Annotated in this window: 40 protein-coding genes, 2 pseudogenes and 1 riboswitch (2 of these 43 cut by a window edge); of the genes and pseudogenes, 23 read left to right on the plus strand and 19 right to left on the minus strand. The window is 67.1% G+C overall.

Going from position 1 to position 57671, the window contains the following annotated elements:
* From AASM09_RS18475 to thiC, 3 genes and pseudogenes are all read right to left on the minus strand, one after another.
* A pseudogene (locus tag AASM09_RS18475) lies at positions 1-1377 on the minus strand (winged helix-turn-helix domain-containing protein) (it extends 958 nt beyond the left edge of the window).
* Between the two features lie 271 nt (positions 1378-1648).
* Positions 1649-2320: an ion channel gene (locus AASM09_RS18480; protein ID WP_100443676.1), complete on the minus strand. Its 672-nt coding sequence runs from the start codon at positions 2318-2320 to the stop codon at positions 1649-1651.
* 115 nt (positions 2321-2435) lie between these two features.
* Positions 2436-4280, minus strand: coding sequence for a phosphomethylpyrimidine synthase ThiC (thiC, locus tag AASM09_RS18485; RefSeq protein ID WP_049429951.1), 1845 nt, complete (start codon positions 4278-4280; stop codon positions 2436-2438).
* 82 nt (positions 4281-4362) lie between these two features.
* A riboswitch (TPP riboswitch) is annotated at positions 4363-4463 on the minus strand.
* Between the two features lie 254 nt (positions 4464-4717).
* Between thiC and AASM09_RS18490 the strand changes: the two genes are divergently transcribed.
* Entirely contained in the window at positions 4718-6295 is a 1578-nt protein-coding gene (locus AASM09_RS18490; protein WP_049429952.1) for a BCCT family transporter, read from the plus strand.
* Between the two features lie 556 nt (positions 6296-6851).
* Here AASM09_RS18490 and ggt read toward each other — a convergent pair.
* Positions 6852-8570: a gamma-glutamyltransferase gene (gene ggt / locus AASM09_RS18495; RefSeq protein WP_049428480.1), complete on the minus strand. Its 1719-nt coding sequence runs from the start codon at positions 8568-8570 to the stop codon at positions 6852-6854.
* Positions 8571-8641: 71 nt separating this feature from the next.
* On the minus strand, positions 8642-8974 hold the full coding sequence (locus AASM09_RS18500; RefSeq protein ID WP_152906558.1) for a hypothetical protein: 333 nt from the start codon (positions 8972-8974) through the stop codon (positions 8642-8644).
* Between the two features lie 285 nt (positions 8975-9259).
* On the opposite strand from AASM09_RS18500, the gene ilvC reads away from it, so the two are divergent.
* From ilvC to leuB, 9 genes are all read left to right on the plus strand, one after another.
* Positions 9260-10234 (plus strand): ketol-acid reductoisomerase, encoded by a 975-nt coding sequence (gene ilvC / locus AASM09_RS18505; protein WP_049428481.1) that lies wholly within the window; start codon positions 9260-9262, stop codon positions 10232-10234.
* Positions 10235-10271: 37 nt separating this feature from the next.
* Positions 10272-12008, plus strand: a complete 1737-nt coding sequence (ilvG, locus tag AASM09_RS18510; protein WP_049428484.1) for an acetolactate synthase 2 catalytic subunit — start codon at positions 10272-10274, stop codon at positions 12006-12008.
* On the plus strand, positions 11992-12243 hold the full coding sequence (locus tag AASM09_RS18515) for an ACT domain-containing protein (protein WP_049428486.1): 252 nt from the start codon (positions 11992-11994) through the stop codon (positions 12241-12243). Before ilvG ends, AASM09_RS18515 begins: the two co-directional genes overlap by 17 nt.
* Before the next feature lie 96 nt (positions 12244-12339).
* A complete protein-coding gene (locus AASM09_RS18520) occupies positions 12340-13431 on the plus strand; it encodes a threonine dehydratase (RefSeq protein WP_049428488.1) in 1092 nt (363 codons plus the stop codon).
* On the plus strand, positions 13428-15014 hold the full coding sequence (locus tag AASM09_RS18525; protein WP_049428490.1) for a 2-isopropylmalate synthase: 1587 nt from the start codon (positions 13428-13430) through the stop codon (positions 15012-15014). Before AASM09_RS18520 ends, AASM09_RS18525 begins: the two co-directional genes overlap by 4 nt.
* A gap of 10 nt (positions 15015-15024) precedes the next feature.
* Positions 15025-15804: a class I SAM-dependent methyltransferase gene (locus AASM09_RS18530; RefSeq protein WP_049428492.1), complete on the plus strand. Its 780-nt coding sequence runs from the start codon at positions 15025-15027 to the stop codon at positions 15802-15804.
* 61 nt (positions 15805-15865) lie between these two features.
* On the plus strand, positions 15866-17284 hold the full coding sequence (gene leuC / locus AASM09_RS18535) for a 3-isopropylmalate dehydratase large subunit (RefSeq protein WP_049428493.1): 1419 nt from the start codon (positions 15866-15868) through the stop codon (positions 17282-17284).
* Positions 17284-17862, plus strand: a complete 579-nt coding sequence (gene leuD / locus AASM09_RS18540) for a 3-isopropylmalate dehydratase small subunit (RefSeq protein ID WP_049428495.1) — start codon at positions 17284-17286, stop codon at positions 17860-17862. The genes leuC and leuD overlap by 1 nt, the downstream gene beginning before the upstream one ends.
* Positions 17852-18913: a 3-isopropylmalate dehydrogenase gene (leuB, locus tag AASM09_RS18545; protein WP_049428497.1), complete on the plus strand. Its 1062-nt coding sequence runs from the start codon at positions 17852-17854 to the stop codon at positions 18911-18913. The genes leuD and leuB overlap by 11 nt, the downstream gene beginning before the upstream one ends.
* Before the next feature lie 107 nt (positions 18914-19020).
* On the opposite strand, the gene AASM09_RS18550 is transcribed toward leuB, so the two are convergent.
* Positions 19021-19794: an SDR family oxidoreductase gene (locus tag AASM09_RS18550; protein WP_049428498.1), complete on the minus strand. Its 774-nt coding sequence runs from the start codon at positions 19792-19794 to the stop codon at positions 19021-19023.
* A gap of 117 nt (positions 19795-19911) precedes the next feature.
* Between AASM09_RS18550 and AASM09_RS18555 the strand changes: the two genes are divergently transcribed.
* Positions 19912-20817 carry a LysR family transcriptional regulator gene (locus AASM09_RS18555; protein ID WP_049428501.1) on the plus strand — a complete coding sequence of 302 codons (906 nt, stop codon included), beginning with the start codon at positions 19912-19914 and terminating at the stop codon, positions 20815-20817.
* Positions 20818-21259: 442 nt separating this feature from the next.
* Here the strand turns inward: AASM09_RS18555 and AASM09_RS18560 are convergent, their stop codons facing one another.
* Both AASM09_RS18560 and AASM09_RS18565 read right to left on the minus strand, forming a co-directional pair.
* The gene (locus tag AASM09_RS18560; RefSeq protein WP_049429067.1) at positions 21260-24421 is read right to left on the minus strand and encodes an efflux RND transporter permease subunit; all 3162 of its coding nucleotides are present in this window, start codon (positions 24419-24421) and stop codon (positions 21260-21262) included.
* A 4-nt stretch (positions 24422-24425) separates the two neighbouring features.
* Entirely contained in the window at positions 24426-25556 is a 1131-nt protein-coding gene (locus tag AASM09_RS18565; protein ID WP_049429068.1) for an efflux RND transporter periplasmic adaptor subunit, read from the minus strand.
* A 117-nt stretch (positions 25557-25673) separates the two neighbouring features.
* Between AASM09_RS18565 and AASM09_RS18570 the strand changes: the two genes are divergently transcribed.
* The 3 genes from AASM09_RS18570 (at position 25674) to AASM09_RS18580 (ending at position 28513) form a co-directional block, all read left to right on the plus strand.
* Positions 25674-26354 carry a TetR/AcrR family transcriptional regulator gene (locus AASM09_RS18570; RefSeq protein WP_049429069.1) on the plus strand — a complete coding sequence of 227 codons (681 nt, stop codon included), beginning with the start codon at positions 25674-25676 and terminating at the stop codon, positions 26352-26354.
* Positions 26355-26490: 136 nt separating this feature from the next.
* Positions 26491-27138 (plus strand): protein-L-isoaspartate O-methyltransferase family protein, encoded by a 648-nt coding sequence (locus AASM09_RS18575; RefSeq protein ID WP_049429070.1) that lies wholly within the window; start codon positions 26491-26493, stop codon positions 27136-27138.
* Positions 27139-27154: 16 nt separating this feature from the next.
* Complete coding sequence (locus AASM09_RS18580; RefSeq protein ID WP_049429071.1) at positions 27155-28513, plus strand: TolC family outer membrane protein; 1359 nt, start codon at positions 27155-27157, stop codon at positions 28511-28513.
* A 91-nt stretch (positions 28514-28604) separates the two neighbouring features.
* Here the strand turns inward: AASM09_RS18580 and AASM09_RS18585 are convergent, their stop codons facing one another.
* Entirely contained in the window at positions 28605-29825 is a 1221-nt protein-coding gene (locus AASM09_RS18585) for a hypothetical protein (protein ID WP_049429072.1), read from the minus strand.
* A gap of 215 nt (positions 29826-30040) precedes the next feature.
* On the minus strand, positions 30041-31339 hold the full coding sequence (gene waaA, locus AASM09_RS18590) for a lipid IV(A) 3-deoxy-D-manno-octulosonic acid transferase (protein ID WP_049429073.1): 1299 nt from the start codon (positions 31337-31339) through the stop codon (positions 30041-30043).
* A gap of 60 nt (positions 31340-31399) precedes the next feature.
* Between waaA and AASM09_RS18595 the strand changes: the two genes are divergently transcribed.
* Positions 31400-32317, plus strand: a complete 918-nt coding sequence (locus AASM09_RS18595; RefSeq protein ID WP_049429074.1) for an LpxL/LpxP family Kdo(2)-lipid IV(A) lauroyl/palmitoleoyl acyltransferase — start codon at positions 31400-31402, stop codon at positions 32315-32317.
* Positions 32318-32362: 45 nt separating this feature from the next.
* Here AASM09_RS18595 and AASM09_RS18600 read toward each other — a convergent pair whose 3' ends face one another.
* From AASM09_RS18600 to AASM09_RS18610, 3 genes are read right to left on the minus strand one after another with little or no spacing between them, the layout of a single operon-like run.
* Entirely contained in the window at positions 32363-33694 is a 1332-nt protein-coding gene (locus AASM09_RS18600) for an O-antigen ligase family protein (protein WP_049429075.1), read from the minus strand.
* Positions 33675-34790 (minus strand): glycosyltransferase, encoded by a 1116-nt coding sequence (locus AASM09_RS18605; protein ID WP_049429076.1) that lies wholly within the window; start codon positions 34788-34790, stop codon positions 33675-33677. The genes AASM09_RS18600 and AASM09_RS18605 overlap by 20 nt, the downstream gene beginning before the upstream one ends.
* A 15-nt stretch (positions 34791-34805) precedes the next feature.
* Positions 34806-35003: a zinc-finger domain-containing protein gene (locus AASM09_RS18610; RefSeq protein ID WP_005410967.1), complete on the minus strand. Its 198-nt coding sequence runs from the start codon at positions 35001-35003 to the stop codon at positions 34806-34808.
* Between the two features lie 421 nt (positions 35004-35424).
* Here AASM09_RS18610 and AASM09_RS18615 point away from each other — a divergent pair, with 421 nt between their 5' ends.
* Complete coding sequence (locus AASM09_RS18615; protein ID WP_049429077.1) at positions 35425-38769, plus strand: GH92 family glycosyl hydrolase; 3345 nt, start codon at positions 35425-35427, stop codon at positions 38767-38769.
* Entirely contained in the window at positions 38766-39509 is a 744-nt protein-coding gene (locus AASM09_RS18620) for a basic secretory protein-like protein (RefSeq protein ID WP_049429078.1), read from the plus strand. The genes AASM09_RS18615 and AASM09_RS18620 overlap by 4 nt, the downstream gene beginning before the upstream one ends.
* 560 nt (positions 39510-40069) lie before the next feature.
* On the opposite strand, the gene AASM09_RS18625 is transcribed toward AASM09_RS18620, so the two are convergent.
* Both AASM09_RS18625 and AASM09_RS18630 read right to left on the minus strand, forming a co-directional pair.
* Positions 40070-42361 (minus strand): NADP-dependent malic enzyme, encoded by a 2292-nt coding sequence (locus AASM09_RS18625; protein ID WP_049429079.1) that lies wholly within the window; start codon positions 42359-42361, stop codon positions 40070-40072.
* A gap of 230 nt (positions 42362-42591) precedes the next feature.
* Entirely contained in the window at positions 42592-43935 is a 1344-nt protein-coding gene (locus tag AASM09_RS18630; RefSeq protein WP_049429080.1) for a dicarboxylate/amino acid:cation symporter, read from the minus strand.
* 330 nt (positions 43936-44265) lie between these two features.
* Between AASM09_RS18630 and AASM09_RS18635 the strand changes: the two genes are divergently transcribed.
* Positions 44266-45435, plus strand: a complete 1170-nt coding sequence (locus AASM09_RS18635) for an OprO/OprP family phosphate-selective porin (RefSeq protein WP_049429081.1) — start codon at positions 44266-44268, stop codon at positions 45433-45435.
* A gap of 66 nt (positions 45436-45501) precedes the next feature.
* A complete protein-coding gene (locus AASM09_RS18640; RefSeq protein WP_049429082.1) occupies positions 45502-48144 on the plus strand; it encodes a hybrid sensor histidine kinase/response regulator in 2643 nt (880 codons plus the stop codon).
* A 469-nt stretch (positions 48145-48613) separates the two neighbouring features.
* On the opposite strand, the gene AASM09_RS18645 is transcribed toward AASM09_RS18640, so the two are convergent.
* Genes AASM09_RS18645 through AASM09_RS18660 form a run of 4 tightly spaced genes read right to left on the minus strand, consistent with a single transcriptional unit; the run spans position 48614 to position 52450 of the window.
* A complete protein-coding gene (locus AASM09_RS18645; RefSeq protein WP_049426914.1) occupies positions 48614-49264 on the minus strand; it encodes a response regulator in 651 nt (216 codons plus the stop codon).
* A 60-nt stretch (positions 49265-49324) separates the two neighbouring features.
* The gene (locus AASM09_RS18650) at positions 49325-50380 is read right to left on the minus strand and encodes an ABC transporter substrate-binding protein (protein ID WP_049426912.1); all 1056 of its coding nucleotides are present in this window, start codon (positions 50378-50380) and stop codon (positions 49325-49327) included.
* Entirely contained in the window at positions 50377-51768 is a 1392-nt protein-coding gene (locus AASM09_RS18655) for a sensor histidine kinase (RefSeq protein WP_049426916.1), read from the minus strand. The genes AASM09_RS18650 and AASM09_RS18655 overlap by 4 nt, the downstream gene beginning before the upstream one ends.
* Positions 51761-52450, minus strand: a complete 690-nt coding sequence (locus AASM09_RS18660; RefSeq protein ID WP_049426910.1) for a response regulator transcription factor — start codon at positions 52448-52450, stop codon at positions 51761-51763. Before AASM09_RS18660 ends, AASM09_RS18655 begins: the two co-directional genes overlap by 8 nt.
* 232 nt (positions 52451-52682) lie before the next feature.
* On the opposite strand from AASM09_RS18660, the gene AASM09_RS18665 reads away from it, so the two are divergent.
* The 4 genes and pseudogenes from AASM09_RS18665 to AASM09_RS18680 all read left to right on the plus strand — a co-directional run.
* On the plus strand, positions 52683-53822 hold the full coding sequence (locus AASM09_RS18665) for an OprO/OprP family phosphate-selective porin (protein ID WP_049426908.1): 1140 nt from the start codon (positions 52683-52685) through the stop codon (positions 53820-53822).
* Between the two features lie 75 nt (positions 53823-53897).
* A pseudogene (locus AASM09_RS18670) lies at positions 53898-55220 on the plus strand (CitMHS family transporter); the annotation flags it as partial.
* 30 nt (positions 55221-55250) lie between these two features.
* Positions 55251-55991, plus strand: a complete 741-nt coding sequence (phbB, locus tag AASM09_RS18675; protein ID WP_012481221.1) for an acetoacetyl-CoA reductase — start codon at positions 55251-55253, stop codon at positions 55989-55991.
* A 226-nt stretch (positions 55992-56217) separates the two neighbouring features.
* Positions 56218-57671, plus strand: partial view of a TonB-dependent receptor gene (locus tag AASM09_RS18680; protein WP_049426906.1) — the 5' portion only. The gene runs 841 nt beyond the window's last position; only the first 1454 of its 2295 coding nucleotides appear in the window; it begins with the start codon at positions 56218-56220; its stop codon lies off the right edge, out of view.

The raw sequence follows: 57671 nt of genomic DNA on the forward strand, positions 1-57671 counted from the left end.
ACCGCAGGCCATTGTGCGTCGTCGAGGCCGGCATCACGCAAAGTGCGGCGCTCGACATCCAGGTAGTACAACCGCACTTCGCTGTCCACGCGCCGGCCGAACACGATGGTGCGCCCATCGCCCAGCCAGGCCCAGCCACGCTGTTCGGCCGATTCGTTGGTCAACTGCTCCAGTTCACCGCCTCCGGCCGGCATCCGCCACAGGTCGCCCATCTGCGGATTGCGCACGAACACCAGCCACTTGCCATCGGGCGAGTAGCGTGGCGCGTAGTCAAAATCATCCTGGTCGACCGCATAGTCCAACGCCCGCCACTGGCCGCTGGCCAGGTCGAGCACACGGATGCCGCGATGGGCATAGCGGCCCACCATGCTGCCAAAGACCAGGCCACGGCCATCCGGCGTCCAGTCGAAGCTGAGCAGCTCGGTTCCGTCGCAACGGGTCGCCTGGCGCACACCGCCGCCGGTAGCGCTGGCGATCAGCACCTGGCAACCGCCGTCGGCTCCAAAGCGGGCAAAAGCGATCTCGCGCCCGTCCGGTGACCAGCTCGGGAAGCGGTCACTGGCCCCCTTCGGCGGCAGCGCCAGCTGCCGGGCCGGCGCATTGCCCGAGGTCTGCACCTTGATCGCGCCACCACCGGTCCCCGCCATCCTCGTTGGCGCCTTCGTAGGCAACCTGGGAGCCATCCGGCGAAAGCGTGGGATAGGTTTCAAAACCACTGGTGGCGGTGATCAGGCGATAGGGACGCTGCGGGCTGCCGATCACCCGCACGCCGTTCTCGACCGCGGCATCCACCGGTGAACTCGACTCCGGCCCACGCCGGAGCAGCAATGTGGCCATGACCAGCAGCGCGGCCAGCATCATCACCCCCAGCACCCACAACAGCTGGCGGCGCAGCTGGCGCCAGCCACGCCGGCGCGAAGGCGCTGCCGGCACGGCCATCGCCGGAATCACGCCGGCACCGTCCGGCGACGGCATCACGCCCGCAACGGCCACCGCGTCCACTTCCGCCACGGGATCGACGTCGTCCAGCGCCTGCACCGGTACCAGCAGCCGATAACCGCTCTTGGCGATGGTCTCGATGTAGGCCTGGCCGTTGTCGTCGTCGTTGGCGAACGCCTTGCGCAGCTGGGTGACGGCCTGGGTCAGTACGTCATTGGTCGGCAACGTATCGGGCCAGACCTCGGCAAACAGCTCTTCACGGGTGACCACTCGCCCAGGCTGCCGCATCAACACGCGCAGTACGCCCAGCGCTTTCGGCGTCAGCCGCCGGGGACGGCGCGCGCCTTCAACCTCGACCTCACGCGAGGACAAGGTAATGACGCAGTCGCCGACCTGCACTCGGTCGGCCTCAATGGGCGCGAGTTCGCTGCTGTTCATTTTCCGCTATACAGTAGGGACGGGACCTGGGCAGGGCTCACCAGCAATACCGTCCCCACCGTCCCTGGACAGGGTCATCGAAAAGCCAGATTCCGCACAAAGCATCGGCGCATACCGCAAAAACAATAACGCCCCCGGATATTAGCCTAAGCCGGTTACCCCGCCTATGACGGGGTCGACACTCAGGCTCTCTCTCTCGCCGACGCATTCACATAATCTGCATCACTATTCGCGCCCTTTTGGGCGCGAAATTTTTATCTGGCGTTCATTTTCACATGCGCCGAAGCATGGTCAACCCGACCAGACGCGACACCACAAGGCCGATATACATGACGCCTGCGAACTGTTCGAGCATCACCAGGGCCCGTGCCTGCGGGTGCAGCGGCACGACGTCGCTCAATCCAACGCCGGACAACAAGCTGAAGCTCAGATAAAGCAGCTCCATCCAACTGCGCTGATCACCGCCGCTGGCGCCATGGAAACTGCCGGGATACCACTGCTGGCACACCGCGAACGCGAAAGCAAACGCCCAGGCCAGCAGGGTGAAGGTTGCCCCGGCCGCGAACAGTTCGTCGCGGGTGACTTTATGATCCTGCAGCATGTAGGCGATCAACGCGCCCGCCGTATAGAAGTACAGCAGGCTCTCCAGCAGCTGGGCGGTGGTCAGCAGCCCGCTGCGGTCCAGCAGGGCACCGGCCAGTGAGAACACCACCGAGGGAATGGCCAGCAGCAACGCCAGCCAGGTTCCCAGCGGGCTGCGCTGGACCACCCACAGCGCCAGGCCCAGTACCGCCATGCCGAACATGCCCAGCGCTGCACGGCCACCGGCAGTGTCGTCGAGCGCCGGGTACAACAGCACCGCCAGCAGTTGCGCACCCAGCAGCCAGGCCGAGGGGTGGCGGCGGGCGATCGCCAGCCAACGGGTGGTCAGAGCAATGGGCATGGCGTCCTTTCCACGGGGCGATGGCCGGAGCATAGCGGGTAGCGCCGGGCTACGCCCGGCGGCTTTCCGGGACCGATGCGCTCGCCGGGCGGCGCCCGGCGCTACCTGCGCGGCATCACCCCTGGTGGTAGACCTCTGCACCTGCGGCGCGGAATTCGGCGGACTTCTCCTTCATGCCGGCCTCGGCGTAGTCACGCACATCCTGGGTGATCTTCATCGAGCAGAAGTGCGGGCCGCACATCGAGCAGAAGTGGGCCAGCTTGTGCGCATCCTTCGGCAGTGTCTCGTCGTGGAATTCCTTGGCCTTCTCCGGATCCAGCCCGAGATGGAACTGGTCCTCCCAGCGGAACTCGAAGCGCGCCTTGCTCAGTGCATTGTCGCGTACCTGCGCGCCCGGGTGTCCTTTGGCCAGGTCCGCCGCGTGCGCGGCAATGCGGTAAGCCATGATGCCGTCGCGCACGTCCTGGCGGTTGGGCAGGCCGAGGTGCTCCTTCGGCGTCACGTAGCAGAGCATGGCCGTACCGAACCAGCCGATCATCGCCGCACCGATCGCGCTGGTGATGTGGTCGTAGCCCGGCGCGATGTCGGTGGTCAGCGGCCCCAGCGTGTAGAACGGCGCTTCGCCGCACTCACGCAGCTGCTTGTCCATGTTCTCCTTGATCAGCTGCATCGGCACGTGGCCGGGGCCTTCGATCATGGTCTGCACGTCGTGCTTCCAGGCAATCTTCGTCAGCTCGCCCAGCGTCTCCAGTTCACCGAACTGCGCTGCATCGTTGGCATCGGCGATGCAGCCCGGGCGCAGGCCGTCTCCCAGCGAGAAGGTCACGTCGTAGGCCTTCATGATTTCGCAGATCTCTTCGAAATGCGTGTAGAGGAAATTCTCCTTGTGGTGCGCCAGGCACCACTTGGCCATGATCGAGCCACCGCGGCTGACGATGCCGGTGACCCGCTTGGCGGTGAGCGGCACGTAGCGCAGCAGTACGCCGGCGTGGATGGTGAAGTAGTCCACGCCCTGCTCGGCCTGCTCGATCAGCGTGTCGCGGAAGATTTCCCAGGTGAGCGCCTCGGCACGGCCATCGACCTTTTCCAGCGCCTGGTAGATCGGCACGGTACCAATCGCCACCGGCGAGTTGCGGATGATCCATTCACGGGTTTCGTGGATGTGCTTGCCGGTGGACAGGTCCATCACCGTGTCGCCGCCCCAGCGGATCGCCCACACCAGCTTCTCCACTTCCTCGGCGATGCCGGAAGACACGGCGCTGTTGCCGATGTTGGCGTTGATCTTGGTGAGGAAATTGCGGCCGATGATCATCGGCTCGCTTTCCGGATGGTTGATGTTGTTGGGCAGCACCGCACGACCACGGGCGATCTCGTCGCGCACGAACTCAGGGGTGATGATCTTCTGGATCGACGCACCGAACGCTTCGCCCGGGTGCTGCTGCAACAGGCCGGCATCGCGGATCGCGTCCAGCCGCTGGTTCTCGCGGATGGCGACGAATTCCATTTCCGGGGTGATGATGCCGCGCCGCGCGTAGTGCATCTGGGTGACGTTGGCGCCGGAACGCGCACGTCGCGGCAGGCTGCGCGCGGGGAAGCGCACGGCATCGAGCTTCGGGTCATGTTCGCGGTCGCGGCCGAATGAAGAGCTGAGGCCGTCGAGCTGTTCGGTGTCCCCGCGTTCCTCGATCCACGCACGGCGCAATGCCGGCAGGCCCGCGGAAAGATCGACGCGGGCCTGCGGATCGGTGTACGGGCCCGACGTGTCGTAGACCGTCACCGGCGCATTCTCTTCGCCGCCGAACAGCGTGGGCGTGCGGGTCAGCGCGATCTCGCGCATCGGCACCTGCAGGTCCGGGCGCGAACCGGGCACATGGATCTTGCGCGAGCCGGGAATGGGCCGGGTCACCGATTCGGAGAGTTGCTGGGCCTGTTGCTGCAGGGCGGAGAGCTGTGCGTTCATCGGGCATCGTCCAGGAAGGTCAGGGACGAAGCGGCGGCGCACGGCACCCGCGCACGGGCGGTCCTTGGGCGGAGTCCGGGCACGGCTGCATTGCAAAGCTTCCCTACGCCGGTATGAGCCGGATCAGGTTCCAAGGGACTGTCTCAACCGTGGCCACATGGCTCGGTACCCCCGCTTCTTGCTGCGCATTAGAGCATAGACCGCCCGCCTCCGGGGTCGGATCCGCTTTCCCGCGGAACGCGGATCCGACCCCGATCGGCATTCGTTAACGGAACCATGACGCCGCGTTCAGTAACGTGCACGCCCATCGCGTCGCTGAGATCGATGCGTTCCCCGCCGCCTTCGCGGCCCCTGCCCGGCGCGTGCTGCATGCCGCCGGCCCTTCGCTGCAAGCTCTGCTCGCTCCCCTCAATCCCCTTGATCGGAGAAGCTCCTTCATGGTGTTTCGCGTTTCCATCGCGCTGGTTCTGTTGCTGGTGCTGCTGGCCGGCATCGCGCCCGGCCCCTTCAATACCGTTGTGCAGTCCATGCTGGCCGAGGTCATCCGCAGTGTCGGCTGGCTGTACCTGCTGGTGGTGTTCCTGGCGCTGGTGTTCCTGATGTACCTGGCCTTCGGCCGCTTCGGCAACTTGCGCATCGGTGGCGAAGATGCCGAGCCCGAGTTCTCGCGTGCCAGCTGGATGTCGATGCTGTTCGCCGCCGGCATGGGCATCGGCCTGGTGTTCTGGGGCGCGGCCGAGCCGATTTCCCACTTCGCCAAGCCGCCCGAGGGCCTGGCGCCGCAAAGCCTGGATGCGGCGCGCGCATCGATGCGCTATGCGTTCTTCCACTGGGGCCTGCATCCGTGGGCGATCTATGCGCTGATCGGCCTGGCGATGGCCTGGTTCCAGTTCAACCGCAATGGACGCGGCCTGGTCAGCGACATGCTGCAACCGATCATCGGCCGTCACCATCGCGGCTGGATCGGTCGGGTGGTCAACATCGCCGCCGTCGTTGCCACCGCGATCGGTGTCGCTACCACGCTCGGCTTCGGCACCATCCAGATCGCCGCCGGTATCGAACGCGTGTTCGGCGTGCAGGCCACGGTCGCGGTGCAGATGACCATCATCGCCGTCGCCTTCGTGCTGTACATGGCCTCCACCGCCAGCGGCGTGGAGCGCGGGGTGAAATGGCTGTCCAACTTCAACCTGGCGTTGGCTGCGCTGCTGGCAGCCATCCTGCTGGTGCTTGGACCGACCGGCTTCATCTTCGATACGTTCACCACCACGCTGGGCTCCTACCTCAACCAGCTGGTGACGATGAGCCTGCGCATGTCACCTTTCTCCGGCAGCACCTGGGTGGCGGACTGGACGATCTTCTACTGGGCCTGGTGGATCTCGTGGGCACCGTTCGTGGGATCGTTCATCGCGCGCATCTCGCGCGGCCGCAGCGTGCGCGAGTTCGTGATCGGCGTAGTGCTCGCGCCGACGCTGCTGGGCTTCTTCTGGTTCGCGGTGTTCGGCGGCACCGCGCTGTGGGCACAGATCTTCGGCCACGCCGATCTGGTGCAGGCGCTGGGCAATGGCTACGAAACGGTGCTGTTCACGCTGTTCGACAGCATGCCGCTACCGCTGTTGCTGTCGTGCATCGCGCTGGTGCTGCTGATGATCTTCTTCGTGACTTCGGCCGATTCGGCGGTACTGGTGCTGGCCAGCATGTCCACCGACGAGGCTGGCGACCCACCGTTGAAGCGCAAGCTGGCCTGGGGCATTGCGGTGGCATTGATCGCAGCGGCGTTGCTGCTGGCCGGTGGACTGGACGCGCTGCAGGGCATGATCACGATTGCCGCGCTACCGTTTGCCTTGCTGATGGTGCTGGTGATGGTGTCGCTGTACCGGGTGCTGGACCAGGAGTACACGCGCGAGCGGCGGCAGGCGCAGCGCCAGCGGCACATGATTGACGCGTGGATCGCACGCGAGATGGCGGCGCAGGAGGAGACCCAGGCGGGGGCGGCGCGCGCGCAGGATCGGGATTGAGGGTGTTTTGCAGCCTGCGGCTGCACCGCTTCTTTCAAGCAAGTGCAAGTGCAGAAGCCAAGGCGGCTCTGGGTTTCTGCTGGTTGGGGGAGCGGTGTGGGTGGGCAGGACACGCCGTAAACCCATCCCTGGGGGCTCGATGGCGCCATTCATGGCGCCAACGGTCCTGCCAACCCACACCGCTCCCCCCGACAGATTCCCGGTGACGGTTGGTCCATCCACGCGATGCGTGGATGGGGTGTATCGGAAAACAAGAAGGGGCCGGATCCGTTTTCCTTTGGAAAAACGGATCCGGCCCCAACCCACAGCGCGCGGCTGTTGCTGTTGCCTTTGCTTTTGATCTTTTTCTTCTTCTTCCTGCGGTGGCGGCCGCAGGAAACTGTCAGGGGCCGGGCGGGTGGGCTGGGCGGGGGTGTCCGCGGCATGGATGCCGCGGCCAAGCCTACAAGGACGTACTTGCGGCGTCCCCCGACCAGCCCACCCGCCCGGCCCAATCACATGATCCCGCTTTCCGGAACCCACCGCAGAGGGGGCTGAGCCCGGTGGCCGGGAAACCTCAATACCCCGCCGCCTGCCCATCCTTGCGACTCTCCGACGCGCCGTAATACACGCCGGTTTCCGGATCACGCATGATCGCCTGGTACCCACCATACGGACCATCGGCGAACACGATGCGATGCCCCTTGCGCATCAGCGCGCGCACGGTCTCGTACGGGAAGCCGGTTTCCAGATTCACTTCGCCACCGTCGGTCATCGCCATCGCCTGCCCGGTCGGCTCGGTGGAACCTTCGTGCTGGATGCGCGGTGCGTCGCCGGCTTCCTGCAGGTTCATCCCGAAGTCCACCAGGTTCATCACGATCTGCGCGTGGCCCTGCGGCTGCATCGCGCCGCCCATCACGCCGAAGCTGGCGTACGGCTTGCCACCCTTGGTGATGAAGGCCGGAATGATGGTCTGGAACGGGCGCTTGCCCGGCGCATAACCGTTCGGATGATTCTTCTGCAGCACGAACATCTCGCCACGGTCCTGCAGGATGAAGCCCAGCCCCGGCGGCGCCATGCCACTGCCCATGCCACGGTAGTTGGACTGGATCAGCGACACCATCATGCCGTCGGCGTCGGCCACGGTCATGTAGATCGTATCGCCCTCCTCCAGCTGCTTCGGTGTGCCCGGCTGTACTTCCTTCAAGGCCTTGTCCATCGAGATCAGCGCGCGACGCTGAGCCGCGTACTCCTTGGAGATCAGTTTCTGCACCGGTGCCGGCTGGAACGCCATGTCAGCGTAGAAACGCGCACGGTCGGCGAAGGCCAGCTTCTTCGCTTCCACGAACAGATGCACATGCTCGGGTGAGCCGAACGGAATCTTTGAAAAGTCGTAGCCTTCCAGCACGTTGAGAATCTGCAGCGCAGCGATGCCCTGGCTGTTCGGTGGCAGCTCCCACACGTCGTAGCCACGGTAGTTGCTACTGACCGGTTCGACCCACTCGCCATGGTGATCAGCCATGTCCTGGTAGCTCAGGTAGCCGCCGTTGGCCTTGAAGTAATCGCCGATGGTGTGGGCGATCTCGCCCTTGTAGAAGGCATCGCGGCCGCCATCTGCAATCTTCTGCAGAGTGCTGGCCAGGTTCGGGTTCTTCCACATCTCGCCCTTGCGCGGAGCGTGGCCGTTGATCGTGAACTGTTCCTTGAAGCCTGGGTACTGCGACAGCTTGGGCACCGAGCGGTCCCAGTAGTAGGCGATCACTTCGGCCACCGGGTGCCCTTCGCGGGCGTAACGGATGGCGGGGGCCAGGTTGTCGGCCATCGGCTTCCGGCCAAAGCGGTCGTGCAGGGCGAACCAACCATCGACCGCGCCGGGCACCGACACCGGCAGCGGGCCGGTGGCCGGGATGTCCTTCAGGCCGCGGCGCTGGAGCTCAGCCAGGGTCAGCGATTTCGGCGAGCGGCCCGAACCGTTGTAGCCATAGAGCTTCTGCGTCTTCGGGTCCCAGACGATGGCGAACAGGTCGCCGCCGATGCCGTTGCCGGTGGGTTCCATCAGGCCGAGCGCGGCGTTGGCGGCAATCGCCGCGTCCACTGCCGAACCGCCGCCCTTCATCACGTCCAGCGCGATCTGGGTGGCCAGCGGCTGCGAGGTCGCGGCCATCGCGTGCGGGGCGATCACCTCCGAACGGGTGGCGAAGGTCTGGCCGGTGATGCGGTCGGCGGCGAAGGACAGTGCAGGCACCGCGGCGAGCACGGCGGCGGCGAGCAGGGAACGGGCAAGGCGTCGGGACACGGTCGGGTTCCGATGGAAGGGTGGTTCCCCGATCTTCGCCGCTGTGGCCTTCACGCGGTATCGGGCAGAGGTCATGGGCGATGGTCTTTCGGTGGGTGCGGACCCAGATCCACATCCACCAGGGCGACAACAGCCCGGAATCCGCGCAAAAAGCGCACTGAAAGGAGTGAATTCGGGTTCACCGAAACACTTTCAGCAGCAACCATCCTTGTGCCGCAAGCGATTGCGCTGGATGCAGCGGAAACCGAGAAAAAATCTGCCGCCAGGGTTGACACTGCCGAAATGGCTGTGTTTCTCTCGATCACATGTTGCATCACAACACGCCACCGCGAACCCACATTGAAGCCGCCGACACCGGCGCCGCCTCGCAGCGTTCGATTCTTGTGCTCGTACTTATTACCCAACCAACAGGTGCGGGACGAGCCAGCGTGTAAGCAACAAACACACCGGAACTCATTAAAACCCGCACCTGCCCCGGTGCGGGTTTTTTAATTTCAGGACCTGGTTTCAGACGCAACCACCATGAACAACGCCAACTTCAAAACCTGGACCAGCACCGCCACGACGCCTCGTGGTGGCTGTGCCTGTGCGACGCATGGCGCCTCCCCCACCGCTTTCCCCTGACCGGCCGGCACGTCACCTCGACGACCGGCCGTTCTTTTTTCTTCCCACCGCAAGGAACCTCCCCCATGAGCACCAACGACCTGCCCCAGACCAAGATCGCCGTCATCGGCTACGGCAGCCAGGGCCGCGCCCACGCGCTGAACCTGCGCGAATCCGGCTTCGACGTGGTGGTAGGCCTGCGTCCGGGCGGCCCCACCGAGGTCAAGGCGCAGGCCGATGGCTTCACCGTCAAGGCACCGGCCGAAGCCGTGAAGGATGCCGACCTGGTCGCCGTGCTGACCCCGGACATGGTGCAGAAGAAGCTGTACGACGACGTGCTGGCGCCGAACATGAAGCAGGGTGCGGTGCTGCTGTTCGCGCACGGCCTGAACGTGCACTTCGACATGATCAAGCCGCGCGAGGACCTCGACGTGGTGCTGGTCGCACCCAAGGGCCCCGGCGCGCTGGTGCGCCGCGAGTATGAAATCGGCCGTGGCGTGCCGTGCATCTGGGCGGTCTACCAGGACAAGAGCGGCAAGGCGGCCGAGTACGCCCTGGCCTATGCCGGTGGCCTCGGCGGTGCCCGCGCCAACCTGATCCAGACCACGTTCAAGGAAGAAACCGAGACCGATCTGTTCGGCGAGCAGGCGGTGCTGTGCGGCGGCGCTTCGGCGCTGGTGCAGGCCGGTTTCGAGACCCTGGTCGAAGCCGGTTACCAGCCGGAGATCGCCTACTACGAAGTGCTGCACGAGCTGAAGCTGATCGTGGACCTGTTCTACGAAGGTGGCATCTCGCGCATGCTGGAATTCATCTCCGAAACCGCGCAGTACGGTGACTACGTGAGCGGCCCGCGGGTGATCGACGCCGGCACCAAGGCGCGCATGAAGGAAGTGCTGAAGGACATCCAGGACGGTACTTTCACCAAGAACTGGGTGGCCGAGTACGAAGCGGGCCTGCCGAACTACAACAGGTTCAAGCAGGCCGACCTGGAGCACCCGATCGAGAAGGTAGGCAAGGAACTGCGCGCCAAGATGGTCTGGTTGCAAGGACAGGCCGCGTAACCACGCGGCCTCCCCCACCCGCTCTGCAAGGTCCCCCATGAACTCTCCCACACACCGCAGCGCGCCGCCCAACGGCGCGCGCTGGCTGACCCAGGCGCTGGAGGCCGAGGGTGTCCGTACACTGTTCGGCTATCCCGGCGGCACCATCATGCCGTTCTATGACGCGCTGGTGGATTCGTCGCTGAAGCACATCCTGGTGCGCCATGAGCAGGGCGCGGCGCTGGCCGCCAATGGCTTTGCCCGCGCCAGCAACCAGGTGGGCGTCTGCGTGGCCACCTCCGGCCCGGGCGCCTCCAACCTGGTCACCGGCATTGCCGACGCGATGCTGGATTCGGTGCCGATGGTCTGCATCACCGGCCAGGTCGGCACCCCGCTGCTGGGCACCGATGCCTTCCAGGAGCTGGATGTGTTCGGCCTGACGATGCCGATCGTCAAGCACAGCTGGCTGGTGCGCAGCGTCGATGACCTGCCGCGCGTGGTGGCCGACGCCTTCCGCATCGCGCGCGAAGGCCGCCCCGGCCCAGTGCTGATCGATCTGCCCAAGGACGTGCAGTTGGCCGATGCCAGCCATCTGCCAGCGCACGTGCCGAGCAGCGTCGAACCGCCGCCGTCGCCGGCCGAGGCCGCCATCGCCGAGGCCATCGCCGCACTGGCGGCCGCCGAGAAGCCGGTGGTCTACGCCGGTGGCGGCATCGCGCTTGGCGATGCGGTGCAGGACCTGCGCGATTTCGTCGAGGCCAGCGCCATCCCCACGGTGATGACCCTGCGCGGGCTGGGCGCACTGCCAGCCAACCACCCGCAGTCGCTGGGCATGCTGGGCATGCACGGCACCCGCGCGGCCAACATGGCGGTGCAGGAAAGCGACCTGCTGCTGGTGCTGGGTGCACGCTTCGACGATCGTGCCACCGGCAAGCTGGCCGAATTCGCACCGTTCGCCCGTGTCGTCCACATTGATGCCGACGCCTACGAGATCTCCAAGCTGCGCAGCGCCGATGTCGCTGTGCCTGGCAATGTCGGCCATGCCATCCGCGCCCTGCGTGCGGCCTTCCCCTCCCCCAAGGCCCACCAGGACGCATGGCGCAGGCGCTGTGCACAGCATCGCGATCGTTTCGCAGCGCGCTACGACGCACCGGGCCAGCACATCTACGCCCCGGCGCTGCTGAAGCGCCTGAGCGAACTGGCACCGGCCGATGCGGTGATCGCCTGCGATGTCGGCCAACACCAGATGTGGGTGGCGCAGCACTGCCGCTTCAACCACCCGCGCAACCACCTGACCAGTGGCGCGCTGGGCACCATGGGCTTCGGCCTGCCGGCCGCAATGGGCGCGCAGTTCGCCTGCCCGGACCGCACCGTGGTGCTGGTCTCCGGTGATGGCAGCTTCATGATGAACGTGCAGGAGCTGGCCACCATCGCGCGCTGCCGCCTGCCGGTGAAGATCGTGCTGCTGGACAACAGTTCGCTGGGCATGGTGCGGCAGTGGCAGGAGCTGTTCTTCGCCGAGCGTTACAGCGAGATCGACCTGTCCGACAACCCGGACTTCGTGGCGCTGGCGCAGGTGTTCGGCATTGCCGCGACCCGCATCGATGCACGCGATGACGTCGAGGGTGGGCTGGCCGCGCTGCTGGCCGAGCCGGGCCCGGCGCTGCTGCACGTGGCCATCGATGCACGCGCCAACGTGTGGCCGCTGGTGCCACCGAACACCGCCAACAGCACGATGCTGGAAAGCAACCCTGCCCACGCCCGCCAGGAGACCCCCAATGCACTACCGGCTTGACCTGGTGCTGCACCCGGCCGAAGGCGCGCTGCTGCGCGTGATCGGCATGGCCGAGCGTCGCGGCTTCGCGCCGCGCGCGATCAGCGGTGCGCCGGTGGCCGCCGACGACGGCCGCTGGCACCTGCAGCTGGTCGTCGATGGCCAGCGCCCGGCGGAAACGCTGTGCCGGCAGATCGAGAAGATCTACGACTGCGTGTCCGTGCAGGTCACCGCCGTGGAAGGAGTATCGCCATGAACACCCGTACCGTAGCGACCACGGTGCCGGTACGGAGGCGTCTTCTTCGCCGCCCGCGCCCGCATGCGGCGGTCGACCGCACCCCGCTGGTGGCCCATGCCGGCCGCTGATGCCAGCCAGGAAAGCGATGTCGGCGACGTAAGCGTCGCCGACGTCCTGGCCGCGCAGGCCCGCCTGCGCCGCTTCCTGCCGCCCACTCCACTGCACCATGCCGAGCGCTTCGGCACCTGGCTGAAGCTGGAGAACCTGCAGCGCACCGGTTCCTACAAGGTGCGCGGCGCACTGAATGCTCTGCTGGCCGGCCGCGAGCGCGGCGACACCCGGCCGGTGATCTGCGCCTCGGCCGGCAACCATGCCCAGGGCGTGGCCTGGGCCGCCTATCGTCTGGACGTACCGGCCATCACGGTGATGCCGCATGGCGCGCCCGCCACCAAGATCGCCGGCGTCGCCCATTGGGGTGCGACCGTGCGCCAGCACGGCAACAGCTACGACGAGGCCTACGCCTTCGCGGTCGAGCTGGCGCAGCGCCACGGCTACCGCTTCCTGTCCGCGTTCGATGATGCCGACGTGATCGCCGGCCAGGGCACGGTCGGCATCGAGCTGGCCGCACACGCACCGGACGTGGTGATCGTACCGATCGGCGGCGGTGGCCTGGCCTCCGGCGTTGCGTTGGCGCTGAAATCACAGGGCGTGCGCGTGGTTGGTGCACAGGTGGAAGGCGTTGACTCGATGGCGCGCGCGATCCGTGGCGATGTCCGCGAGATCGCCCCTGTCGCCTCGCTGGCCGACGGTGTGCGGGTGAAGATCCCCGGCTTCCTGACACGCCGCCTGTGCTCCTCGCTGCTGGACGATGTGGTGATCGTGCGCGAAGCCGAGCTGCGCGAAACCCTGGTGCGGCTGGCGCTGGAGGAACACATCATCGCCGAGGGCGCCGGTGCGCTGGCGCTGGCCGCCGGCCGCCGCGTCGCCGGCCGCCGCAAGTGCGCGGTGGTCTCCGGCGGCAACATCGATGCCGGCGTGCTGGCCGGCCTGCTTACCGACATCCGGCCGCGCCCGCCACGCAAACCGCGGCGACGGCGCAGCGAAACACCCCGCTCGCCCGCGAGGGCCAGCGCGCCGTCCTCCCCCACTTCTTCCCCTTCCCACCTGCAAGCCGCAACGCCCGCTGTCGAGGAGATTTCCCTGTGACCACCATCGAACGAATTACCACCCCGCGCATCCGCATCTTCGACACCACCCTGCGTGACGGCGAGCAGTCCCCCGGCTGCAGCATGAGCCCGCCGCAGAAGCTGGTGATGGCGCGTGCGCTGGACGAACTGGGCGTGGACATCATCGAGACCGGTTTCCCGGCCAGCTCGCAGTCCGACCGCGAGGCGATGGCACTGATCGGCCGCGAACTGCGCCGCCCGAGCCTGAGCCTGGCGGTGCTGTCGCGCTGCCTGCAGGCCGACATCGAAACTTCCGCACGTGCGCTGGAAGCGGCCGCCAATCCGCGCCTGCACGTGTTCCTGTCGACCAGCCCGCTGCACCGCGAGCACAAGCTGCGCATGACCCGCGAGCAGGTACTGGAGTCGGTACGCAAGCACGTAGCGCTGGCGCGTTCCTACATCGACGACGTCGAATTCTCGGCCGAGGATGCCACCCGTACCGAGCTGGATTACCTGATCGAAGTTTCGCGCGTGGCGATCGCCGCCGGCGCCACCACCATCAACCTGCCCGACACCGTCGGCTTCACCACGCCGGAGGAAATCCGCGCGATGTTCCAGCAGGTCATCGCCGGCGTGGCCGACGTGCCCAATGCCGCCAACGTGATCTTCAGCGCGCACTGCCACAACGACCTGGGCCTGGCCGTGGCCAACTCGCTGGCCGCCATCGAAGGGGGCGCGCGACAGGTCGAGTGCACCATCAACGGCATCGGTGAACGCGCCGGCAACTGCTCGCTGGAAGAAATCGCCATGGTGCTGAAGGTTCGCCAGGCCTTCTACGAGCAGGACAGTGCGATCAACACCCCGCGCATCGTCGGCACCTCGCAGCTGCTGCAGCGCCTGGTCGGCATGCCGGTACAGCGCAACAAGGCGATCGTCGGCGCCAATGCCTTCGCCCACGAATCGGGCATCCACCAGCACGGCATGCTGCGCCACCGCGGCACCTACGAAATCATGCGTCCGGAAGACGTGGGCTGGGAAGACTCGCAGATGGTGCTGGGCCGCCACAGTGGGCGCGCCGCTGTTGAAGCGCGCCTGCGCGCGCTGGGCTTCTGGCTGGACGAGGATGAACTGAAGCTGGTGTTCGAGCAGTTCAAGGGCCTGTGCGAACAGCAGCGCGTGGTCACCGATGCCGACCTGCAGACGCTGATGCAGGGCGGTTCCAACGCACAGGGCTACCGCCTGGCGTCGATGACCATCAGCGATGTCGGCAGCCGCGCCAACGCGCTGGTTGAACTGTCCGACCCGGATGGCAACCGCGTGGCCGAAACCGCACAGGGCGACGGCCCGGTCGATGCGCTGTTCGGCGCACTGTCGGCCGCCACCGGCGTGCAGCTGATGCTGGACAGCTATCACGTACACAGCGTCGGCATCGGCGCCGACGCGCGTGGCGAAGCCAACCTGAGCGTGCGCCACGAGGGCGTGGAGTACGACGGCACCGGCACCAGCAAGGACATCATCGAAGCCTCCGCGCTGGCCTGGCTGGATGTTGCCAACCGTCTGCTGCGCCAGCGCCACGCCGCCGCCCACAGCAGCACCGACGTTGCCACCCCCGCCACCGCCTGAGGAAGCCGAGATGAGCGCCTTCGACACCCCCGCCCCGACCAGCGCCGCTGGCCAGCAGTGGAACGCCCAGGACTATGCGATTGATGCCGGCTTCGTGCCGCTGCTCGGCGGCGCGGTGGCGCGCCTGCTCGATCCGCGCGCCGGTGAGCGCATCCTCGACCTGGGCTGTGGCGATGGCGTACTCAGCACCGAGCTGGCGCTGAACGGTGCACGCATCCACGGTGTGGATGCCTCGCCGGAACTGGTGATCGCCGCCCGCGCACGCGGTGTCGACGCGCAGGTGATGGACGGCCACGCGCTGTCGTTCGACAGCGAGTTCGATGCAGTATTCAGCAACGCGGCACTGCACTGGATGGGCAATCCCGACCAGGTGCTGGAAGGCGTGCGCCGCGCCCTGCGCCCCGGCGGCCGCTTCGTCGCCGAGTTCGGCGGCCATGGCAACGTGGCCACGATCATCGCCGCGCTGCAGGCCGCACGCGTGGCTCACGGCCATGGCGCCAGCGCCTTCCAGTGGTACTTCCCGACGGCCGATGCCTACGCTGACCGCCTGCGCCAGCATGGCTTCCAGGTGCAGCTGATCGAATGCACGCCGCGCCCCACCGCGCTGCCGACCGGCGTGGCCGGCTGGTTGCGCGTGTTCGCCGCGCCGCTGCTGGATGACCTGCCCAGCGAGGTCCGCGCCACCGTGCGCGATGCCGCCGCTGCACTGCTGGCCGATCTGCCGCGCAACGCCGCCGGCCAGCCGCTGGCCGACTACGTGCGGCTGCGGGTGCTCGCCCGTCGCCGCTGACTCGACACTTTTCGCTATCTTTTCTGATGTCCGCACCTTCGTACTTCTGCCAGGCACACGCATGACTTCCGCACCCCGCACCCTGTACGACAAACTGTGGGACGCCCACGTGGTGGTTCCCGAATCCGACAGCGCCCCCGCCGTGCTGTACATCGACCTGCACCTGATCCACGAGGTCACCTCACCGCAGGCCTTCACCGAACTGCGCGAACGCGGCCTGTCGCCGCGCCGGCCGGACCGCACCAAGGCAACGATGGACCATTCCACCCCGACTCTGCCGGCCGGTGCCGACGGCACGCTGCCCTATGCCAGCGCCGCCTCCGAGGAACAGGTCGCCACGCTGGCACGCAACTGCGCCGAGCACGGCATCGAGCTGTTCGACATGGCTTCGGACAACCGCGGCATCGTCCACGTGATCGCGCCGGAACAGGGCTTCACGCAGCCGGGCATGACCATCGTCTGCGGCGACAGCCACACCTCCACCCATGGTGCCTTCGGTTCGCTGGCCTTCGGCATCGGCACCAGCGAAGTCGGCCACGTGCTGGCCACGCAGTGCCTGCTGCAGCGCAAGGCGAAGACCTTTGCCATCACCGTCGATGGCCCACTGGCGCCGGGCGTGGGCGCCAAGGACGTGGTGCTGCACATCATCGGCGTGATCGGCGTCAACGGTGGCACCGGCCACGTCATCGAGTTCCGTGGCAGCACCATCGAAGCGATGGACATGGAACAGCGCATGACCCTGTGCAACATGTCGATCGAGGCCGGCGCGCGTGCCGGCATGGTCGCCCCGGACCAGGTCACCTTCGACTTCGTGGCCAATACCCCGCGTGGCCCCAAGGGTGCCGAGTTCGACGCCGCCGTCGCACGCTGGCAGCAGCTGCGCAGCGATGACGGCGCACGCTTCGACAGCGAAGTACGCATCGACGCCGCCGACATCCGCCCGACCCTGACCTGGGGCACGCATCCGGGTACCGCCATCGCGGTGGATGCGCCGATTCCCGCCGCCAACGATGCGGCCGCGCAGAAGGGCCTGGACTACATGCACTTCCAGGCGGGCAAGGCACTGGCCGGTACGCCGGTGGACGTGGTGTTCGTCGGTTCGTGCACCAATGGCCGCCTGAGCGACATGCGCGAAGTCGCGCAGGTCCTGCGCGGCCGCCGCGTCGCCGAGCGGGTACGCATGCTGGTGGTACCGGGCTCGGAGATCGTCAAGCGCGAGGCCGAGGCCGAAGGCATCCATGAGATCGTGCGCGCGGCCGGTGCCGAATGGCGCGAGCCCGGTTGCTCGATGTGCATCGCCATGAACGGCGATCTGGTCGCGCCCGGTCAGCTGGCCGTGAGCACCAGCAACCGCAATTTCGAGGGCCGCCAAGGCCCCGGTTCACGTACGCTGCTGGCCTCGCCGATGAGCGCGGCGTGGGCCGCCGTGAACGGGCACGTTGCCGATACCCGCGAACTGTTCGCACAGGAGGTAGCGTAATGGCCGGTTTCCGTACCTTGACCTCGTCCAGCGTGGTGCTGGCACAGACCAACATCGACACCGACCAGATCATCCCGGCACGGTTCCTGTCGACCACCGAACGCGCTGGTCTCGGCCGCAACGCCTTCAATGACTGGCGCTGGCAGGCCGATGGTTCGCCGGTGGCCGACTTCGCCTTCAACCAGCCTCGCAATGCTGGTCGCAGCATCCTGCTGGCGGGCCGCAATTTCGGCTGTGGTTCTTCGCGCGAGCATGCCCCGTGGGCGCTGACCGACCTCGGCCTGCGCGCCATCGTCAGCAGCGAGATCGCCGACATCTTCCGCGGCAACGCGCTGAAGAACGGCCTGCTGCCGATCGTGCTGGACGAGGCCGACGTACAGACGCTGATGCAGCGCCCGGATGATGAGCTGACCATCGATGTGGCCGCGCGCGAACTGCGCACCCCGGATGGCCGCGTCTATTCCTTCCCGCTGGATGGCTTCTCGCAGACCTGCCTGCTGGAAGGTGTCGACCAGTTGGGGTATCTGTTGGGCCGTGTCCCTGAAATCGAACGTTACGAGAGTGAGCATGCACGCTGAAATTGTTGTCCTGCCCGGTGATGGCATCGGCCCGGAAGTGGCCGCCGCCGCGGTTGCCGTCCTGAAGTCCGTCGCCGAACGCTTCAACCACACCTTCACTTTCAGCGAGCACGATATCGGCGGCATCGCCATCGACCGCCATGGCGAGCCGCTGCCTGCCTCGACGCTGGCCGCCTGCCAGGCCGCCAATGCGGTACTGCTGGGCGCGGTCGGTGGCCCTAAGTGGTCCGACCCGAACGCCAAGGTGCGCCCGGAACAGGGTCTGCTGGCGATCCGCAAGGCGCTGGGCCTGTACGCCAACCTGCGCCCGGTGCGCACCCATGAAGCCGCGCTGCACGCCTCGCCGATCAAGGCAGAGCTGCTGCAGGGCGTGGACTTCGTGGTGGTGCGCGAGCTGACCGGCGGCATCTACTTCGGCGACAAGACCCGCGACGCCGACAGCGCCAGCGACCTGTGCCGCTACTCCGTGACCGAGATCGAGCGCGTGCTGCGCAGCGCCTTCCGCCTGGCACAGCAGCGTCGCGGCAAGGTCACCTCGGTGGACAAGGCCAACGTGCTGGAGACCTCGCGCCTGTGGCGTGACGTGGCCGCGCGCATCGGCCGCGAGGAATTCCCGGACGTTGCGCTGGAGCACCAGCTTGTCGATTCGATGGCCATGCACCTGCTGGCCAAGCCGCGCGAGTACGACGTGATCGTGACCGAGAACATGTTCGGCGACATCCTCACCGACGAAGCCTCGATGCTGGCCGGATCACTGGGCCTGCTGCCGTCGGCTTCGCTGGGCGAGCCGGGTGCGGTCGGTATCTACGAGCCGATCCATGGTTCGGCACCGGACATCGCCGGCAAGGGCATCGCCAATCCGTACGCAACGATCTTCAGCGCGGCGATGCTGCTGCGCCATTCGCTGGGGCTGGAGGCTGAAGCTGCGTCGGTGGAAGCGGCGGTGCATGCCGTGCTGGACGACGGTGTGTTCACCGCCGACCTGGCCGCCAAGGGCCAGGCGGTGAGCACGGCAGCCGCCACCGACGCGGTGCTGGCAAAGCTGCGCTGACCCATCGGGCAACACCTGTAGAGCCGAGCCATGCTCGGCTCATTCAACAGCAGTCGAGCATCGCTCGACTCTACAGGTAGCCGGCAGCCAGGCCATGCGTGGCTGCCTTACTTGGTGGTGTACCCACCATTGACCAGAATCGTCTGCCCGGTCATCCACCAGCCATCGGTCACCAGGAAGCGGATCCACGGCACGATATCGGCGATGTCGGTCAGGCCGGTGCGGGTGAACGCCGACAGCGCCGCCGCGGTCTTGTGGTACGCCTGCGCATCGGCACTCTCGGCCGGGTAGAAGAACGGCGTATCCATCGGCCCCGGCCCGATCGCGGTCACCGAGATGCCGCGCTCACCAAACTCCTTCGACGCCGCACGGGTGAAATGCTCGACCGGTGCCTTGGTGCCGGCGTAGCTGGAGTAGAACGGTGTGTAGGCACCCAACAGCGAGGTGACCAGGGTGCAGATGCGGCCACCGTCGTTGACGTGGCGCCCCGCCTCCTTGAGGAAGAAGAACGCTGCCTTGGCGTTGACCGCGCTCATCTCGTCGTACTCGGCTTCATTGATCTCCAGCAGCGGCTTCTTCAGCACCTTGCCCACGGTGTTGATGGCAATGTCGGGACGGCCAACCGAGGCCACGGCATCGGCGAACAGGCGCTCCATCGCTGCCGCCGACGTCAGGTCGCCCTGCAGGGCCACCGCCTTGCTGCCGGCGGCCTGCACCGCAGCGACGGTCGCCTCTGCATCGGCGTGGGTGGCGGCACTGTTGTAGTGAACCACGATGGCCTTGGCGCCTTGTGCGGCGAAGTCGCGGGCGATCAGTCCGCCCAGGTTCTTGGCGCCACCGGCAATCAGCACGGTCTTGCCCTTGAGGGAATGGTCGGTCATGGCTTCGATCTCGGGAGGGGGCTGCCCGGGGTGGCAACCCTGCCCTGACGACGATATCGTGCAGAAAATACGGATAAAGCCCACCACATTGACTTAACTTTCCAGAGCCAGCGAACAATGGACCGGATCGATCGCTTCCGCATCTTCACCCGGGTGGTGGAGTGCGCCAGCTTCACCCGCGCTGCCGACCAGCTCGGCCTGCCCCGCTCCACCGTCTCGGCAGCCATTGCGGAGCTGGAACAGCGGCTTGGCACCCGCCTGCTGCAGCGCTCGACCCGCCGGGTGTCCACCACCCATGATGGCGACGTGTTCCATGCGCGCTGCCTGCGCCTGATCGCCGAAGTCGAAGACGCCGAATCGCTGTTCCGGCAGGACGATGCGCAGCCGGTGGGCCTGCTGAAGATCGACGTGCCCAGCCGCATCGGCCGCCGAATCATCGCCCCTTCCCTTCCGGATTTCTTCGCGCGCCATCCGCAGGTGGAAGTGGATCTGGGCATGACCGACCGCGCGGTGAACCTGATCGAAGACGGTTGCGATGCGGTGTTGCGTGTCGGCCAGCTGGGGGATTCCAGTCTGGTGGCGCGCACGCTGGGCCAGCTCGACTTCGTCAACGTCGCCGCGCCGGCGTACCTGCGTGAACACGGCATGCCGCAGCAGCCTGCCGACCTGCAGCAGCACCGTGCAGTGAACTACGCCTCGCCGACCACGGCACGGGTGGAACCGTGGGAGTGGCAGGAGGGCGCGCAGCTACGCACATTGCCGATGCCCGGCTGGGTGCGGGTGAACAGCGCAGAAGCGTCGATCGCGTGCTGCGTGGCCGGGCTGGGGTTGCTGCAGATTCCGCGCTACGACGTGCAGGCGGAACTGCAATCCGGCGAACTGGTGGAAGTGATGCCGCAGTACGTGGCACAACCGCTGCCGGTGACCCTGCTGCTGCCGCATCGGCAGCACCGCGCACAACGTGTACAGGTGTTCATCGAATGGCTGCTGCCGGTGCTTCGAAACGGCCTGCGATTGCGGTAGATCCACGCCATGCGTGGATGCTTCTGTAGCGTCGAGCCATGCTCGACTCATCCCACCATCATGCGAAGAGCAGCCGAGCATGGCTCGGCTCTACAGAAAGCAGATCCCGCGATCAGATCACTCCACGCCATGCGTGGATGCTTCTGTAGAGTCGAGCCATGCTCGACTCATTCCATCATCGTGCGAAGAGCAGCCGAGCATGGCTCGGCTCTACAGAAAGCAGATCCCGCGATCAGATCACTCCACGCCATGCGTGGATGCTTCTGTAGCGTCGAGCCATGCTCGACTCATCCCACCATCATGCGAAGAGCAGCCGAGCATGGCTCGGCTCTACAGAAAGCAGATCCCGCGAGCAGATCACTCCGCGCCATGCGTGGATGCAAAGCGCAGTGCCAACCCAGGTTGGCACCTACCAGAGGCGGTGGCCGTAGAACCCGGGGTGTTACGCCCCGGATTCGTCCGGCTTGACCCGGAACCACGCCGCGTACAGGGCCGGCAGGAACACCAGGGTCAGCACCGTGCCGACGATCAGGCCGCCCATGATCGAGATCGCCATCGAGCCGTAGAACGCACTGCGCGACAGCGGAATCATCGCCAGCACCGCTGCCAGCGCGGTCAGCACGATCGGGCGGAAGCGGCGCACCGTGGCGTCGATGATCGAATGCCAGCGGTCATGGCCCGCATCGATGTCCTGCTGGATCTGGTCGATCAGGATCACCGAGTTGCGCATGATCATGCCGGCCAGCGCAATCGTACCCAGCAGTGCCACGAAGCCGAACGGCGCGCGGAACAGCAGCAGGAACAATGTCGCGCCGATGATGCCCAGCGGCGCGGTCACCAGCACCATCGCCGCGCGCGAGAAGCTGCGCAGCTGCAGCATCAGCAACGTGGCCACCACCACCAGGAACAGCGGCATGCCGGCCTTGATCGAGTTCTGGCCGCGGGCCGAATCCTCCACCGTACCTCCGGTCTCCAGCAGGTAGCCGCTGGGCAGCTCCGCACGGATGCCGTCCAGCGTCGGCAGGATCTGGTGCACCACGTCCAGCGGCTGCATGCCATCGCTGATGTCGGCACGCACGGTGACCGTCGGCAGGCGGTTGCGGTGCCAGATGATGCCGTCCTCGAAGCCGTACTCCATCGTCGCCACCTGCGACAGCGTGATGCTGCCGCCGTTGGCGGTGGGCATCGACAGGCTCGACAGCAGCTCAAGCTGGTTGCGCTCATCGGCCGGACCACGCAGCAGCATCTCGATCTGGCGGTTCCCTTCGCGGTACACGCTCACCGACTGCCCGGCCAGCGAACTGGACAGGAACTGGCTGACCTGGGCGCTGCTCACGCCCAGCGCGCGGGCGCGCTCCTGGTCGATCACCAGCCGCACCACCTTGCTCGGCTCGCTCCAGTCCAGGTTGACGTTCATCACGTGCGGGTTCCCGCGCACCTTGGCTTCGACCTGGCGTGCGATCGCCTGCACCTTCTCGATGTGCTCACCGGAAATGCGCATCTGCACCGGATAGCCGACCGGCGGGCCGTTCTCCAGGCGGGTCACGCGCATCTGCACGTCCGGGAACTTCGGGATCACCTCATGCAGCAGCCAGTCGCGGGTGCTCTCTCGCGACTTGATGTCCTTGGCCAGCACCACGAACTGGGCGAAATTGGTTGCCGGCAGCTGCTGGTCCAGTGGCAGGTAGAAGCGCGGCGAACCGGTGCCCACGTAGGACACGTAGTTGGCGATGCCCTCGCGGCTGGACAGCAGTTTCTCCAGCTTCTCGGCCTGGGCCTGGGTCGAACGCAGCGACGCGCCCTCGGCCAGCTCGATGTCCACCATCAGTTCCGGCCGGGTCGAATCCGGGAAGAACTGCTGTGGCACGAAGCGGAACAGCATCAGCGAACCGATGAACAACGCGATGGTCGCGGCGATCACCCACCAGCGTCGGCGCAGGCAGGTATCCAGGAAGCGACGGAAGCTGCGGTAGAACGGGCGCTGGTACGGATCATGGTCATGCCCGTGCTGCGGCGGCGCGATCAGGTTGGCCAGCGCCGGGTAACGGTCGGCCCACTGCTGGCGCTTGGCGTGCCAGCGCGCAGGCAGGCTGCCCGGCTTCGGCGGCCGCGGATTGAACAGGTCCGGCAGCATCTTGTCGCCCAGGTACGGGATGAACAGCACCGCTGCGATCCACGACACCACCAGCGCGATGGTCACCACCTGGAACAGCGAGCGGGTGTATTCGCCGGTGCTCGAGGCCGCAGTGGCGATCGGCAGGAAGCCGGCCGCGGTGATCAGGGTACCGGTCAGCATCGGGAACGCGGTCGACTCCCAGGCGAAACTGGCCGCGCGCAGGCGGTCATAGCCCTGCTCCATCTTGGTGGCCATCATCTCCACCGCAATGATCGCATCGTCCACCAGCAGGCCCAGCGCCAGCACCAGCGCACCCAGCGAGATCTTGTGCAGGCCGATGTCGAAGTAGTGCATGACGAAGAACGTCATCGCCAGCACCAGCGGGATGGTCACGCCCACCACCAGGCCGGTGCGCAGGCCCAGCGAGAAGAAGCTGACCAGCAGCACGATCACCACCGCCTCGGTCAGCACCTGCACGAACTCGCCGACAGACTCTTCCACCGACTGCGGCTGGTCGGACACCTTGCGCAGCTGCATGCCGGCCGGCAGGGTCTTCTGCAGGCGCTCGAACTCGGCATCCAGGTTGGCGCCGAGCTTGAGGATGTCGCCGCCATCCTTCATCGCCACCGCCAGGCCGATCGCCTCTTCACCCATGAAGCGCATCTTCGGCGACGCCGGATCGGCAAAGCCACGCTTGACCTCGGCGATGTCGCCCAGGTGCACGGTGCGGTCACCGGCGCGGATCGGGAACTGGCGGATCGCTTCGATGTCGTTGAACTGGCCGGTCACGCGCAGCTGCACGCGATCGGTGGCGGTCTCGAAGAAGCTGGTACCGCTTACCGCATTCTGGTCGGCCAGCGCCTGCTGCACCTGTTGCATCGACACGCCCAGCGTGGCCAGCCGGGTGTTGGACAACTCGATCCAGACCTTCTCGTCCTGCAGGCCGACCAGGTCGATCTTGCCGACGTCGGGTACGCGCTGCAGTTCCAATTGGATGCGGTCGGCGTAGTCACGCATCACCGCATAGTCGAAGCCCTTGCCGGTCAACGCATAGATGTTGCCGTAGGTGTCGCCGAACTCGTCGTTGAAGAACGGGCCGACGATCTCGCGCGGCAGCGTCGCGCGGATGTCGCCCACGCGCTTGCGCACCTGGTACCACAGGTCCGGAATCTGCTTGGAACGCAGGCTGTCGCGGGCCATGAAGATGACCTGCGATTCGCCCGGGCGCGAATACGAGCGGATGAACTCGTACTCGCCGGTGTTCATCAGCGCCTTCTCGATCGGCTCGGTCACCTGCCGCGAGACCTGCTCGGCGGTGGCGCCCGGCCACAGCGTGCGCACCACCATCGCCTTGAAGGTGAACGGCGGGTCTTCGGACTGGCCCAGATGCTTGTACGACCATGCACCGATCAGGGCGAAGGCGAGCATCGCAAACAGCACCAGCGGGCGATTGGCCAGCGCCCACTCGGAAAGATTGAAGCGGCGCACCGGCTTACTCCTTGGCCTTGGCGGCAGCAGGCGGCGCGGCCGGCTTCAGCACCGGGCGGTTCTGGCGGTCCACCGCGATCACCGGCTGGCCGGCGCGCAGCAGATGGCCGCCGGCGGCGACCACCCAGTCAGCGGCGCCAACGCCGGACAGCACCGGTACCGTTTCGCTGCCATAGGCACCGGTGGTGACCGACGCAGCTTTCAGCGTGCTGTTGGCCGGATCGACCACCCACACGCTGGCGGCACCGTTGGCGCCGCGCTGCAGCGCGCCCAGCGGCAGCTGCAGGGTGCCGTGGCGACCGGCACTGCTGTAGACGCGTGCGCTCTGGCCCAGTTCGACATCGGCCAGCGCATCGGCGGCCAGGCTCACCCGGGTGGCATAGGTGCGTGCCTGCGGATCGGCGGCGGCAGCGATCTCGCGGATCGTCCCCGGCAGGCGCTGGCCCGGGCGGTTCCACAGTTCCACCTCGACCGGCTGGCCGACCGCATAGTCGCGGATGGTGGCTTCGGGCAGGTCGATCAGCACTTCGCGGCCACCATCGGCGGCCAGGTTGAAGATGGTCTGCCCGGCGGACACCACCTGCCCGGCTTCGGCTTCGCGGCTGGCGATCACGCCATCGGCCGGTGCGCGCAGCTGTGCGTAGTCGGCCTGGTTGCGCAGCACATCAAGGTTGGCACGGGCCGCATTGGCCTGGCCCTGCGCAGCCTTGAACGCGGCGGACTGCTGGTCCAGCTGCGAGCGGCTGACCAGCTGCTGGTCGGCCAGCACCTGGTAGCGCTTGAGATCGTCACGGGCACGCACCAGATCGGCTTCCGCCGCCGCCAGCTGGGCCTGCGAGGCACGCGCCTGCAGCGCGAAGTCGGCCACGTCCAGTTCGGCCAGCACGTCGCCCTTCTTCACCCGCTGGCCGGCATCGACATGGCGCTTGACCAGGTTGCCGCCGACGCGGAACGACAGCGGGCTTTCCTGGCGGGCACGCACCGTGCCCGGGAACGCCGCCGGCGCCTGTCCGGCCTGTTCGCCGGGGTGAACCACCAGTACGGGCACGGCCGCCTGCGGCGCCTGTTCCTGTCCCGAACAGGCTGCCAGCGCAGCCACCCACACCATACCGCCCATCCAGCGCACGATCTTCATCGGTCAACGTCCTGAAAACGCAGGGTTGCAACAAGGGGGAGCCGCGACTGCCGGCCCAGTTTAATAAACCGGTCGGTATAGTATAAATATCGAACCGCTTGGTCTAGTATTGTTGCGATGAGTTCTTCCACTTCCCGCAAGCCGTCGGCCAAGCCTGCTGCCAAGGCCGCCGGACCCGGGCGCCCCAAGGATCTGGGCAAGCGCGCGGCGATCCTTGAAGCAGCCAAGGTACTGTTCATCGAACAGGGCTATACCGGCGTGAGCATGGACGCCATTGCCGCCCAGGCCGGCGTCTCGAAGCTGACCGTGTACAGCCACTTCGGCGACAAGGAAACCCTGTTTTCCGAGGCCGTGCAGTCCAAGTGCATTGAAATGCTGCCCGATGCCCTGTTCGTGGCCGACGCGGACGGTCCGCTGCGCGACCAGCTGATCGGCATCGGCCTGGCCTTCTTCGAGCTGATCACCTCCGATGCGGCGATCTCGATCCAGCGCATGATGATGGCGCCGGAGACCGACGAACGCCTGCGCGAGCTGTTCTGGCAGGCCGGTCCGGAACGCACCTGCGAGGCCCTGGCCGACTTCCTGCGCGCCCGCGGCGAACGCGGTGAGCTGGCGATCCCCGACTACTACCTGGCCGGCCAGCAGTTCCTGACCCTGGTCAAGGGCGAAGTGCACATGCATATGATGTGCGGCATGCCACTGTCACCGGTGGAGTGCGACCCTCTTGCCCATGTGACCGCCAGCATCGACTTCTTCCTGCGCGCCTATGCGCCGCGGGGGGCCGCGACGGCTGAATAACCAAAACTGAACGAACCGGAGGTCGCGATGACTTCCGGCACTGCGACCCCGGCCACCCGGCAGCTGATGCTCTGGGCGCGCCGCCGGCCTCCGGCACCGGTAAAATGGCCGGCCCACTGCGCTGGATTTGAACCTCATGACGATTGATTACGCCCACGCCCGCGAACTGATGGTGGAACAGCAGATCCGTCCCTGGGACGTGCTGGACATCAAGGTGCTCGACGTCCTGGCCCGCCTGCCGCGCGAGGCCTTTGTCGCCGATGCACACCGGGCGCTGGCCTACGCCGATGTCGAACTTCCGATCGGCCATGGCCAGAAGATGATGAAGCCGGTCATCGAGGGCCGTACCCTGCAGGCACTGGATCTGCAGCCGGGTGACGAAGTGCTGGAAATCGGCACCGGCAGCGGCTTCCTGTCCGCCTGCATCGGCGCGCTGGCGCGCGACGTGCTGAGCCTGGAGATCGACCCGGATCTGGCCGCCGCCGCGCGTTCCCGCCTGGACGCCTCCGGCCTGGGCACCAACGTCCGCGTGGAAGTGGCCGACGCCCTGTCCTGGCAGACCGAACGCCGCTTTGACGTGATCTGTGTCACTGGTGCCGTCGACGTGGTGCCGTCACAGTTCGCCTCGTGGCTGCGTCCGGGTGGTCGCCTGTTCGTGATCCACGGCCGCTCGCCGGCGATGGAGGCCCTGCTGGTCAAGGCCGACGGCAGCACCGAGTCCCTGTTCGAGACCGATATCGATTACCTGCGTGGTGCCGCCCCGGCACCCCAGTTCCACCTCTGAGTCCAAGGAAGCCGCAATGATCCGCCGATCCCTCGCTGTTGCGCTGGCCACTGCTCTGCTGCCGTTGTCCGCCCATGCCGCCGACCTGCTGCAGGTCTACGAAATGGCGCGCAACGGCGATCCGCAGCTGTCCGCCGCCGAATCGACCCGGCTGGTCGACAAGGAAGGCGCCGTGCAGGCGCGCGCCGCCCTGCTGCCGCAGATCAACGGCCAGGCCACGCTGAACCGCACGCGCAGCGAGCCGAACGCCGACATCAACTCCGGCTCGTTCACCAACAAGCGCCGCAATTACACGATCGATGGCAGCCAGACGCTGTTCAACTGGAGCCAGATCAACAACCTGCGTTCGCAGCGTGAGCTGAGCAAGGCGGCGGACTTCACCCTCGAATCGGCCAACGACAGCCTGATCGTGCGCACCTCGGCGGCCTACTTCAACGTGCTGGTGGCGATCGAATCGCTGAATGCCGCACAGACCAATGAAGCGGCCGCGAAGAAGCAGTTCGACTTCGCCGACAAGCGCCTGGAAGTGGGCCTGGCGCCGATCACCGACGTGCACGAAGCCCGCGCCCAGTACGACCAGGCGCGCGCCAACACCATCGTTGCGCAGAACACCCTGGCCGATAACTACCAGGCCCTGACCGAACTGACCGGCCAGCCGGTGGTCAACCTGCGTGGCCTGCCGGCGGACTTCCGCCCGGAAGTGCCGGCCAACCGCGGCAACATCGACGAGCTGGTGCACCAGGCCACCACCCAGAATCCGGCGCTGAAGGCGCAGGAACTGAAGGTCAGCGCCGCCGAAGCCGGCGTGCAGGCCGCGCGTGGTGGCCACTACCCGACCCTGTCGCTGGGTGGCAGCTGGGGCAAGACCGCGACCTGGGGCGACAGCACCGGCTCCGGCTCGCTGTCCCCCGATGCCCGCACCAACAGCATCGGCCTGACCCTGAACGTGCCGATCTTCGCCGGCGGTGCCACCCAGTCCAACGTTCGCCAGGCGCTGGCCCAGCGTGACATCGCCCAGGACGGCTACGAGCAGCAGAAGCGTGCCCTGGACCGCAACACCCGCAATGCCTACCAGACCCTGGTGCAGGGCATCAGCGAAGTGGAAGCCCGCCGCCTGGCGGTGGTCTCGGCGCAGAGCGCGTACGACGCGTCGCAGGTCGGCCTGGAAGTAGGTACCCGTACCGTGCTGGACGTGATCCAGAACCAGCGCATCCTGTTCTCGGCGCAGCTGGACTATGCCCAGGCTCGTTACACCTTCCTGCAGAACCGCCTGCTGCTGAGCCAGTCGCTGGGTGCGCTGGACGTGGCCGAGCTGCAGGACGTCAACCGCCTGCTGACCCAGGACGCGGGCAACCCGGCAACGACCACGCACTGAGTCGTCAGCCTGCCGGTCACGAAGAAGCCACCCGCGAGGGTGGCTTTTTTTTGGGTCGCGCGTACGGAAGCAAGCATGCATCCAGCGACCGTCAGCCGGGCCAGACCCGCATCCGTTCGACTGCGGCCAGCAGACACAGTGCGATGGCGACGGGCGCCAGCACCGGCAGGGCGCGTGACCGCGGTACCTGTCCACGCAGCACGGCCAGGCACACGGCCCCCATCACCAACAGGGTTGCCGGGCCAGGCAATACCGGCAGGCTGCCCATTGGCGCCCACAACGCCAGCAATGCCGCCGACAGGACGACGGCAACCGGCACCAGCCTCTCCCGGAATTCCAGGGATTCGTCACCTTCCGTCGGCCACAGCTGTATCGCCAGCCGCGCAGCCAACATCAGCAGCACCAGAACGAGCGCCACCAACCCCGCCACTCCCGCCAGCGGCAGCAAGGGCATCATCCAGTACAGCTCCGGGTGATGCTGCAGGGCCACCGACAAAGGCCGCGTGCTGGCCAAGGACGGAAATTCGACCAGGCCAGCCTGCAACGCGGCCAGTACGATCAGCAGCACCATGGCCAGCAGCACGCACACCAGCAGCCGCGGCGTCCGTGCCCTCGCCTGCCTGCCGATGCCAGGGAATCCCAGCACCAGGCCAACGGTGGCGAACACACCGGACAGCGGCACGCTCGCCGCCAGTACACCGCCGATCCCGAAGCGATAGGGTGCCGTTGCCGGCGGCAGCCATGGAATCCAGTACGCGTAGTGCACATGGCGGGCTGCCAGCACCAGCAACAGCAGGCCGACGCCGATCTTCACCGTCAGCAGCACACCGGCAACCAGCACCACACGGTGTGGCCGCAGCAATCCGACCACTGCAAGCAGCAGCAGGCTGGCAGCAGCCATCAGTTGATCCGGCATCCCGTTGCGGGTCTCGATTCCAGAACCGGCCAGCAGCGCATGCAGATGGCTGGCGATCGACTGCGCCACGCCAGCGGTAGTCAGCACCAGTTCCAGCAGCAGCGCACCACCGAGCAGAACGGCCGGCACGCTTCCCAAACGATCCCGCAACACGCCATACAGGCCGTCGGCAGCGGGCCATTGCTGGTTCTGAACGTGCAGGCAGTACAGCAGCGGCCCCATGCCCAGCGCAGCCAGCAGCAGGCTCAGGACGATGGCCGGGCCGGCCTGGGCTGCGGTGTGCTGGCCGACCAGCGCGACCACGCTGCCTCCCAGCAGCAAGGTCAGTGCCACCACTACAAGGCGATCGCCGTACCCGGGCGCATCAATGCCGTCAGGGCGGCTGTCGCGGTCCATCGCAAGTTCCCTTGATATCCGCCAAGCGCGGTCGACAGCAGACTGACAGCCTGTGCCGGGAGGCGGTATCGGAATATGCGCCCTGCGCACCACGATGTGACGGCAGGCACGTTGGCAACGAACCTCCCGGTCCAGCTACGACAGGTTCCCGGTCGTCAAGCAGAATTGACGCGGTCTTTCACGACAGTCGCGTCGCACGCGCCGGCCCTTCGAACTCAGCGGCAAGGTGGCGGCAGGTGCGGTCCGACCAGCGCCAGCGTACGCTGCAGGGCGCCGCGTCCATTGCTGATCAGCGTGCAGCCTGCCCGCGCCATGTCCTCGCGCGCCTGCGGGTCTTCGAGCAGGTGCTGCAGCAGTTCACCGACCGCCTGCACGTCTTCGCCGATCAACAGCGCGCCAGCCTCGCGCATGCGCCGGGAAATTTCCGAGAAGTTGTGCAGGTGCGGGCCAGTCACCGCAGCGGTGCCCATCGCCGCCGGCTCCAGCAGGTTGTGGCCACCGATCGGCTGCAGGCTGCCACCGACAAACGCCACCTGAGCGCAGGCATAGAACGGCATCAGCTCGCCGAGGGTATCGATGACGAACACATCGGTTTCAACCTCCGGCCACTGCTTCGCGCGCCGGGTTGCCACGTTCCAACCCTGTTCCCGTGCCAGTGCCTCCACCTTCGGGAAGCGCTCGGGGTGCCGCGGCGCCCACAGCAACAACAGGTCGGGGTGCTGCTGGCGCAGGCGCCGGTGCAGATCGATCACCGCCTGTTCTTCACCATCATGGGTACTGGCGGCGATCCACACCGGCCGCCGCGCCGGCACGCGGGCGTGGAACTGCTCGACGAAGCCCTGCACGTCCGGCGTGGTGATGTCGAACTTCAGGTTGCCCAGCGCCTGTACCTGCTCGGGCGCAGCGCCCAGCTGCACGAAACGGTCGGCATCGTCCTGCGACTGCGCGGCCACGCAGGTGACCGTGCGCAGCGCACGGCGGATCAACGCCGCCAGCAGCCGGTAGCCCCGCAGCGAACGCGCCGACAGGCGCGCGTTGAGAATGTAGACCGGAATGCCACGGTCACGGCAACCGAACAGCATGTTCGGCCACAGCTCGGTTTCCAGGATCAGCGCCAGGCTGGGCTGGAAATGGCCGAGGAAGCGGTTGACGCTGCCGGGCACGTCGTACGGCAGGTAGACGTGGTCCAGTGCATCGCCCCACAGCGCACGCACGCGCTCGGAGCCGGTCGGGGTGATGGTGGTGATGACCCAGCGGATGTCCGGCCGCTCCTTGCGCAGCGCGTTCACCAGCGGCGCAGCGGCATTGACTTCGCCCACCGAGACCGCGTGCAGCCAGACCCGCGGTTGGCCGGTGGGCTGCGGATAGGAGGCATAGCGCTCGTCCCAGCGCCGGAAGTATTCACGGACCCGGAAGCCGCGCCAGACCAGGTGGTACACGGTGATCGGCAGCAGGATGTAGAGCACGACCGAGTACAGGCCGCGCAGGATCCATTCGACAGGGTCTTTACGCATGCGGCAAGGATACGGGAGCCCCCCGGGAAAGACACGCGGCCGCCTTGGTAGAATGGGCCAATGTCCGATGCCACCACCGCCGTCCGCCCGTCGCTGCGCGATCCCCGCAACTGGCCGATGTTCGCCGCCATGCTGGGCGCCTTCGCCATCGCCCGCCTGCCGTGGATGCTGCAGCGGGCGCTGGGCCGGGGCGTCGGCTGGATCACCTGGCGCCTGCTGGGCAGCCGTCGCCGCGCCGCCGAGGTCAACCTGCAGCTGTGCTTCCCCGAGAAGGACGAGGCCTGGCGCCAGCGCCTGGTGCGCGACAGCTTCGATGCCCTGGGCGTGGGCGTGTTCGAGTGCATCCGCGCCTGGTGGGGCAGCATCGACAGCATCCGCCCGCAGGTGCAGATCGAAGGACTGGAACATCTGCGGCAGATGCAGGCGGAAGGTCGTGGCGTGCTGCTGGTGTCCGGCCACTTCATGACCCTGGAAATGTGCGGGCGCCTGCTGTGCGACTACGTTGATCTTTCGGGCATGTACCGCAAGCACAAGAACCCGGTGTATGAGTGGGCGGTGAAGTTCGGCCGCCTGCGCTATGCCAAGGCAATGTTCGCCAATGAGGACATCCGCGCTACCGTGCGCCACCTGAAAAAGGGGGGCTTCCTCTGGTATGCGCCGGACCAGGACATGCGCGGCAAGGACACCGTGTTCGTACCGTTCTTCGGCCATACCGCCTCGACCATCACCGCTACCCACCAGCTGGCGCGGATGACCGGCTGCGCGGTGATCCCGTATTTCCATCGCCGCGAAGGCGGGAAGTACTTCCTGAAGATCGGCGCGCCGCTGGAGAATTTCCCCAGCGAGGACGTGGAAGCGGATACCACGCGGGTCAACCAGGCCATCGAAGAGATGGTGCGCGAGGCGCCCGACCAGTACCTGTGGATCCATCGCCGATTCAAGCGGCAACCGGGTGGCCGGAGCGATTTCTACAAGTAACGCGGAGTCGGCTTGGCTCTATCCACGCCATGCGTGGATGCGCAGTTACTTCAGCGCCGGTGATTCGTCTGCGTCGCGGGCCAGCAGGCTGCCGGCGAACAGCGCGGCCAGCAATACGGTCAGCCCCCCCCAGAAGGCCGAGTAGAACGCCAGATGGGTGTTCAGCGGGAACACGGTCACCGCCAGCGCCAGCATCGCCGGACGCGCGCGTTCGCGGGCAATCGCCGGCGCGTAGCGCCATGCACGCCAGGCCTGGGCCACGGCCGCCAGCCACAGCAACAGGCCAATCACTCCGGTCTCTGCGAGGATTTCCAGCACGATCTGGTGGGCGTGCAGCGCCGGCGCATTGCCCCACACCGCCGGCCCCTCCTCCGCCACGCAGGCGGGATAGGCATCGCGGAAACCACGTGCACCCACGCCATTCATCGGGTGCGCTTCAATCATGCAGGCGGCAGCTTCCCAGATCCGCGCGCGCCCTGACAGGGCCTCGTCGACACCACGCTCGCCCCCATCCAGCGCCATGGCCGTACGCGCGAAGCGCTCGCGCAGCTGCGGCACGCTGGCGGTCAGCGCGCCCGCGCCGAGCACCGCCACCAGCGCCAGCGCGGCCAGCCGTTTCCAGCCGAACTGGCGCACACCGCTGTAGGCCAGCACCAGCGCGAAGGTGATCCACGAGGCGCGCGAACCAGCCAGCAGCAGCACGCTGCCCAGCGCTGCCGCAGCCAGCAGCCAGCCCGCATTGCCAAAGCGCCGCGCGACAGGCAGCAGCAGGAACGGCGACAGGCTGGCCAGCACCTGGCCGAACTTCAGGTTGCACGGTCCCAGTGCGCCGCTGAGGCGGTCGGCCAGCGCGGCCTCATCGGCCGGGCACAATGCGTGGCCACTGACCGCCAGCTTCAGGTGTTCCAGTGACCAGAACCATGGGCTGGTACCGGCCACGGCCTGCACCAGCGCATCCAGCGTCCATGCGCCGGTGATCAGCGCCAGACCTGCGAAGGTCAGCCGCCGCCGCTCTGGCGTGGCCACCGCGATCGCCACCAGCCACATGAAGGGCAGATAGCGCAGGCCCGCTGCAGCTTTGGTCCACGAGGCCGCCGGGTCGATCGCATCGAAGGCGGAAAATGCCTGCGGCAGCCAATAGCCGAGGAACAGGATCGAAGTCAGTGCCCAGGCCGCCGTGCTCAACAGATGCGGGCGGCGCTGCAGGCGGCGCATCACCATGCGCGCCGCCGCGTACAGCGCGCCCAGGCCCAGCACGGTTTCGGCGATGCCCGGCAACGGCCACATCGCCACGTACGCCAGCACCCACCAGGGCGCCCAGCGCCCGGCGCGGTCGTCGCGCACGATGACGGCAGGGTCAGCCGGCGAGGTCGGCATAGAGGCGGAGGGTATCGCGCTGCATGGCCTGCAGGGTAAACGGGATGCGGGTCGGCAAGGACGGAGGCTGGGCCAGCAGGGCCAGCGCACGTTCACCCAATGCGCGCGCATCGCCGAGCGGCACGGCACCTGCGGGTTGCAGCTGCCGAAGCAGTTCACCGACGCCACCATGGTCCCAGCCCAGCACCGGTCGGCCCACCGACAGCGCTTCGACCACGGTGCGGCCGAACGCTTCGGGTTTGTCCGACAGCTGCAGCACCAGGTCGCTGGCCGCGTAAGCCTGGGCGATGCGCGCGGTCGGTGTGCTGATGTGCACGGCCTCGGCCACGCCGAGCGCGGCCGCCTGCCGGCGCAGATCGGCCACGTAGGCTTCACGGCCGGGTTCATCGGTGCCCAGTATCCACACCTGTGCCGGCACACCGGCGGCGCGCACATCGGCCAGCAACTGCAGCGCATGTGCGTGGCCCTTCAGACGGGTACCCCGCCCCGGCAACAGCAGCAACGGGCCGTCCACCTGCGCCAGCCACGGGTAATCGGTTGCCAGCGCCAGCCGCGGCCGGTGGTCGGCGCGCGCCACCCGCGGGAACTGGGCGACGTCGACACCACGCGGAATCACCTGCAGCTTCTCTTCCGGCACGGTCGGGTAGTGCCGCTGCACGTAATCGCGGACGGTGTTGGACACGCAGATCACGCGCTCCCCACTGGTCATCACGGCGCTGTAGCGGCTGGGCGAATTCAACCCGTGCACGGTGGTCACCCAGTGCGGGCGCTGCGCGGCGGGCATGGCGCGGATCGCGTACAGGCCCAGCCAGGCCGGCAGGCGCGAGCGGGCATGCACGATGTCCGCGCCAACCTCGGCGAACAAGCGGCGCAGGGTCGGCAGGTGGCGCAGGGTCAGCAGCGACTTGCGACCGATGTCGAGGGTAAGGTGCTCGGCACCGCTATCGAGCAGCGGCTGCACCAGGCGGCCACCGGCGGAAACCACCAGCGCGCGATGGCCGGCGGCGACCAGCGCCGCAGCAATTTCCAGGGTCGAGCGCTCGACACCGCCGGAGTGCAGCGCCGGCAGCAACTGCACCACGGTCAATCGGCGCATCGAGGGGGCAGCCGCTTAGTCGGCCAGCACGAACACGGAACCGCAGTACGGGCACTGCGCTTCGCCATTGGGCTCGTCTTCGATCGGCAGGTACACGCGCGGATGCGAGTTCCACAGCGCCATTTCCGGGGTCGGGCAGCTCAGCGGAAGATCGCTGCGGTGCACGGTGTAGCGCTTCTCGGCGTTGGCGGGCGCGGTGGCGGTATGGCTCATGGCGGATGTCGATGAACGGGTTGCGAGGCCTGTGATTCTAGCATCCGGGCCGCCCCGACATTGCGCCACAACAGGTCTTTGGGCGCCGAGGGCCGATTCCGCGTGGCGTTGCATGGCACCTGGGACGGTCTGTCTGCACGGATTCCCCGGTCGCCCGTGCGGGTTTGTGCCGGGATCCTGCCGATCCGCGATATTTTCCGCATTTGGATCGAACTAAATGGCACTTGTCAGGTCGCTGCCGCTGTTGCAGGATCGGGCCCGGGTCGTGAATCGACCCGTCCAATCGACCCGATCGCATGGCCCGCCCCCACCGGACCGGCATCGCCTCTCCCACTGCCATCCCGGCGGGCGGAGCGATGCTGCCCGTGGTGTCCGCCGATGCGGGTTCTGCCCGCCCCCTGCCCTTCCGGGAGACTCCTGCATGACCCTGTCCGATCCACGCCGCGCCCTGCTTCCGCTTGCCCTGGCCCTGGCCTGTGCGACCACTGCGATGCCGGTGCTGGCACAGGGACTGCAGACCTCGTTCGAACCCGGCGAACCTGCACCGGTGCAGGCCGCTGGCGCCCTGCAGGCAACGATCGGCAACGGCCCTGCCGCGCCTTACACCGCCAAGCGCAACGCCGGCTACAGCGGGCTGCATGCCCTTCGCTACAGCAGCGCAGGAGGCAAAGCGCGGCGCGAACTGTTCAAGACCGACCTGCCGATCGAGGCCGATACGACCCTGTCGTGGCTGGTGCTGCCGGAAATCGTTGGCCGGGACACCGTGGCCTCGACCTATGTGTCGCTGGACCTGCGGCTGGACGATGGCAGCCTCGTGTCGGCCGGCCCGGCACGCGACCAGCACGGCGTAGCCCTTGGCGCACGCGCGCAGGGCGAGTCGAAGACGCTGTACCCGCAACAGTGGGCACGCAAGGCGGTGCGACTGGGCGACGTGCCCGCGCTGAAGGGGCGCCGCGTGATAGCGATCGAGCTGGAGGTGGCCAGCAGCGATGGCGCCCCGGTGTCCGGCTGGATCGACGACGTGCGCTTGGATGCCCAGCCGCGGCAACAGCCGCAGCGCGTCTCCGACTGGGTGCTGACCACGCGTGGCACCCAGGCCAACGGCACCTTCTCGCGCGGCAACAATTTCCCGGCCACGGCGGTGCCGCACGGCTTCAATTTCTGGACTCCGGTGACCGATGCAAGCGCGTTGAACTGGCTGTACCGCTGGAACGAGCAGAACGACGCACAGAACCGCCCGCAGCTGCAGGCGCTCGCGTTGAGCCACCAGCCCAGCCCGTGGATGGGCGACCGCCAGACCTTCCAGGTGATGCCTTCGGCCAACCGTGGCGTGCCGGAGGCTGATCGCCGCAAACGTGCCTTGTCGTTCGACCGCGGCCACGAAAGCGCCCGCCCCTACCGCTACGACGTGCGCTTCGACAACGGCGTCGCGGCATCGATCGCGCCGACCGACCATGCCGCGCTGTTCCGCTTTGATTTCCCCGAGGGCGGCGATGCCAACCTGCTGTTCGACAACGTCGATGCACGTGGCGGCCTGACCCTGGACGCCGCCACGCAGACGCTGTCCGGCTACACCGACACGCGCAGCGGCCTGTCCAACGGTGCCAGCCGCATGTACGTGGTCGCCAGCTTCGACAAACCCTGGCGCAGCAGCGGTCGCCTCGACACCGGCCGCCCGACCGGCTACATCAAGTTCGATGCCGGCAGCGAGCGACGGGTGACCATGCGCATCGCCACTTCGCTGATCTCGGTGGAGCAGGCACGGCACAACCTGGCGCTGGAAATCGCCGCTGCCGACACGCTGGAGAGCGTGGCCGGCCGCGCACAGGATGCGTGGGATGCGCGCCTGGCCCGCTTCGATATCGGCGCGGCCAGCGACGACCAGAAGACCACGCTGTACTCCAGCCTGTACCGGCTGTACCTGTACCCCAACTCCGGCCACGAGAACGTGGGCAGCGCGGCCGCACCCGACTGGCGCTATGCCAACCAGGCCAGCGCCAGCGATGACAACACCGATGGCAGCGCGACCCGCAGCTTTACCGCCGTGCGCGACGGCAAGGTGTTCGTCAACAATGGCTTCTGGGACACCTTCCGCACCACCTGGCCGGCCTATGCGCTGTTCACGCCCGACGATGCCGGGCAGATGGTGCAGGGCTTCATCGAGCAATACCGTGCTGGCGGCTGGATCGCACGCTGGTCGTCGCCAGGCTACGCAGACCTGATGGTCGGCACCAGTTCCGATGTGGCGTTTGCCGATGCGTGGCTGAAAGGCATCGGCGGCTTTGATCCGGCCGAGGCCTACGCCGCCGCAGTGAAGAACGCGACCGTGGTACCGCCGGACCGCCATGTCGGCCGCAAGGGCATGGACCGCTCGACCTTCCGCGGCTACGCCAGTGCCGACGTGCATGAGGGCATGTCGTGGACGATGGAAGGCGCGCTCAACGATTTCGGCATCGCCAACATGGCCGACGCCCTGGCCAAGCGCGCGACCTCGCCCGCCGCACGCGAGCGCTACAGCACCGAGGCCGACTACTTCCGCCACCGCGCCGCCAGCTACTCGACGATGTTCGATCCGGCGGCCGGCTTCTTCCAGGGCCGCACTGCGGATGGCCGCTGGCGCGTGGACGCCAAGCATTACGACCCGCGCGTGTGGGGCCACGACTACACCGAATCCAACGGCTGGACCTTCGCCTTCACCGCCGCCCACGACGGTGAAGGCCTGGCCGCCCTGTACGGTGGCCGCGACAAGCTGGCCGCCAAGCTCGATACCTTCTTCGCTACGCCGGAAACCGCCGACGCCGCGTTCGCCGGCTCCTACGGCGGCACCATCCATGAAATGACCGAAGCGCGCGATGTGCGCATGGGCATGTACGCGCACAGCAACCAGCCGGCGCACCACATCCCGTGGATGTACCTGTACGCCGGGCAGCCGTGGAAGACCCAGCAGCACGTGCGCGAGATCCTGTCGCGGCTGTATGTGGGCAGTGAGATCGGCCAGGGCTATCCCGGTGACGAGGACAACGGCGAGACCTCGGCCTGGTACGTGCTGGCATCGCTGGGCCTGTACCCGCTGCGCATGGGCGCGCCGGAGTACGTGATCGGTTCACCGGCCTTCGAACATGCGCGCGTGGAACTGCAGGGCGGTGCCGTGCTGACCGTGAACGCAGCCAACAACTCGCGTGAGAACGTCTACGTGCAGTCGCTGAAGATCAACGGCAAGCCCTGGACCAGGACCTGGGTGCCGCACGAGCTGATCGCCAAGGGCGCGACCCTGGACTTCGTGATGGGCCCGCAACCGTCGCGCTGGGGCAGTGGTGTGGAAGACGTGCCACGCTCGCTGACCGCGCGAGGCCAGCGCCCGCAACTGCTGCACGATCTGCTCGGCAGTGGCGCGAAGGCGACGCTGGCCGATGGCCGCGCCCTGCCCGCGCTGGTCGACGACGATGCGGCCACCACCGTGGGCCTGGGGGGCGGCGCAACCATCGCGCTGACCGGCCTGGCCGATGGCACGGCAACGATGTACACGCTGACCAGTGGAGACGGCAGCATCCGTGGCGGTGAATGGACGTTGGAGGCGCGCAATGGCACCGGCAGCTGGACCGTGCTCGACCAGCGCAGTGGCGAAGACTTCGAATCTGCCCGCCAGACCCGTCCGTTCCGCATCGCAAAACCCGGTCGCTACAGCGAGTACCGCCTGCGCCTGGCGGCACCAGGGCGACTGCCACTGGCGGAGATCGAACTACTGGCGGCCAGCACCGTACAATGAGCCGCATGCGCTACCGTCTTCTGCCCCTGGCCCTTGTTGCCCTGTCCTTCTCCAGCTTCGGCCAGACCCACGCGTTCGATACGCAGCTGACCCGCGATGGCGTGACGCTGAACTACCAGGACGCCCGTGGCGCCCTGGCGGCGCCGCAGCGCAAGCGGGTGATCGATACGTTCTTCTTCGCCTATCTGCGCGAACGGGCTGATTTCCACCCGGCCGCGCCGTCGATGTTGCGCATCGTGATCGATCCGGCCTACACCGGCATCGCCTTCGTCGGCGACAAGGACCAGGCCGCAACCATCACCATCAATCCCGGCTGGTTGGCGCAGCACCCGAACGATATCGATCTGGTCACCCACGAGGCGATGCACATCGTGCAGGGCTATCCCGGCTACGGCGATGCACGGGTACCGGGCTGGCTGGTGGAAGGCATCGCCGACTACGCGCGCGACCGCTACGGCATGGACAATGCCGCCGCGGGCTGGGCACTGCCCGGCAAGGTCGAGAAGGGTCAGAACTTCGACAGTGGCTACCGGGTGACCGGTGCGTTCCTGAAATGGGCCGAGGCCGAACATCCCGGCCTGGTGCCGGCGCTGGACAAAGCCTTGCGTGATGGCCGCTATACACCTGCGCTGTGGCAGAAGCACACCGGCAAGGCATTGCCGGCACTGTGGACGCAGTATGCCAAGCCGCGTTCGGATGCACCGCCGCCGGTCCCTGCACGCCGCGGCAAGCGGCACTGAGCGGGTTGCCGACTGGGTATCGAGGCGACTGGGTAGAGTCGACTGCCTTTCGTACAACCACCGAAAACCCCGCGCTTCGCGCGATAGTCGACCAACGGTCGACTCTACCTCCCTGCCTTCTGCGTCTCAGCGCGACTGCACGAAACCGGCGTACAGCGCGAACAGTTGCTGGAAGTAACGCCGCGTCACTCGATTACGCATGACACCCTCGCCGATGGAAAGTTGGTCGGGCCCAGGGTGGGAAGGCCGGTCCGGTCCCTTCCCACGGCCGGGCCGCGTGGGCGTATTGGGCCGCAACGGCGTTGCAGGGAAATGACCAAGTCGCGTCGCGCGTATGGCAGCGATGGAACCGGCATCGGGACCGGCATCGGGACCGGCATCGGGACCGGCATCGGGACCGGTAGAGTCGACTGTTAGTCGACTATCGCGCGATCGCGCGGGGTTTTCGGTGGTTGTACGAAAGGCAGTCGACTAACAGTCGACTCTACCCGTTTCCACTGCGCGGAAACAGAAACGCGCCCCGTGGGGCGCGCTTCTGCAGCTGTCGCTGGAAAGAAGGCTTACGCCTTCTTTTCCGCTTCCAGCTGCTTCCTGATCTGCGCATCAACCGCGGCAATCGCGGTCATGTTCAGGATCCTGCGCGAGGTCGCGCTGGTGGTCAGGATGTGCACCGGCTTGTTCACGCCCATCAGGATCGGGCCGATCGCCACGCCGTCAGTGAACACGCGCACCAGGTTGTAGGCGATGTTGGCCGCTTCCAGGTTCGGCAGCACGAACAGGTTGGCACGGCCCTGCAGGGTCGAGCCCGGCAGCAGCTTCTGGCGCAGCGCTTCGTCCCATGCGGTGTCGCCCTGCATCTCGCCGTCCACATTCAGTCGCGGGTTGCGCTTGAGCAGCAGCTCGCGCACCTGGCGCATCTTCAGCGCGTCCTTCGAGTCGTGGCTGCCGAAGTTGGAGTGCGACAGCAGCGCCACCTTCGGCTCAATGCCGAACAGCTTCATTCGGTAGGCCGCCTGCAGGGTCGCTTCGCACAGCTGCTCGGCGGTCGGGTCTTCCTGCACGTGGGTATCGACGAAGAAGAACACACCCTGCTGGTTGATCACGCCGGTCATGGCCGAGGTCGAGGTGACCTTCGGCTCCAGCGGCAGCACGCTGCGCACGTAGCCCAGCTTCTTGTGGAAGCGGCCGACGATGCCGGTCAGCATCGCATCGGCTTCGCCACGGGCCACCATCACCGCCGCGATCAGCGTCGGGCGCGAACGCATCAGGTTCTTCGCCGCGGCCACGGTCACGCCGCGGCGGCCGGTCAGGCCGTGGTAGTACTGCCAGTATTCGTTGAAGCGCGGGTCGTCGTTGATGTTGGTGACTTCAACGTTCTCGCCGATCTTCAGGCGCAGGCCGAGGCGCTCGATGCGCGATTCGATCACTTCCGGGCGGCCGATCAGGATCGGATGCGCCAGGCCGTCATCGACCACGTTCTGCACCGCCTGCAGCACCACTTCCTCTTCGCCTTCGGCGTACACCACGCGCTGCTTGTCGCTGCGCGCGCGGTCGTAGACCGGCTTCATCATCAGGCTGGTGCGGTAGACGAACTGGGCCAGCTTGTCGCGGTAGGCGCCCATGTCGGCAATCGGGCGCGCGGCCACGCCCGAATCCATCGCGGCCTGGGCAACGGCGGCGGACAGCTCCACCAGCAGGCGGCGGTCGAACGGGCGCGGGATCAGGTATTCACGGCCGAAGCTCGGGGTCTCGCCGCCGTAGGCCGAGCCCATGTCGGTGGCGGCACGGCGTGCCAGCGCGGCGATGGCGCGCACGCAGGCGATCTTCATTTCCTCGTTGATCGCGGTCGCGCCCACGTCCAGCGCACCGCGGAACAGGTACGGGAAGCACAGCACGTTGTTGACCTGGTTCGGGTAGTCCGAACGGCCGGTACCGATGATCGCGTCCGGACGCGCGGCGCGCGCCACCTCCGGCATGATTTCCGGGGTCGGGTTGGCCAACGCGAAGATCACCGGATCCGGCGCCATGGTCTTGACCATGTCGGCAGTCAGGATGCCCGGTGCCGACAGGCCCAGGAAGATGTCCGCGCCATCAACGATCTCGGCCAGGGTGCGCTTGTCGGTGTCGCGCGCATAGCGCTGCTTTTCCGGATCCAGGTCGGTACGACCGGTGTGGATCACGCCCTCGCGGTCGAAGGCCAGGATGTTCTCCGGCTTCAGGCCCAGCTGCACCAGCATGTTCACGCAGGAAATACCGGCCGCGCCCATGCCCGTGGTCGCCAGCTTCACTTCCTCGATCTTCTTGCCGGTGATCGCCATGGCGTTGAGCACCGCTGCGCCGACGATGATCGCCGTGCCGTGCTGGTCGTCATGGAACACCGGGATCTTCATGCGCTCGCGCAACTTGCGCTCGACCACGAAGCATTCCGGGGCCTTGATGTCTTCCAGGTTGATGCCGCCGAACGTCGGCTCCAGCGAGGCGATGATGTCGACCAGCTTGTCCGGGTCGGTTTCATCCACTTCGATGTCGAACACATCGATGCCGGCGAACTTCTGGAACAGCACGCCCTTGCCTTCCATCACCGGCTTGCCGGCCAGTGCGCCGATGTTGCCCAGGCCCAGCACCGCGGTGCCGTTGGAGATCACCGCCACCAGGTTGCCGCGCGCGGTCAGTTCGCTGGCCTGCTGCGGGTCGGCCTTGATCGCTTCACAGGCGTACGCCACGCCCGGCGAATACGCCAGCGACAGGTCGCGCTGGGTCAGCATGGGCTTGGTAGCGGAAACCTTGATCTTGCCGGGCGGAGACATCCGGTGGTAATCGAGGGCGGCCTGTTTGAAATCTTCGTTGGACATCGATGTGGGTTACATGAATGGGCAGAAGGGACAGGGGATGATACCCCCGTTGGAGCGTCCGGACCTGTCGCTATCCTGTCGCAGGCATGCTGCGACCGCACAATTCCGTGCCGTATGCGACGGTACCGCGAGACCAGCTTCGGCGCCTCCCGTGACAGCCGTGGGACGCCCTGAAACGCCGCGGGGCCGTACCACTGTCGTGATCGGCCCCGCGGTACCACACACCTGGATCAGCCCTTGACCGGCAGCGCCTCGGGCAGCGCGTCCACCGGCGGCGGCAGCTCGCTCTCGCGGCCATCCAGCGCCAGCTGCAGGCGGTTGCGGTCCAGCGCGCCTTCCCAGCGCGAGACCACCACGGTGGCCACCGCATTGCCGATGAAGTTGGTCAGCGAGCGGCATTCGCTCATGAAGCGGTCCACGCCCAGGATCAGCGCCATGCCGGCCACCGGCACTTCCGGCACCACGGCCAGGGTGGCAGCCAGGGTGATGAAGCCGGCGCCGGTGACGCCGGCCGCGCCCTTGGAGCTGAGCATGGCAACCAGCAGCAGGGCGATCTGGTGGCCCAGGGTCAGTTCGGTATTGGTGGCCTGGGCAATGAACAGCGCGGCCAGGGTCATGTAGATGTTGGTGCCGTCCAGGTTGAACGAGTAGCCGGTCGGGACCACCAGGCCCACCACCGACTTGCTGCAGCCGGCGCGTTCCATCTTCTCCATCAGCGACGGCAGCGCCGACTCCGACGAGGAAGTGCCCAGCACCAGCAGCAGTTCGGCCTTCAGGTAGCGCGCCAGCTTGAACACCGAGAAGCCACACAGCCGGCAGACCAGGCCCAGGATCACCGCCACGAACAGGAAGGCGGTGAGGTAGAACGAGCCCACCAGCCACGCCAGGTTGACCAGCGAACCGACGCCGTACTTGCCGATGGTGAAGGCGATCGCGCCGAAGGCACCGATCGGGGCGGCCTTCATGAGGATGTGGACCAGCTTGAACACCGGGGCGACCAGCGCCTCCAGGAAGTTCAGGATCGGCTTGCCCTTCTCGCCCACCGATGCCAGCGCGATGCCGAACAGCACCGCGATGAAGAGCACCTGCAGGATGTTGCCGTCGACGAAGGCGCTCACCAGCGTCTTCGGAATGATGTCCATCAGGAAGCCGACCAGGGTCAGGTCGTGCGACTTCTCGACATAGCTGTGCACCGCGGTCTGGTCCAGCTCGGCCGGATTGATGTTCATGCCGGCGCCGGGCTGCACCACGTGCGCCACGATCATGCCGACGATCAGCGCCAGCGTGGAGAAGAACAGGAAGTACGCCATTGCCTTGGCAAACACGCGGCCCACCGTGCGCAGGTGGGTCATGCTGGCGATGCCGGTGACGATGGTCAGGAAGATCACCGGCGCGATGATCATCTTCACCAGGTTGATGAAGGCATCGCCCAGCGGCTTCATCTTCTCGCCGACCAGAGGTTCGTAGTGGCCGAGGATGGCGCCCAGGACGATCGCCACGATCACCTGGAAATACAGCTGGCGATAGATCGGCAACGGCTTTGCAGGCGCCGGGGCTGCGGTCGGGATGTGCATGGCGGACTCCGGAAGGGGCGTTTTCAGGCACGTACGGCCCCGGGACAGCGCGGGAACCGTTACCGTGGAAACTGCTCGCAGGCCCTGTGCTGCACGCGCAGGGGTGCGACCAATGGACGCCTTTGTACGCGCCGGGCACGCCGGCGCAGATAACCTATTGGTACTAGCCCCCCGGTTCAGGTGGCGGCGATGCCTACACTGGCGCCGCACCGCCGATCACGGGGAGGCCGGTGGCCCGGGCTGAACGGCCGGGCGTGTCCTTGCGAAAGTTTCGGCCCCTGCGGCCGTTGTTGTCCTGTCCACACGCAATCTGAGAGAGCCGCACCCAACATGCGCCCGATTCCCACCTTGCTGGCCCTGTCCCTGGCCGCCCTTCCCGCCTTCGCCTCGGCTGCCGATTTCGACAACTGGCCGACCAAGTACACCTTCGGCGACGGCACCGAACTGGCCGCCACCGCCAACATCGCCTACGACTACAACGACTTCTCCTCGGGCAGCGGCCTTGAGGACGACGACGCCGTGCGCCGCAAGGAGTTCGGTGCGACGCTGAAGAAGAAGGGCGTCTACGACGCGATGGTCTACTACGACTTCCAGGCCGACACCTGGCTGGACGTATTCGTGCGCTTCGAGAGCAAGGCCTTCTTCGGCCGCGACGTGGGTCGTTTCCGCTTCGGCTACATGAAGACCCCGGTCGGCCTGGATGCGAACACGTCCTCGCGCGCCGGCACGTTCCTGGAAACCGCGCTGCCCGTGCAGGCCTTCTACGCCGGCCGCCGCACCGGCGTGGAATGGGTGCTGGAGCGCCCCCAGTACCTGCTGCAGGCCGGCGCCTACGGTGGCAAGGACCTGCAGGGTGACAACCCCGGCACCACCCAGGCGGTGCGTGCGGTATGGACTCCGGTGAAGGCGCCGGGTGACGTGATCCACCTGGGCCTGGCCTACTCGCAGGAAAATCCGCGCGGCTACAGCGATGGCCGTGACGTGCACCACGAGGCCAGCGCGCGCCTGCGCGCACGCCCGGAAGCCGGCCTGACCGACATCCGCTACGTCGATTCCGGTGCCCTGGTCACCGCCGACCAGATCCGCCGCACCGGCCTGGAAGGCATCTGGATCCGCGGCCCCTTCTCGCTGCAGGCCGAAGCCCTGCGCGCCACGGTCACCCGCCATGACGGCAAGCCGGATTACACCGGCAGCGGCCAGTACGCGATGGCCAGCTGGGTGCTGACCGGCGAGTCGCGCCCGTACAACGCCGGTGCCGTGGCCAACATCAAGCCGGCGCACGACTACGGTGCGGTGGAGCTGGTGGCCCGCTACAGCCGCCTGGACCTGGACGACGGCAGCATCCTCGGTGGCCGCCAGCACGACCTGACCCTGGGCGCGAACTGGTACCTGACCAGCCACTTCAAATTCCAGGCCAATTACGTGAAGGTCGACGCCAGCCGTCGTGGTGTGCACAGCACGCCGGAGATCTTCGAACTGCGCGCGCAGATGCACTTCTGACCCCTTCCACGTCAGACCCCGGCGGGCGTGCATGCCACGCCCGCCGGCCCTGCGTAGACTGCCGCCATGTACTGGCTCAGCCGCCACCGGATGCTGTTGCTGACCATCGCGGTGATGGTCGGTGGCACCGTGCTGTCTGCAGTGGCCGCCGGCCACTACGCATGGCGGCGTGCCCTGGGCGACGAAAGCAGCCAGGTGCAACGCCAGCTGCAGCTGTATGGCCAGGGCCTGCAGCAGCGCATCGACCGCTTCGGCACGCTGCCGCAGGTGCTGGCGCTGGACCCGGACCTGTTGCACGCCCTGCGCGTGCCGCCCTCGCCCGCCGAACGGCAGCGGCTGAACCTCAAGCTGCAACGCGCCAATGAGGTCACCCGCGCCTCGACCCTGACCCTGGTCGGCCACGACGGCGTGGCGGTGGCGGCCAGCAACTGGGACCAGCCGACCACCAATGTCGGCGAGAACTACAGCTACCGCCCGTATTACCGGCAGGCGCTGGCCAAGGGCCGTGGCCGCTTCTACGGCATCGGCATGACCACCGGCGTACCCGGCTATTACCTGTCGCAGGCCATCGAGGAAGGTGGCCAGCGGCTGGGCGTGGTGGTGATCAAGGTCGAGCTGTCGGCGCTGGAACAGGAATGGCTGAGCAGCCCGGACGTGGTGCTGGCCAGTGACGACCACGATGTGGTCTTCCTGGCCAACCGAGACAACTGGCGCTACCGCCTGCTGCGCCCGTTGGGCGCCGACGAGCGCCGCGAAATGCTCGATGCCCGCCAGTACGCCGACCGTGCGCTGCAGCCACTGCGTGCGCGTACCGAGGACGTGCTGGCCGACGGCGGCCGCATGGTGCGCCTGCTGGATCCCGCATTGCCGCAGCCGATGCTGTGGCAGAGCCTGGCGCTGCCTGTGGAAGACTGGAACCTGCATCTGCTGCACGATGCCAGTGCAGCCACTTCTGCCGGTCGCGCGGCCGCACTCACCGGCGGTGCTGCGTGGCTTGCACTGGGCTTCCTGGTGCTGTTCGTGCAGCAGCGCCGGCGTCTGGCCAAGCACCGCCTGCGCAGTCGCCGCGAGCTCGAAACCCTGCTCAAGCAGCATGCGCAGGAACTGCGCACCGCACAGGATGGCCTGCTGCAGGCTGCAACCGACGCTGACAGCGGCCTCAGCCGCAGCCTGGCGCACCTGCCGCAGGGCGTGGTGGTGATCGACCGCGAACTGCGGCTGGTGGCATGGAATGCACGCTATCTCGAACTGTTCCGGTTCCCGGCAGACCTGGTGCGCGTCGGCCGTCCAATCGAGGAACTGTTCCGTTTCAATGCACGCCGTGGCCTGCTCGGTCCGGGCCCGGTGGACGAGGCCATCGAGCGTCGCCTGAACCACCTGCGCAGCGGCCGCCCGCACATGCGCGAAAGCGAGAAGGACGACGGCACGGTGCTGGAGATCCGTGGCAACCCGCTGCCCGACGGCGGCTTCGTCACCAGCTACGCCGACATCACCAGCTACAAGAATGCCGCGCGCGAACTGCGTTCGCTGGCCGACGCGCTGGAGCACCGCATCGCCGAGCGCACCCGTGACCTGGACGAAGCACGCCGCGAAGCCGAACAGGCCAACCGCTACAAGACCCGCTTCGTCGCCTCGGCGGTGCACGACCTGCTGCAACCGCTCAACGCCGCGCGCATGTTCGTCTCGGTGCTGCGCGGCAAACTGAGCGACCCGGCACAGCAGCAGACCAGCGACCACATCGACGCTGCACTGGCCGCGCAGGACGCGATCCTCAACAGCCTGCTGGACATCGCGCGACTGGAATCGGGCAGCCTGCCCACGCGCGTGCAGGCGTTCCGGCTGGGCCCGCTGCTGCAGACGCTGGCGCGCGAGTTCGGCATCGCCGCACAGTCACGCGGGCTGGTGGTCGACTGGGTCGATACTGCTGCGGTGGTGGTCAGCGATGAAGCGCTGCTGCGGCGCATCCTGCAGAACTTCCTGTCCAACGCATTGCGCTACAGCGAACGCGGCCGCGTGCTGCTCGGCTGCCGCCGCCGCGACGGTCTGCTGTGGATCGAAGTGCACGACCAGGGCCCGGGCATTCCCGATGCGCTGCAGGGCGAGATCTTCGAGGAATTCCGCCGCCTGCACGACGGCCAGCAGCGCGGCGCCGGCCTTGGCCTGGCGATCGTCGACCGCATCGGCCGCCTGCTTGGCCATCCGATCCGGCTGCGCTCGCAGCTGGGCCAAGGCAGCGTGTTCGCGGTTGGCGTGCCTTTCGGCGACGCCAGCGCGATTCCAGCCACCGCGCCAGCCCCGGTACTGGCGCAGGAGCCGGCGGCGGACAATCCACTGCGCGGGCGCCGTGTGTGGGTGATCGATGACGATCCGCACGTCTGCGCGGCCAGCCGCGCCCTGCTGGAACGCTGGGGCTGCGAGGTGATGCTGGCCGATGGCCCGCAGGCCGCGTTGCTGCTGGCCAGTGTCGAAACGGTGCCGGATCTGGTGCTGCTGGATGTACGCATGGGCGATCACCATGGCCCGGTGCTGTACGAGACGCTGGCCGAGCTGTGGCAGGCGCGCCCACCGGTGGTGCTGGTGACCGCCGAGCGTGATGCGGGGCTGCGCGAGATGGCTGCGGAGCGCGGTTGGGGGATGATGGCCAAGCCGGTGAAGCCGCCGGCGCTGCGGGCGTTGATGAGTCAGTTGCTGATCCGGCATCGCGGGTAGTTTCCAGCCAACGGCACAGCCCCTCGTGGGTGGTGTCTGGCTGGTCGCGGAAGGCAGGATTGCTGAGGGCTGGCCGGGTGGGTGGGCAGTGCGGGGACGCCGTGAACCCATCCATGGGGGCTTGGCCGCGGCATCCTTGCCGCGGACACCCCGCACTGCCCACCCACCCGGCCGCTGACAGTTCACGGATGTTCTCCACCCACGGAGAAGAAAAAGAAGATCAAAAGCGGTCGCGCGCTGCGCTTGCTCGTGTAGAGCCGAGCCCATGCTCGGCTTCGCGGGCCGACCGGAAAGCAGCCGAGCGTGGGCTCGGCTCTACAAAAGGCGGCCTGCCAGGCTGCTTTTTCTTTTGATCTTCTTTTTCTTATCCGTGGCGTCCACCGCGCACCCCACCCGACCGGCTCACTCGCAGCTTTTGCTTTCAACGCCCCCAAAACCACCCACGAGGGGCTGCGCCGTTGGCTGGAAACTACAACCCGATGCCGGCGTCGCCTTCCGGCTCCAGCGCCTTCACCAGCACCGCCGCCTGTGTGCGGCTGTGGCATTCGAGTTTCTTCAGGATCGCGGTGACATGCACCTTCACCGTGTTCTCGGCCAGGCCCAACGTATAGGCGATCTGCTTGTTCAGCAGGCCATCGGCCAGGCACAGCAGCACCCGGAACTGCTGCGGCGTCAGCTGCGCCAGGCGGCTGGCCAGCAGCGCATCGGCCTCGGAACGCTCCGCCGCCATCGCCGGGAACCACAGGCCACCGTCGAGCACCGACTGCACCGCCTCGCCGATGGTCTCGGCCGGGGCCGACTTCGGGATGAAACCGGCTGCGCCGAACTGCTGGGCACGGCGGATCACCCGCGGATGGTCGTTGGACGAGAGAATCACCACCGGGATGTCCGGATGCGAGCCACGCACGTGCAGCAGCGCGGAAAAACCATGCGCACCGGGCATGGTCAGGTCCAGCAGCACCAGATCGACCTCGGGCTGCGCATCAAGGGCTTCGGCCAGCGCATCGGCACTGGCCACCTCGCGCACCTGTGCCAGCGGCAGGCTCTGCCGCAAGGACTGCACCACCGCCGAACGCAGCAGCGGATGGTCATCGGCGATCAGGATGGTGTATTCGCTCATGCCGACATTGTACGGGCAGCAAACCGCATCCGCCGGGCATGGCCCGGCGCTACCAGCACATCAGCGCCCTGCCGGCTCTACGCTGCTGCGCCAGGCGTCGAGGAACTGGCGGCGCTTGAGCGCGTCCAGGTACACCAGCAGGCCGGGGCCAAGCTGGATCGGGCGGCGGCTACGGCCCGGTGCGTCTTCGCCCCGTGCGCTGCCGGTCACGATCGGCATCAGCCGCGCTTCGCGCGACAGCACCTGCTGGCCACGCGGCGAGAGCAGGTAATCGAGGAAGCGCCGCGCCTCTTCCGGGTGCGGGCCGGTGCGCGGTATGACTGCGGTGCGCAGTACCACCAGCGTGTAGTCCTCGGGCTCGACGATGGCCAGCGGCGCGCCGGCATCGACACGGGCCTGCGCGTAGGAGCCGAGCACGTTGTAGACCAGTGACAACTGGCCGTTGGCGACCTGGTCCAGCAGCACGCCGGTGCGTTCCTCGCGCACCACGTCGTTGTCGCCGAGCGCACCCAGCAACGCACCTGCGATGCTACCGCGCTGTGCGTCCTGGGTGGCCAGCAGGTAGCCGACGCTGCTGCGCTCGATGTCATAGGTGCCGACCCTGCCGCGCAGCGGTGCGCCTTCGGCACGCAAGCGATCAAGCAGCTGGCGGCGCGTATGCGGCACCTTTGCCGCGGCCAGCGCGCGGGTGTTGTAGACCATCACCACCGGCTCGTAGCTGATGCCGAAGGCCTCGTTGCGCCACTGCGCCCAGGCCGGCAGTGCGGCAGTCTGCGCCGAGCGATGCGGCAGTGCGTGGCCATCGTTGACCAGCTTGGTCTGCAGGTCCATGCCGCTGGAGATCAGCAGGTCCGGCGATGCCGGTCCGCCGCGGTCGTGCAGGTAACGCGCGTACAGGTCCTGGGTGATGATGTCCTCGTACACCACTTCAGTGCCCGGATGCAGGCGCTGGTAGTCGGCGATGACCACCGCGAACACTTCGATGTCGGTGGTGCCGTGGATGCGCAGCTGCGCGGTGACCGCTCCCTGTGCGGGGAAACGGCGCACATCGCCGGGCGCGGCCAGCACCGGCAAGGCCAGCAGCAAGGCAACGGCAGCGGCGAACAGGCGGATCATGAACTGCTCCGTGGCAGACGGATGGTGGCGATCAGCCCGCCCTGCGGGCGGTTGCTGAGGTCGATGCGGCCGCCATGGCTGTCGACCACGCGCTTGACGATAGCCAGGCCCAGCCCGGCGCCGCCGGACGGCGCGCCTTCGCCACGGGCGAAGCGCTCGAACACGCGTTCGGCATCAGCGGGCGCGATGCCTGCACCATGGTCGGCGATGGTCAGCACCGCCTGCCCGCCTTCCACGGTCAACGCGATCTGCAACGGACCGTCGCCGCCGTACTTCAGCGCGTTGTCGACCAGATTCTTGATCGCCTCGCGCAGCAGCAGCGCGTCGCCGTGCACCTGCACCGGCTCGGCGGTCATCGCAAGTTGCACGCGCGGTGCCGGGCCGGCCTGCGGCAGGGCTTCATGCAGGGCCTGGTGCACGGTTTCGGCCAGGTCCACCGCCGCAAAGCGCTGCAGGTGCGAACGATGGATCACGCTGGCATCGCTGAGCAGCTGGTTGAGCAGGCGGCTCATGTGCGTGGCATTGCGTTCGATCGCCTGCAGGCTGCGGCGCATGTCGTCCGGATCGTCATCATCCAGCGCCAGCTGTGCCTGCGCGCGCAGCGCCGCCAGCGGCGTTCGCATCTGGTGCGCGGCCTCGGCCATGAACGCACGCAGCGTTTCGTTGCTGCTGGACAGGCGTTCCATGAAGCGGTTCAGTGCCGCCACCATCTGGTCCATCTCGCGCGGCACGCGCGCGTCCAGCGGCTTCAGGTCGGACGGTTCGCGCCGCGACAGCTCGCGCTCCACCCGTACCAGCGGGCGGAACGCGCGATGCACGCCGAACGCCACCAGCGCCAGCAACAGGCCGGACAGCACACCGATCGCCAACAGCGCACGGTTGACCATGTCCTGCGCCACGGCTTCGCGGGCACGCCGGGTCTGGCCCACCTGCACCTGCACCTCGCCCTGCGCCGAGGCCGCGGCGAAACTGCGGCTGACCACCACGAAGCGCACCGTCTCACCGCTGTAGGCAGCATCGAACAACTGCGGCTGCGTACCGGGCCGACGCGGCGGCGACGGCAGATCGGCATAACCGGTGATCAGGTTGCCGCGGCTGTCGGCGACGCGATAGAACACGCGATCTTCTGGCGCCATCGCCAGCAGATCCAGCGCCGCATACGGCAGATCCACCTGCCACTGCCCATCGACCAGGGCGACCGAATCGGCGATGGACAACGCCGAAGACACCAGCAGGTGATCGTAGGAACGGTTTGCCGCACGCTGGCCATAGTCGCGCGCGGCGAACAGCAGCGCCACCGCGAACACCGCCAGCAACGCACCGAGGTAGAGCAGCAGCGTGCGCCGCAGCGAGCCCGGCGCCGCGTTCGCAGCGCGTACGTCAGCCATCGGCGTCGGCGCTGCCATCACTGGCTTCCAGCAGGTAGCCGACACCGCGCACGGTGGTGATGCGCAGCGGTGCGCCCGCCAGTTTCTTCCGCAGGCGACCGACGTACAGTTCGATGGCATTCGGACCGGCTTCGTCGTCGAAGCCGAACAGGCCGTTGCCGATCTCGTCCTTGCCCACTACCTGGCCCATACGGCCGACCAGGATCTCCAGCAGGCGGTATTCGCGGTTGGGCAGCTCGATCGGTTCGCCGTCGAGCGTGACCCGGTGCGCCGCGTTGTCGAACTGGAAGCCACCGACCTGCACCACCTCGCTTGCCTGGCCACGCGCACGCCGCAGCAGCACGCGGCAGCGCGCCTCGAACTCGCGGAAATCGAACGGCTTGCCGAGGTAGTCGTCGGCGCCGACATCCAGCGCCTGTACGCGGTCCTCGATGCCGTCCCGTGCAGTCAGCATCAGCACCGGCGTGCTGTCGCCGCGCTCGCGCATGCCGGCCAGCACGCGCAGGCCGTCGAGCTTGGGCAGGCCGATATCCAGCACTACCAGGTCGAAGCTCTGGTAGCGCAGCACGCTGGCGGCGGCCAGGCCGTCGGCCTGCCAGTCCACGGCATGGCCACTGCGACGCATGCGACGGATGATCGCATCGGCCAGATCCGGGTTGTCTTCGACCAGCAGCAGGCGCATGGGCACGACGGTGGGAGGGGAAGCGAATGCTACCGCATGGCGCCGGGTCCGCCCGCCGGGGCGCGCCCGGCGGCCTTTTACGCTGCACCGCACAATCCGTTGACAGGACGATGACAGCTTGCCCGACCCAGACTGCGGCCGCGCACCGTCCGGTGCCCACGATTGCCGCGCGCCTGGCGCGCACCTGGGAGGGTTTGTGGAATTCACGTTTGCCTGGCGGCGTCCTGCCGCCATGATGGCGCTGGCTGCGCTGTCGGCGCCGGCCTTCGCTGCCGAAGACGACCGTCCGGTCACCGCCACTCTCGGTGGCCGCCTGCACCTGGACTTCGCCACCTTCGACAACGACAACCGCGGCACCCCGAACAAGGACGACACCGAAATCCGCCGTGCGTGGGTTGACGTGTCTGGCAAGTTCTTCGTAGTCGACTACAAGCTGGAGGCCGATTTCTCCGGCGACCGCGTCGAGGCCAAGGACGTGTACCTGGCGCGCAGCTTCGGCAAGGCCGGCAAGCTCACCGTCGGCCAGTTCAAGCAGTACTTCTCGCTGGATGACCGCACCAGCTCCAACTACGGCAGCTTCCTGGAGCGCGGCAATGCCGGCACCACGCTGGCGCCGCTGTACCGTCTGGGCGCGTCGTGGCAGGCCAATCCGGGTGACTTCACCTGGGCCGCCAGCATCTACAGCCTGGAAAGCATCGACGCCTGGCAGGTGAAGGGGCGTGCTGCCGGTGGCCGTGTCACCTGGGCGCCCTCGCCCGCCGATGGCGACGTGCTGCACCTGGGCCTGTCGCTGGCCCGCGAGGCCTATGACAATCCGGGCGCGAACGGCGTTCCGGGCCTGAAGATCCGTCCGCGCCCGGCCGGCCACCTGTCCGACAACAGCCGCCTGACCCTGGTCGACTTCTCGGCCGGCCGCGATACCGACGTCAACAAATGGTCGCTGGAGTACGCGCAGGTGCGCGGCCCGTTGTCGTGGCAGGGCGAGTTCAGTGGCGCCACCTTCGATGACGGTGCGCAGCGCGGCGACGTGATGGCCGCCTACGGCATGGTCAGCTGGTTCGTCACCGGCGAAAGCCGCGCCTACGACCGCAAGACCGGCCGCTTCGCGCGGGTGAAGGATATCCGCCACAAGGCCGGCGCGTTCGAAGTGGCGCTGCGCTACGACCAGATGTGGGGCGCGCGGCATCTCGATGGTGCGCCGGACCTGCGCCGCGGCAGCACCGAGGCGTGGACGCTGGGTGGCAACTGGTACCTGCGCGACAACCTGCGCTTCATGCTCAACGTGATCGAAAGCCGCAACCGCGACCGCCTTGCCGGGGTGACGGTGGACCGCACGCGCGCGGTCACCGGCCGCCTGCAGTACGACTTCTAAGCCCGAATTCCCGGGCATGCCGCCCGGGCCCCTTCCACTCCCCCACGTCCTGTATTCGCAAGGAGTCCGCAGATGATGCTGAGCATCCTCGGCTTTGGCATGGTCATTACATTCATGTACTTGATCATGAGCAAGCGGCTGTCGCCGCTGGTGGCCCTGATCACCATTCCCATCCTGTTCGCGCTGATCGGCGGCTTCGGCGCCGGCATCGACGAGATGATGCTGGAGGGCATCAAGAAGATCGCGCCGACCGGCGTGATGCTGATGTTCGCCATCCTCTACTTCGGCGTGATGATCGATGCCGGCCTGTTCGATCCGCTGGTTCGGGTGATCCTGCGCTTCGTCAAGGGCGATCCGATGAAGATCGTGCTCGGCACCGCGGTGCTGGCGATGCTGATCTCGCTGGACGGCGACGGCTCGACCACCTACATGATCACCGTCTCGGCGATGCTGCCGCTGTACCAGCGCCTCGGCATGAACGCGCTGAACATGACCTGCGTGACCATCCTGGCCGGCGGCGTGATGAACCTGACCCCGTGGGGCGGCCCGACCGCACGTGCGGCCACCGCGCTGCACGTGGATCCGGCTGATGTGTTCGTGCCGCTGATCCCGTCGATGGTGATCGCCTGTGCCGGTGTGCTGCTGCTGGCCTGGTACCTGGGCCTGAAGGAACGCCGTCGCCTTGGCGTGGTGACCCTGCCCAAGGGCGGCAGCTGGATGGACAACAGCGTGTCCGACGACAGCAATCCGCTGCCGACCGTGGAAGACGCCGAGGACATCAAGCGTCCGAAGCTGCTGTGGGTCAACCTGGCCCTGACCGTGGCACTGATGACCGCGCTGATCATCGGCGTGCTGCCGATGCCGGTGCTGTTCATGGTCGGCTTCGCCATCGCGCTGGTGATCAACTACCCGAACCTGGCCGAGCAGCGCCGCCGCGTGGTCAACCATGCAGGCAACGTGCTGTCGGTGGTGTCGCTGATCTTCGCCGCGGGCATCTTCACCGGCATCCTCAACAACACCGGCATGGTCGAAGCCATGTCGCACAGCTTCCTGGCGGTGATTCCGGAATCGTGGGGCCCGTACCTGGCGGTGATCACCGCCGTGGCGTCGATGCCGTTCACCTTCTTCATGTCCAACGACGCCTTCTACTTCGGCGTGCTGCCGATCCTGTCCGAGGCCGCCGGCAACTACGGCATCACCCCGGTGGAGATGGCGCGCGCCTCGCTGGCCGGCCAGCCGGTGCACCTGCTCAGCCCGCTGGTGCCCTCTACCTACCTGCTGGTGGGCCTGGCCAAGGTCGAATTCGCCGACCACCAGAAGTTCACCCTGAAGTGGGCCATCGCCATCTCGATGCTGCTGATGATCGGCAGCCTGCTGTTCGGCCTGTATCCCCTCGCCGCCTGCCCCCTTGCCAAGGAGCCTTCTGCAATGACGCTTCGAATCGCTTACGTCACCAGTGGAATGGGCAGTGTCGGCACTGCCATCTGCCAGAGCCTGGCCCGCAGCGGCCACACCGTGGTTGCCGGCTGCGCGCCGAACTCGCCGCGCAAGGCCAACTGGCTGCGCGAGCAGCGCGAACAGGGTTTCGATTTCATTGCCTCCGAGGGCAACGCCACCGACTGGGCCTCGACCAGCGCCGCGTTCGCCAAGGTGCGTGCCGAGGTCGGCGAGGTGGACGTGCTGGTCAACAATTCCGGCGGCAGCCGCGATCTGCTGTTCCGGCAGATGACGGTGGAAGACTGGAACGCGGTGATCGCGTCCAACCTCAATTCGCTGTTCAACCTGACCAAGCAGGTGGTCGATGGAATGGCCACGCGTGGCTGGGGCCGCATCATCAACATCGGTTCGGTCAGCGCCCACAAGGGCCAGATCGGGCAGGTGAACTACGCCACCGCCAAGGCCGCGATGCACGGTTTCAGCCGTGCACTGGCTGCCGAAGTTGCGTCGCGCGGGGTCACCGTCAACACGCTGTCGCCGGGCTACATTGCCAGCCAGGCGATCAGCAGCTTCCCGCCGGACGTGCTGGACCGGCTGGCCGCCTCGGTACCGGTGCGCCGCCTCGGTCGCCCGGAAGAAGTGGCCGGCCTGTGCGCGTGGCTGGCCTCGGACGAAGCCTCGTACGTGACCGGCGCCGACTATCCGGTCAACGGCGGCCTGTACATGGGTTGAGCCCGTCTCCACGCAATGCGTGGACCGCCTCCCCCACGGAGTGCGCGGGGCCGGTGAACCTTTGCTTGCGAGGGGGATCCGGCCCCTTTTTTCATTCGGCTGCCAGACCTGCGCCGGTCCTGCACCGTTCGTTGGTTTTTCGTAAAGAAGGTTTCATGTTCCGTTCGCATAGTGGCCAAGCACCGCGCACGCGTGCCGGTGACCACCCCCAATGCAACGGACCACCATGCAGACCCGATACCTGACGATCGCCGTGGCGATCGCGCTCTCCGCCGCCAGCGCCCACGCTGCCACCACCGCCGATACCGGCGCCAGCACCGATGCCGCGCTGAGCGCGCAGACGCTGGATACCGTCTCCGTGATCGGCCAGGGCGAGACCCGCCAGGTGCAGCGCATCACCACCGTCGACAAGCAGGTGCTGCCGCCGGGTACCAGTGGCCAGAAGATCCTCGACCGCCTGCCGGGCGTGTCGGTGCAGTCCAACGATGCCTTCGGTGCCAATGAGGAATCGCAGACCATCAGCCTGCGTGGCTTCGACAAGAGCCGGCTGGGTTACACGCTCGATGGCATTCCGCTGGGTGACAACAGCTACGGCAACTACAACGGCCTGAGCATCGCCCGCGCGATCATCGCCGAGAACCTGGCTGGCGCCGAACTGTCGCAGGGCATCGGCTCGCTGGGCGTGGCCTCGACCAGCAACCTGGGCGGCACCATCCAGTATTTCTCGATGGACCCGTCCACCGAATTCGGTGGACGCGCCAGCGTCACCGTCGGCGACAACAACCAGCGCCGTGGCTACCTGCGCGTGGATACCGGCGACCTCAACGGCTTCTCGGCCTATGTGTCCGGCGTGCACCAGGACCAGGACATGTGGGCCGCGCCGTACCAGAACCAGACCACCCGCCAGTTCAATGCCAAGGCGGTGTGGAATGTCGGCGACCACCGCTTCGGTGCGTTCGTGGCCACCTCGCGCGCCAGCCAGGCCAACTACGCCTACCTGTCCAAGGACATGCTGGCCCGCGGCCTGGGCTATGACTGGAACATCTACGCACCGGACTGGGATCGCGCCGTCGCTGCCGCGTACTGCGCACCGGGCACGCTTGACCGCAGCAAGTGCAAGTTCAGTGGCGGCGTCACCAGCATCGACGATGCCTACTACCAGAGCCGTGCGCTGCGCGACGACAACCTGTACTCGGTTGATGCCGACCTGCGTCTGGGTGAGCAGGGTCGCCTGAAGCTGCTGGCCTACCACCATGACAACCGTGGTCAGGGCCACTGGTGGGCACCGGGCCAGCCGTCCTACCCGGGCACCGACAAGATGCTGCCGATCTCGATCCGCAGCACCAACTACACGATCAACCGCGATGGCCTGACCGCCGCGCTGTCGTGGACGGTGGGCATCCACGAACTGGAGGCCGGGCTGTGGTACGAGCAGAACGACCATAACGTCTCGCGCAACTTCTACTACATCAGCGGCCCGTTCCTGGACGACCTGTACCTGAAGAACCCGGACCGCCTGCTGTTCAACCAGGACTTCGACATCCGCACGCGCCAGTTCTACGTGCAGGACCGCATGCGCTTCCTGGACCAGCGCCTGACTGTGGACGTGGGCATCAAGAGCCCCAACACCCGCATGCGCGCCACTGCCAAGCCGGGCGTGGAAACCAGCATCGCCTCGGG

It is taken from the genome of Stenotrophomonas maltophilia, assembly GCF_039555535.1.
GTDB lineage: Bacteria > Pseudomonadota > Gammaproteobacteria > Xanthomonadales > Xanthomonadaceae > Stenotrophomonas > Stenotrophomonas maltophilia_Q.

What these genes read in the sequence shown, in the direction of transcription:
- AASM09_RS18660 (WP_049426910.1), bottom strand. Translation starts at nt 52,450, where the DNA reads ATGCGCCTGCTGCTGGTCGAAGACAACCCGGATCTGGCCGATGCGATC.
- AASM09_RS18515 (WP_049428486.1), top strand. Translation starts at nt 11,992, where the DNA reads ATGCACTACCGGCTTGACCTGGTGCTGCACCCGGCCGAAGGCGCGCTG.
- AASM09_RS18490 (WP_049429952.1), top strand. Translation starts at nt 4,718, where the DNA reads ATGGTGTTTCGCGTTTCCATCGCGCTGGTTCTGTTGCTGGTGCTGCTG.
- AASM09_RS18585 (WP_049429072.1), bottom strand. Translation starts at nt 29,825, where the DNA reads ATGGACCGCGACAGCCGCCCTGACGGCATTGATGCGCCCGGGTACGGC.
- AASM09_RS18665 (WP_049426908.1), top strand. Translation starts at nt 52,683, where the DNA reads ATGATGGCGCTGGCTGCGCTGTCGGCGCCGGCCTTCGCTGCCGAAGAC.
- leuB (WP_049428497.1), top strand. Translation starts at nt 17,852, where the DNA reads ATGCACGCTGAAATTGTTGTCCTGCCCGGTGATGGCATCGGCCCGGAA.
- AASM09_RS18595 (WP_049429074.1), top strand. Translation starts at nt 31,400, where the DNA reads ATGTCCGATGCCACCACCGCCGTCCGCCCGTCGCTGCGCGATCCCCGC.
- AASM09_RS18555 (WP_049428501.1), top strand. Translation starts at nt 19,912, where the DNA reads ATGGACCGGATCGATCGCTTCCGCATCTTCACCCGGGTGGTGGAGTGC.
- phbB (WP_012481221.1), top strand. Translation starts at nt 55,251, where the DNA reads ATGACGCTTCGAATCGCTTACGTCACCAGTGGAATGGGCAGTGTCGGC.
- AASM09_RS18640 (WP_049429082.1), top strand. Translation starts at nt 45,502, where the DNA reads ATGTACTGGCTCAGCCGCCACCGGATGCTGTTGCTGACCATCGCGGTG.
- AASM09_RS18575 (WP_049429070.1), top strand. Translation starts at nt 26,491, where the DNA reads ATGACGATTGATTACGCCCACGCCCGCGAACTGATGGTGGAACAGCAG.
- AASM09_RS18565 (WP_049429068.1), bottom strand. Translation starts at nt 25,556, where the DNA reads ATGAAGATCGTGCGCTGGATGGGCGGTATGGTGTGGGTGGCTGCGCTG.
- ilvG (WP_049428484.1), top strand. Translation starts at nt 10,272, where the DNA reads ATGAACTCTCCCACACACCGCAGCGCGCCGCCCAACGGCGCGCGCTGG.
- AASM09_RS18530 (WP_049428492.1), top strand. Translation starts at nt 15,025, where the DNA reads ATGAGCGCCTTCGACACCCCCGCCCCGACCAGCGCCGCTGGCCAGCAG.
- AASM09_RS18520 (WP_049428488.1), top strand. Translation starts at nt 12,340, where the DNA reads ATGCCGGCCGCTGATGCCAGCCAGGAAAGCGATGTCGGCGACGTAAGC.
- AASM09_RS18635 (WP_049429081.1), top strand. Translation starts at nt 44,266, where the DNA reads ATGCGCCCGATTCCCACCTTGCTGGCCCTGTCCCTGGCCGCCCTTCCC.
- AASM09_RS18580 (WP_049429071.1), top strand. Translation starts at nt 27,155, where the DNA reads ATGATCCGCCGATCCCTCGCTGTTGCGCTGGCCACTGCTCTGCTGCCG.
- AASM09_RS18570 (WP_049429069.1), top strand. Translation starts at nt 25,674, where the DNA reads ATGAGTTCTTCCACTTCCCGCAAGCCGTCGGCCAAGCCTGCTGCCAAG.
- AASM09_RS18625 (WP_049429079.1), bottom strand. Translation starts at nt 42,361, where the DNA reads ATGTCCAACGAAGATTTCAAACAGGCCGCCCTCGATTACCACCGGATG.
- AASM09_RS18620 (WP_049429078.1), top strand. Translation starts at nt 38,766, where the DNA reads ATGAGCCGCATGCGCTACCGTCTTCTGCCCCTGGCCCTTGTTGCCCTG.
- thiC (WP_049429951.1), bottom strand. Translation starts at nt 4,280, where the DNA reads ATGAACGCACAGCTCTCCGCCCTGCAGCAACAGGCCCAGCAACTCTCC.
- leuD (WP_049428495.1), top strand. Translation starts at nt 17,284, where the DNA reads ATGGCCGGTTTCCGTACCTTGACCTCGTCCAGCGTGGTGCTGGCACAG.
- AASM09_RS18480 (WP_100443676.1), bottom strand. Translation starts at nt 2,320, where the DNA reads ATGCCCATTGCTCTGACCACCCGTTGGCTGGCGATCGCCCGCCGCCAC.
- AASM09_RS18550 (WP_049428498.1), bottom strand. Translation starts at nt 19,794, where the DNA reads ATGACCGACCATTCCCTCAAGGGCAAGACCGTGCTGATTGCCGGTGGC.
- AASM09_RS18650 (WP_049426912.1), bottom strand. Translation starts at nt 50,380, where the DNA reads ATGATCCGCCTGTTCGCCGCTGCCGTTGCCTTGCTGCTGGCCTTGCCG.
- AASM09_RS18630 (WP_049429080.1), bottom strand. Translation starts at nt 43,935, where the DNA reads ATGCACATCCCGACCGCAGCCCCGGCGCCTGCAAAGCCGTTGCCGATC.
- AASM09_RS18615 (WP_049429077.1), top strand. Translation starts at nt 35,425, where the DNA reads ATGACCCTGTCCGATCCACGCCGCGCCCTGCTTCCGCTTGCCCTGGCC.
- ilvC (WP_049428481.1), top strand. Translation starts at nt 9,260, where the DNA reads ATGAGCACCAACGACCTGCCCCAGACCAAGATCGCCGTCATCGGCTAC.
- leuC (WP_049428493.1), top strand. Translation starts at nt 15,866, where the DNA reads ATGACTTCCGCACCCCGCACCCTGTACGACAAACTGTGGGACGCCCAC.
- AASM09_RS18600 (WP_049429075.1), bottom strand. Translation starts at nt 33,694, where the DNA reads ATGCCGACCTCGCCGGCTGACCCTGCCGTCATCGTGCGCGACGACCGC.
- waaA (WP_049429073.1), bottom strand. Translation starts at nt 31,339, where the DNA reads ATGCGTAAAGACCCTGTCGAATGGATCCTGCGCGGCCTGTACTCGGTC.
- AASM09_RS18605 (WP_049429076.1), bottom strand. Translation starts at nt 34,790, where the DNA reads ATGCGCCGATTGACCGTGGTGCAGTTGCTGCCGGCGCTGCACTCCGGC.
- AASM09_RS18655 (WP_049426916.1), bottom strand. Translation starts at nt 51,768, where the DNA reads ATGGCTGACGTACGCGCTGCGAACGCGGCGCCGGGCTCGCTGCGGCGC.
- AASM09_RS18645 (WP_049426914.1), bottom strand. Translation starts at nt 49,264, where the DNA reads ATGAGCGAATACACCATCCTGATCGCCGATGACCATCCGCTGCTGCGT.
- AASM09_RS18610 (WP_005410967.1), bottom strand. Translation starts at nt 35,003, where the DNA reads ATGAGCCATACCGCCACCGCGCCCGCCAACGCCGAGAAGCGCTACACC.